This is a genomic window from Micromonospora olivasterospora (genome assembly GCF_007830265.1).
GTDB classification, from domain to species: Bacteria; Actinomycetota; Actinomycetes; order Mycobacteriales; family Micromonosporaceae; genus Micromonospora; species Micromonospora olivasterospora.
On sequence record NZ_VLKE01000001.1, the window covers coordinates 6,827,172 to 6,883,121 of the forward strand.

A 55,950-nucleotide genomic window follows, 5' to 3' on the forward strand; every position below is an offset into this window, starting at 1 on the left:
GGTGCAGCTCGTAGAAGTCGTTGGCCTGGAGGAGCTGGTAGCTGAACTCGGTGAAGCTGATGCCGCTCTCCAGCCGGGCCTTCACGACCTCCCGGGCCAGCATCTTGTTCACCGGAAAGTGCTTGCCGACGTCCCGGAGGAACTCGACGACCGACATCTCGCCGGTCCAGTCCAGGTTGTTGACCAGGTGCGCGGCGTTCTCGCCCGTGTACGAGACGAAGGGCGCGAGCTGCTCGCGGATGCGGGCCACCCAGCCGGCGACCACCTCGGGCGGGTTGAGCGACCGCTCGGCGCTCTCCTTCGGGTCACCGATCTGCCCGGTGGCCCCGCCCACGAGCAGCAGCGGTCGGTGCCCCGCGAGCTGGAGCCGGCGGGCGGTGATGACCTGCATGAGGTGGCCGACGTGCAGGCTGGCCGCCGTCGGGTCGAAGCCCACATAGAAGGTGGCGGCGCTGCCGTCGAGCAGCGCGCGCAGCTCGTCGGGGCCGGTCGAGTCCTGGATCAGGCCGCGCCACCGCAGGTCTTCGGTCAGGGAGTCCCGCCCGGACGGCGGGGGGCTGCTGTCGGTCACGGTCACCGATTCTCCCCCATCGCCGGGGGTGGGCCGCACCCGGTTTCGCTCTGAGCACTGCCGTTAGGCTGGGCCCGCTGCGCGGACGCGAGGAGGAGCCGTCGTGGAGATGTCGAACCTGACCGGTGGGTTCGTGGCCCTGCTCGGCCTCGAGTTCGACGAGGTGGGTGGAGACAGGGTCGTCATCCGGTGGCGGGTCCGCCCCGAGCTGCACCAGCCGTACGGGATCCAGCACGGCGGGGTGTACTGCGCGGTGGTGGAGACGGCGGCGAGCATCGGCGGGGCGCTCTGGCTCGGCGACAAGGGCCGGGTCGTCGGGGTGTCCAACCAGACGGACTTCCTGCGCGCGGTTCGCGAGGGCGAGCTGACCGCGGTCGGCACCCCGGTGCACCGGGGCCGCAGCCAGCAGCTGTGGCAGGTGGAGATCGCCGACGAGGCGGGGCGGCTGGTGTCGCGGGGGCAGGTCCGGCTGCAGAACCTCGCCCCCGCCTGAGCATCCACCGGATGCCCGGTTCCGGGCGAAAACGGCGGTTTCACCGGTTAGGGTCGCGGCGATGAGACGACCCGACCCGCATCCGGCGTGAGGAGGCTCCTCGCCGCCACGCTCGGCATCCTCTCCGCCGTGGGCGGCTTCGTGGACGTCGGTGACCTGGTGGCGGCGAGCCAGGCGGGCGCCCGCTTCGGCATGGCGCACGCCTGGGTGTTGCTGCTCGGGGTGGTCGGCATCTGCGCGTACGCGGAGATGGCCGGGCGGATCGCGGCGGTCAGCGGGCGGGCGGTGTTCGACCTGGTGCGGGAGCGGCTGGGGCCGCGGGTGGCGCTGCTCAACCTGGTGGCGTCGTACCTGGTGACCGTGCTGACGCTGGCGGCGGAGCTCGGCGGGGTGGCGCTGGCCCTGCAGCTGGCCTCCGGGCTGAGCTACCTGATCTGGGTGCCGGTCGCCGCCCTCGCGGTCTGGCTCGTGCTCTGGCGGGTCGGGTTCCAGGTCATGGAGCGGGTGTTCGGGCTCGCCGGGCTGGCCCTGGTGGTGTTCGCCGTGGCGCTGCTCTGGCTGCCGACCGACTGGGCGGCGCTGGGCCGGGGGTGGTGCACGGCGGCGCGGCGGGACACGGCTGGGGGGCGTACTGGTTCGTGGCGGTGGCGCTGTTCGCCTCGACGGTCAGCCCGTACGAGGTGTTCTTCTTCTCCTCCGGCGGGGTGGAGGAGCGCTGGGGCAGTGCGGACCTGGCCAACGCCCGGTCCAGCGTGCTGGTCGGCTTCCCGGTCGGCGGGTTTCTCGCCCTGTCGCTGGTCGCCACCGCGGCGGTGGTGTTCCACCCGGAGGGGGTGACGCTGGACTCCCTCGCACAGGTGGCGCACCCGGTGGTGCTCGCGTTCGGGGGCGTCGGCCTGGCGGTGGCGGCGCTCGCGTTCTTCGCGGTGACCTTCGGCGCCGCCCTGGAGACCGGGCTGTCGGCCGCGTACGCGGCGGCACAGTACTTCGGCTGGCAGTGGGGCAAGTGGGTCCGGCCGCGGGAGGCGGCCAGGTTCCACAGCGTGCTGCTGGTCAGCGTGCTGCTCGGCGTGCTGATGCTGCTCACCACCGTCGACCCGATCCAGCTCACCGAGTACATGCTGGTGCTCAGCGCGGTGGTGCTGCCCCTGACGTACCTGCCGATCCTGATCGTGGCGAACGACCGGACGTACCTGGGCGACCGGGTCAACGGCCGGCTGGTGAACCTGCTCGGGTCGGTGTTCCTGCTGGTGATCGTCGTCGCGTCGGTGGCGGCGATCCCGCTGGCGGTGGCGACGGGGATGGGACGGTGAGACTCCAGCTCGGCGGCCGGCTGCTGGACCGGCAGATCGTCGACCGCGACGGGCTGCTGGTGGGGAAGGTGGACGACGTCGAGTTCGCCGCGGACGCCGACGGCGTGCCGTACGTGCACGCGCTGCTGACCGGGCAGGTGGCGCTGGGACAGCGGATCGGCGGGCGGATCGGGCGGCTGCTGGTGGCGGTGGCGGAGCGGTTCGCCGAGGACCCGCCGGCAGGCCCGCTGCGCATCCCGTACGAGATGGTGGATCGGGTGGACAGCGCGGTGCGGCTGCGGGTGCCGCTGGACGAGCTGCCCTGCTCCCCCGTCGAGACGTGGCTGCGCCGGCATCTGATCGAGCGGATCCCGGGGGCGGGCCGTGCGAGCCGGTGAGCTGCTCGGTCGCACGGCGTACGACCCGCAGGGCCGGCGGCTGGGGCGGGTGGTGGACCTGGTGGTGCGCGGGGGGCCGGACGGGCGGCTGCGGCTGACGGACCTGGTGGTCGCCCGGCACTGGTACAGCCGGGTGAGCGGGCGGCTGATCGGGGCGGAGCGGCACCCGTCCGGGCCGTGGCTGATCCGCGGCGTGGCCGGGCTGCTCGCCCGAAGCACCCGGCAGGTGCCGGCCGACCTGGTCCGGCTGGTTCCCCCGGTGCCCGGTTTCCCGTCCGGCCCGCCGGGCGGCGGCCCGGACTGAGCCGTCGTTCGCCGACCGCCGCCGGGGCCGCGCCGCCGGCCCGGACCAGCCGCCGGCGTCACCCTCGGGCCGGGTCGAGCAGCGGTGCGGCGCCGCCGCCGGGGCTCCGCGCCGGGTGCGGGGCGCGGCGCACCCGTACGGCGGTGATCGCACGGTGGTCGATCGCGGCGACCTCCAGGCGCCATCCGTGGATGGTGACGTCCTCGCCGGGAACGGTGGGAATGTGGCCGAGCAGGGTGAGCACCAGGCCGGCGATCGTGGTGTAGTCGCCGGTGGGGCGGGCGGGCAGCTCGACGCCGACGTCCGGCAGGTCGTGCACCGGGAACGTGCCGGGCAGCAGCAGGGCGCCGTCGGCCTCGGTGCGCACGGCGCGCACGTCCCGGTCGGTCTCGTCGTAGATCTCGCCGACGATCTCCTCCAGGATGTCCTCCAGGGTGACGATCCCGTCGACCGCACCGCGCTCGTCGACGACCAGGGCGATGTGCTGGCGTTCGGCCTTGAACTGGCGCAGCGCGTCGACGACCGGCAGCGAGTCGGGCAGGAGCATCGGCGGGCGGGCACACTCGTCGACCGGCCGGTCGTCGGGCACCCCGACGAGGTCGCGCAGGTGGATCACACCGACCGCGTCGTCGAGGCCGCCGTGGCGCACGACCGGCGCGCGGGAGTGCCCGGTCGCGGCGAGCAGCAGCCGGGCGTCCGCGGCCGTGGTCCCGCTGTCGAGTGTGAAGACCTGCAACCGGGGTACGAGCACGGCGCGCAGCCGCCGATCGGCGATCTCCACCGCGCCGGCGATGATCGTCCGCTGCTCCTTGGTGAAGCCGTGGTTGCCGGCGACGATGTCCCGCAGCTCGTCCGGCCCGATCTCGTCGGGCTCCGGCCTCGGGTCGAGCCCGACCATCCGCACCACCAGGTCGCTCGTGGCGCCGAGCGCCCAGACGGCCGGCCGGGTTCCGGTGGCGAGCAGGTCCAGTGGGCGGGCGACCAGCAGCGCCCAACGTTCGGCGGACTGCATCGCGATCCGCTTCGGGGCCAGCTCGCCGAAGACCAGGGTGACGAACGTCAGGACCAGGGTGACCGCCACGACGGCGACGGTCTCGGCGGCCCCGCCGAACGCCCCGAGCAGCGGCACGAGCGGCTTGGCCAGGGAGACCGCCGCGGCGGCGGAGGCGAGGAAGCCGGCGAGGGTGATGCCGATCTGGATGGTGGCGAGGAAGCGGTTCGGGTCCCGGGCCAGGCGGGCGAGCACCCGGCCGGCCCGGCTGACGCGTTCCAGCCGCTGCACCTGGCTGTCCCGCAGGGACACCAGCGCCATCTCGCTGCCGGCGAAGATCGCGTTGAGGACGACCAGGACTCCGACCAGGGCCAGTTGGCTCCAGTAGCTCTGCACGCCCGGTTCACTCCTCCGCACCAGGACGGCCGCGGCCGGGTGCGACCGGCGGCACCGCCCGGAGGGTCCCGGGTGGCAGGGCTGTCTGTGCCCAGCGGACGGTCGGGCGAATCCTCCCTCCGCCGGGCGCCGGTCAGGCCGCCGCGGGCAGCGGGAGGTCGAGCGCGTACGAGCCGCCCTCGGGGCGGAAGCCGAGCCGGTGGTAGTAGGGGGCGACCATGCCGGGCGGGCTGACCACCCGGCGGAACCCGCGGTCGGTGAAGAGGCTGCTGCGCCGGTACACGAACTCGCCGGGGGTGAAGTCGCGGAACCGCTGGGTCACGTAGTCCAGGTCGACCTGGGCGGTCTCGCCCTCGGCGCGGGCGAGCACCACGCCGACGACCTCGTCGGCGCGCAGGACGAGGAACGCCGAGCGCCGTTCGGTGTGCTGGTCGAGCCGGAGACCGGGGTCGAACCGGGCGATGTCGGCGGCGTGCACCCGCAGGATGTGGGCGAGGAACTGGTCGTCGACGCCGACCTCGACGACCTGGTATGTCTGCGCGTCGTGCCGGGTGGCGAGCATCCCCCGCAGATACCACAGGTTGATCACGGCGAGGACGACGTTCAGCCCGACCATCGGCCAGACCGCGAGGGCGGCGTTGTAGCCGATCAGCACGAGGCAGCCGACGAGGTTGAGCGCGCGCAGCCGGAGGATGCGCGCCTGCAGCAGGGACCAGACCAGCAGCGCGGAGCCGGTCCAGCCGATCATGTCCAGCCAGTTCACCCTGCGAGGGTAGTGCCCCGCAGCTCAGCGCGCCTCCGGGGCCGGGCGCACGGCGGGACGGGGCACGGTGGCGGATCGGGCGCCGCGGTCACCGGTCGGCGAGTTCGAGGACGTACTCCTCGACCTCGGCGCCGCGGCCGTTGGCGTACCCCTTGTCCTCGCCGCACAAGACGAAGCCGCACTTGCGCAGGACGGCGAGGGAGGCGGCGTTGTCCTTCGCGGCGCGGGCGTGCACCGGGCGCTGGGGCTGCTCGGCCAGCAGCGCGGCGAGTGCCCGGGTGGCGTAGCCGCGGCCCCAGCGGGCGCGGTCGATCCAGTAGCTGACCTCGGTCCGCTCGTCGACGGGGAACGCGGCGACGTGGCCGACGACCGCGCCGTCGACGGTGATCGTGCGGGTGACGATCCTCGGGTCGGCGCGGATGCGCCGCCAGTGCGCCTCGAACGCCGCCCGGTCCGTCGGGTCGGCGGGGCCGAAGGCGGCCATCCAGTTGGCCTCCGGGTCCTGTTCGAAGGCGAAGAAGTGCGGCAGGTCGTCGTCGCGCACGGGGCGCAGGCGCAGGTCCTCGGCGGTCACCGCCGCAGGCTACCCGCCCCGCTTCCACACCCGAGCCCCGCCTCTACCGGCGGAGTCGATCAAGAGGTTTGCGTCAGGTTCCGGGCCGGACGGGACGCAAACCTCTTGATCGTCAGGCGGGGCGCGGGCGAGAGGTCACGGCGACCCGCCCCGAACCATCGGTACGGCGGGAACAGCCACTACCAGCCGAGCACCCCGCCTGGGCGGCGCTGGTCCGGGGCGGCGCTGGTCCCGTGCGCTGTGCCGGTTTCCGCACCTCCCACGGTCACCGTCTCCGTCCCCGCTGTCGAGGGTCTCGACTCGCCGCCGAGCACGCGGCGCGGGCCGCCAGGTGGCGGTCCCGCCCCCTGCTGCTGGTGCACGGCGATCTGCACCCGCTCGGCTACGGCGTGCTCGTCGACCCGTACGACCTGGGGTGCCCGCGCCGCCTGCGGGATCGCAGCGGATGCTCGAGGAGGCGGCGGACGAGCTGCGCGGGCGCTGGCCCGGCCTCGACGTGGCCGCGAGCCAGGTCGCCGGCGGCCCGGCGGCCAGCCTGGTGGCGGAGTCCCGCCGGGCGGAGCTGGTGGTGGTCGGCAGCCGGGGGCTGGGCGGTTTCGCGGGCCTGCTGCTCGGCTCGGTCACCCAGGCGGTGGTGCGGCACGCCCACTGCCCGGTGCTGGTCGCCCACGGGTACGCCGGCGACACCGACTGACGCCGACTGACGCCGACTGACGCCGGCCGATCGGCACCGTCAGGCCGGGTCGTTGCCGGCGAGCAGCTCGTCGAAGCTGGTGGTCAGCGCGAACGGGTCCGGCGGGGCGGCGGGCGGGCGCAGGCGTACCTGCTCTGCCAGCTCCCCCGCGGCCCGGACGATCCGGCGGCGCAGCGCGCCGTCGGCGGTGCCGCCCGACCAGTCCTCGGGCGCGGCGAAGACGGCCGTGGGCACGACCACCGCGCGCAGGTACGCGAACATCGGCCGGACCGCGTGCTCCAGCGCCAGGGAGTGCCGGGCCGTGCCGCCGGTGGCGGCGACGAGCACGGGCCGGTCCACCAGCGCGCCCGAGTCGAGCACGTCGAAGAACGACTTGAACAGCCCGTTGTACGAGGCGTTGAAGATCGGGGTGACCGCGACGAGGCCGTCGGCCCCGGCGACGGTGTCGAGGGCCTGCCGCAGCGGTCAACTATTCCGTCGGTCGGGGTCGGCGCCGGGTTTCGCCATGGCGACGACATGGCGGGATCCGGCCGCCCGCGACCGCCCCATGTCGCCGCCATGGCCGCCCGGGCCGGCGCGGCGGGCGGGCGGGCCCGGCGGGCGGGCCGGCGCGGCGGGCGGGCGGGCCCGGCGGGCGGGCCGGCGCGGCGGGCGGGCGGGCCGGCGCGGCGGGCGGGCGGGCGGGCCGGGGTCAGCGCCGGGCGGCGCGGGGCACGTGCCGGCGGTACGCGCTGACGGTGGGGTCGCCGGCGACCCAGAACCGCCACGGCACGTCGTGGGCGCCGGTCACGCCGACCCGGGGGCCGGCCGCGACGGCCGCCTCGGGCACCGGTTCCACCGCCGGGCGCAGCCGCACCGGCCCGTCGCCCAGCAGGTGGCTCCCGTACGCCGCCCGGTCGATGCCCAGGGCGGCGCAGAGCCGGGCCGGGCCGCGGGCGAGGTCGACGTCCCGGCGTACGGCGGGGCGCCGGGCGCGCGCGACGTCCACGCCCTCGACCACCTCGCCCGCCCGCAGCAGCACGGCGGAGGCCTCCCCGTCCGGCCCGGTGACCACGTTCACGCACCAGTGCATGCCGTAGGTGAAGTAGACGTAGGCGTGCCCGGCCGGACCGAACATCACCGCGTTGCGCGGCGTACGCCCCCGGTGCGCGTGCGAGGCGGGATCACCGGCCGTCCCCGCGTACGCCTCGACCTCGGTGATCCGGACGGTGACGCCGCCGGCGGACAGCCGGCCGCCGAGCAGGCCGCGGGCGGCCGGGACCACCGGGCCGGCGAGCAGGTCGGCCAGCGCGGCGAGGTCCGGGCCGGGCGCCTCTGCCGGCGCGGGGCGGGGCGGCGGGACGGCACGGCTCACCCCCGACCCTATCCGGCCGGCCGCCCCCCTTCTCGGCGACGATCAAGAGGCTTGCGTCAGGGCACCGGCGCGGCGTGACAGAAACCTCTTGATCGTCGAGTCCGTCGGCTCAGCCGAGCGGCTGCTGGAGGCTGACCAGGTTGCCGCAGGTGTCGTCGAGGATCGCCGAGAGCACCGGGCCGGTCTGGGTGGGCGGGGCGGTGAACCGGACGCCGAGTCCGGTGAGCCGCTCGTGCTCCTTCGCCAGGTCGTCCACCGCGAGGATGATCACGGGGAGGCCGGCCTCGCGCACGCCGCGCTGGTACGTCTGCGCGATCGGCGTGCCGTTCGGCTCCAGCAGCAGCTCGACGCCCTCGGGGTCGGCGGGCGAGACGACGGTGAGCCAGCGGGCGTCCCCGCCGAGCGGGACGTCGTGCTTGACGGCGAAGCCGAGCACGCCGGTGTAGAAGCCCTTCGCCTTCTCCTGGTCGTCGACGAAAACGCTGGTGACGGCCACCTTGATCATAGTATCCCCCTTCTCCTCGCCGAGGAGCATTTCAGGATGAGCTTATATAAGTCAAGGACGCAAGAATTGAACGTTTCGTTGACAACCTTTTGTTCCCATGGTGGGATCGGACGATGACCGCACCGGAGCAGAACCTGTTCACGGCGCCGGACGCCGGGCGCGCCCGGGCGCACCGCACTCACGCCGCCCTCGCCCGGATAACCGAGCGACACGCGGCCGACGACACGCGCCGGAGGCGCCACGCCCACCCGTACGTGCCGGACCCGTACGAGGCCGTGGCCCTGGTGACCGCGCTGGCCGCCGGCGGCGCCGAGCACGCGCCCGACGAGGAGCCGGTGGACTCGGCCGACCTGGTCGCCGCGCTCACCCTCGTTCCGCACGTCCGGGCCGAGGTGGACGCCCTGGAGGCGGGGCTGCTGCGGCTCGCCCGGGACCGGGGGCTGACCTGGCAGGCGATCGCGTACGGGCTGGGCCTCGGCACGGCGCAGGCCGCCCGGCAGCGCTACGAACGACTCACCGGCCGCCTCGGCGGCGGTGCCGACGCGGAACAGGAGGCGTGATGGAGCGCGCGGACATGCTGGCGTACTGCCTGGCGAAGCCGGGTGCCTGGCTCGACCAGCCGTGGGAGGGCGACGTGGTGGTGAAGGTCGGCAGCAGGATCTTCGCCTTCCTCGGCTCGGAGACCGGCAACCGGGCGGGCGTGAAATGCGGCCCGACCCGAGAGGTGGCCGACGAGTGGCTGCACCGGTTCCCGGACGACGCGGTCCCGTCGGCGTACATCGGGCGGTCGGGGTGGAACAGCCTGCGCCTGGACGGGGCGATCCCGGACGACGAGCTGCGCGAGGCCGTCGACGGCTCGTACGAGGCGGTGGTGGCGAAGCTGCCGAAGCGGGAACGCCCGGCGGTGCCCTGACGGCGGCGCCGGGCCGGCCGAGGGGCCGGCCCGGCGTGGGGCCGTCAGCGGGGCACGACCCGCTCGGCGGCCCACTCCCGCCAGCCGGCGAGCTGGTCGGCGGCGGCGGCGAGCTGGTCGGCGACCGGCCCGGGGCCGGTGGAGCCCGGCGTGGTCCGCGCGGCGAGGGCGGAGCGCACCGACAGCACGTCCCGCACCGACGGGTCGAGGTGCTCGCTGACGGCCGAAAGGTCGTCGTCGGAGACCTCGTCGAGGGCGCAGTCCCGGGCGACGCAGAGCGCCACCAGCCCGCCGGTGATCTCGTGGGCGTCGCGGAACGGCACGCCCCGGCGCACCAGCCAGTCGGCGACCTCGGTGGCGAGGGAGAAGCCCACCGGCGCGGCGGCGACGAGGCGGTCGACGCGTACCGTCATCGTGGAGATCATCCCGGCGAGGGCCGGCAGCAGCAGCTCCAGGGTGTCGACCGCGTCGAAGGCCGGCTCCTTGTCCTCCTGCATGTCCCGGTCGTACGTCATCGGCAGGCCCTTGAGCATGGTGAGCACGCTCATCAGGCCACCGACCAGCCGGCCGGACTTGCCCCGGGCCAGCTCGGCGATGTCCGCGTTCTTCTTCTGCGGCATGATCGACGAGCCGGTGGCGAACGCGTCGTCCAGCTCGACCCAGCCGAACTCCTGCGACGTCCAGAGCACCACCTCCTCGCCGAGGCGGGACAGGTGCACCCCGATCATCGCGGTGACGAACAGGAACTCCGCGACGAAGTCCCGGTCGGCGACCGCGTCCATCGAGTTGGCGAAGGACGTGCGGAAGCCCAGCTCCTTGGAGACCGCGACCGGGTCCAGCGGCAGGCCGGAGCCGGCCAGCGCGCCGGCGCCGAGCGGGCTGACCGCGGCCCGGTGGTCCCAGTCACGCAGCCGGGCCAGGTCGCGCAGCAGCGGCTGCACGTGGGCCAGCAGCCAGTGCCCGAAGGTGACCGGCTGGGCGTGCTGCAGGTGGGTCATGCCGGGGGCGGCGGTGTCGACGTGCCGCCCGGCCTGCTCGACCAGGGCGTCGGCCAGCTCCACCAGCCGGGCCGCCACGCCCCGGGCGTGGTCGCGCAGGTAGAGGCGCAGGTCCGTGGCGACCTGGTCGTTGCGGGACCGGCCGGCGCGCAGCTTGCCGCCGAGGCTGCCGAGTCGTTCCAGCAGGCCCCGCTCGAGGGCGGTGTGCACGTCCTCGTCGTCGACGGTGGGGCGGAACGCGCCGGAGGCGCAGGCGGCCTCCAGGTCGTCCAGCGCGGCCAGGATCCTCCCCAGCTCCTCGGGGTCGAGCAGGCCCGCGCCGGCCAGGACCCGGGCGTGCGCGCGGGAGCCGGCGATGTCGTACGGGGCGAGGCGCCAGTCGAACTGCACGCTGACCGACAGCCGGGCCAGGGCCTCGGCGGGTCCGCCGGCGAACCGCCCGCCCCACAGGCTCGTACGGTTGGTTCCGGCACTGTTCTCGGTGAGGCTCTTGTCGTCCACGTCGCCCATTCTGGTTGCCATGCCGATCACCCGCCCAACCGGGCGTCCCGCGCGGCGGCGAGCCTGCTGGGCAGGCCCCACAGCTGCACGAAGCCCCGGGCGAGGGACTGGTCGAAGGTGTCTCCGGTGTCGTAGGTGGCCATGCCGAAGTCGTACAGGCTGGCCTCGGAGCGGCGCCCGGTCACGGTGGCCCGGCCGCCGTGCAGCGTCAGCCGCACCTCGCCGCAGACGTGCCGCTGGGCGTCGTCGAGGAACGCGTCCAGGGCCCGCCTCAGCGGGGAGAACCACAGTCCGTCGTAGACCAGCTCGGCCCAGCGCTGCTCCACGCCGCGCTTGAACCGGGCCAGGTCCCGCTCGACGGTGACCGCCTCCAGCTCCTGGTGGGCGGTGATCAGGGCGATCGCGCCGGGGGCCTCGTACACCTCGCGGCTCTTGATGCCGACGAGGCGGTCCTCGACCATGTCGAGCCGGCCGACGCCCTGGGCGCCGGCGCGCCGGTTCAGCTCCCGGATCGCCTGGTACGGGGTGACGGTCTCGCCGTCGATCGCGACCGGGACGCCGGCGTCGAAGGTGAGCACCAGCTCGTCCGGGTCGCGCGGCTCGGCGGGGTCGTCGGTGTACGCGTACAGGTCCTCCACCGGCGCGTTCCAGATGTCCTCCAGGAAGCCGGTCTCCACGGCCCGGCCCCACAGGTTCTGGTCGACCGAGTACGGCGACCTCGCCGACACGTCGATCGGCAGCCGCCTCTCCTCGGCGTACGCGATCGCCTTGTCCCGGGTCCACGCGAAGTCCCGCGCGGGGGCGACGACCGTCAGGTCCGGGGCGAGGGCGCCCAGGCCGACCTCGAAGCGGACCTGGTCGTTGCCCTTGCCGGTGCAGCCGTGCGACACGATCGTGCCGCCGTGCCGGCGGGCGGCGGCCACCAGGTGCTTGACGATCAACGGCCGGGACAGCGCCGAGACCAGCGGGTAGCGGTCCATGTAGAGGGCGTTGGCCCGGATCGCCGGCAGGCAGTACTCGGCGGCGAACTCGTCGCGGGCGTCGACCACCTCGGCCTCGACGGCGCCGCAGTCGAGCGCGCGCTGCCGGATGACCCCGAGGTCCTCGCCGCCCTGCCCGACGTCGACCACGACCGCGATCACCTCGGCACCGGTCCGCTCGCCCAGGTAAGGGATGGCCACCGAGGTGTCCAGCCCCCCGGAGTACGCCAGGACGACGCGCTCGGTCATGGTGTACCGCCCCCCTCCGCGACGCCCTCCCCGCGCGACCACGCGGCGAGCCTCTCGCCCAGCGCCGCTCCGCCGACGGTCTCGCGGGCCACGACGAGGACGGTGTCGTCGCCGGCGATCGTCCCGACGACCTCGGGCAGGCCCGCCCGGTCCAGTGCGCTGGCCAGGTAGTGGGCCGCGCCCGGCGGGGTGCGCAGCACCGCGATGTTGCCGCTGGAGTCGACCTCGTTGAGCAGTTCGCGCAGCAGGCGGACCAGCCGGGCGGGGGCGGCCTCGGCCTCACGCAGCGGGCGGTGGCCGTCCTCCGGGATGACGTACACGGCGCGCCCGTCGCCGCCGCGGGCGGTGACCGCGCCGAGCTCCTTCAGGTCCCGGGAGAGGGTGGCCTGGGTGACCTGGACGCCCTCGGCGGCGAGCAGCTCGGCCAGCTCGGTCTGCGACCGGACGGCCCGGTCGCGGATCAGCTCGACGAGGCGGGCGTGCCGGGCGGCGCGGGTGAGCGGGGCGGTCATGGTCGATCCTTCAGGAGAAACGTCAGCAGCGCCTTCTGGGCGTGCAGCCGATTCTCCGCCTGGTCGAACACGGCGCTCTGCGGGCCGTCGAGCACGTCGTCGGTGATCTCCTCGCCGCGGTGCGCCGGCAGGCAGTGCAGCACGATCGCGTCCGGCGCGGCGTTCCCGAGCAGCGCCTTGTTGACCTGGTACGGCAGGAACGGGGTGATCCGGTCCAGCCCGTCCTCCTCCTGACCCATCGAGGTCCAGGTGTCGGTGGCCACCACGTCGGCGTCCCGGACGGCCTGCACCGGGTCGCGCAGCACGCGTACGGACCCGCCGGTGCCGGCGGCGATCTCCTCCGCCCGGGCCACCACGCTCGGGTCGGGGTCGAACCCGGCCGGCCCGGCGACCCGGACGTGCATCCCGGCGGCCGCCCCGGCCAGCAGGTACGAGTGGGACAGGTTGTTCGCCGCGTCCCCCACGTACGCGAGGGTGCGGCCGCGGGTGCCGCCGCACCGCTCCCGGACGGTGAGCAGGTCGGCCAGGAGCTGGCACGGGTGGAACCCGTCGGTGAGCGCGTTGATCACCGGCACGGTGGCGTGCGCGGCGACCTCGGCGATCCGGTCGTCGCCGTGGGTGCGCAGCACGATCGCGGCGACGTAGCGGGAGAGCACCCGGCCGGCGTCGGCCAGGGTCTCGCCCCGGCCGAAGTGGGTGACCTGGGTGTCCACGACGAGCGGGTGCCCGCCCAGCTCGGCGATGCCGACGTCGAAGGAGATCCTGGTGCGCAGGCTCTGCTTGTCGAACAGCACCGCCACCGACCTCGGCCCCGCGAGGGGCCGGTGGGCGAACCGCTCGGCCTTCATCCGGGCGGCGAGGTCGAGCACGGCCGCCTGCTCGGCGGGTGTGAGGTCGTCGTCGCGCAGCAGGTGGCGGGTCATGTGCGGGTCTCCTGGGAAGGCGCGGCCGGATCGGCTTCCGGCGTCGCGGCGTCGAGGGCGGCGGGAAGGGCGGACAGGAACGCGTCGGCCTGCTCGGCGGTGAGGATGAGCGGCGGGGCGAGCCGGACCACCCCGGGCTGCACCGGGTTGACCAGGAACCCGGCGTCGCGCAGCGCGGCGGCCACCGGGCCGGCCACGTCGGCGGTGAGCACGATCCCGAGCAGCAGGCCGGCGCCGCGCACCTGGCCGACCAGGGGATGGCCGAGCGCGTCGATCCCCCGGCGGAGCCGCTCGCCGACCCGCTTGACGTGGTCGAGCAGCCCCTCGCCGGCGATGGTCGACACCACCGCGAGGGCGGCGGCGCAGCTGATCGGGTTGCCACCGAAGGTGCTGCCGTGGGAGCCGGGGTCGAGCAGCTCGGCGGCGCCCCCGAAGGCCAGGCAGGCGCCGATCGGCAGCCCGCCGCCGAGGCCCTTGGCGAGGGTGACCACGTCGGGCTCGACGCCCTCGGCCTGGTGGTAGAACCAGTGCCCCGTGCGGCCGATGCCGGTCTGCACCTCGTCGAGCACCAGCAGGGCGCCGCGCCGGGCGGTGATCCGGCGGGCCTCGGCGAGGTAGCCGGCCGGGGGCACGACCACGCCGTTCTCGCCCTGGATGGGCTCCAGGATCACCATGGCCGTCGCGTCGGTGACCGCCGCGTCGAGGGCGGCGGCGTCGCCGTACGGGACGTGCGTCACGTCGCCGGGCAGCGGGCGGAACGGGTCGGCCTTGGCGGGCTGGCCGGTCAGCGCGAGGGCGCCCATGGTGCGGCCGTGGAACCCGCCGTGGGTGGCGACGACGTGGGTGCGGCCGGTGCGCCGGGACAGCTTGAACGCCGCCTCGTTGGCCTCGGCGCCGGAGTTGGCGAAGAAGACCCGCCCCGGCCGGCCGGCGAGGGCCAGCAGCAGCTCGGCGAGGGCGACCGGCGGCTCGGCCACGAACAGGTTGGACACGTGGCCGAGCGTGGCGACCTGCCGGGACACGGCGGCCACCACGGCCGGGTGGGCGTGGCCGAGGGCGTTGACCGCGATGCCGCCGAGCAGATCGACGTACTCCCGACCGGCCTCGTCGACCACGACGGCGCCGGCGCCGGAGACGAGCGCGAGCGGCGGCGTGCCGTAGTTGTCCATCAGGGACGCGCGCCAGCGTTCGACGAGCGTGCTCATTGCTTGACCGTTTCCTCTTCGTTGGCGGCTGCGGGGCTCACGACCATCGTTCCGAATCCTTCCGAGGTGAAGACCTCGAGCAGCGTGGAGTGGGCGACCCGGCCGTCGACGACGTGCGCGGCGGGCACTCCCCCGCGCACCGCCCGCAGGCAGGCCTCCATCTTGGGGACCATCCCCGATTCCAGGGACGGCAGCAGCCCCGCCAGCTCGTCGGTGGTGATCTCGCTGATCAGGCTGGACGTGTCGGGCCAGTTCGCGTACAGGCCGGGCACGTCGGTGAGGACGACGAGCTTGCGGGCGTCCAGCGCGACCGCGAGCGCGGCGGCGGCCGTGTCGGCGTTCAGGTTGTGCAGCACCCCGTCGACGTCCGGCGCGACCGTGGAGATCACCGGGATGCGGCCGGCGGCGATCAGGTCCGCCACGGCGGAGACGTCCACCGACTCGACGTCGCCGACCAGCCCGACGTCGACCGGCTGCCCGTCGACGTACGCGGGACGGCGGACGGCGGTGAACAGGCCGCCGTCCTCGCCGGAGAGGCCCACGGCGAACGGGCCGTGCGCGTTGATCAGGCCCACCAGTTCCCGGCCGACCTGCCCGACCAGCACCATCCGGACGACGTCCATCGCCTCCGGGGTGGTGACCCGCAGGCCGCCCCGGAACTCGCTGTCGATGCCGAGCCGGCCGAGCATCGCCGAGATCTGCGGCCCGCCGCCGTGCACCACGACCGGCCGGAGGCCGGCGTAGCGCAGGAAGACCATGTCGGCGGCGAAGGCCCGCTGGAGCTCGGGGTCGACCATGGCGTTGCCGCCGTACTTGACCACGACGGTGGCGCCGGAGAAGCGGGCCAGCCAGGGCAGCGCCTCGATCAGCGCCTCGGCCTTGGCCTGGGCCCGGGTGAGATCCACGCTGAGACTCATGAGGAGTACGCCGAGTTCTCGTGCACGTACGCGTGCGACAGGTCGTTGGTCCAGATGGTCGCCGCCGCCTCCCCCGCGTGCAGGTCGATCCGGATGGTGACGTCCCGGCCGGCGAGGGCGACCTTGGAGCGGTTCTCGGCGGCGGCGCCCGAGCGGCACACCCAGACCCCGTTGACCGCCACGTCCACGCCGTCCGACTCGAACGCGGCGGCGGTGGTCCCGACGGCGGCGAGGATGCGGCCCCAGTTGGGGTCGTTGCCGAACAACGCGGTCTTGACCAGGTTGTTGCGGGCGACCGACCGGCCCACCTCGACGGCGTCGTCCTCGTCGGCGGCGCCGACGACCTCGACGGCGATCTGCTTGGTGGCGCCCTCGGCGTCCGCGACGAGCTGCTGGGCCAGGTCGTGGCAGGCGGCGGTGACCGCGTGGGTCAGCTCCGCCTGGGTGGGCTCGATGCCGGACGCCCCGCTGGAGAGCAGCAGCACCGTGTCGTTGGTGGACATGCAGCCGTCCGAGTCGACCCGGTCGAAGGTGAGCCGGCAGGCGGCACGCAGCGCGGCGTCGAGCGCGTCCGGCCCGGCCACCGCGTCGGTGGTCAGCACGCAGAGCATCGTCGCCAGGGCGGGGGCGAGCATTCCGGCGCCCTTGGCCATGCCGCCGACCGTCCAGCCGCCGCCCGCCACCACGGTGCTCTTCGGCCGGGTGTCGGTGGTCATGATCGCCTCGGCCGCGGCGGCGCCGCCGTCGCGGGACAAACCGCGCGCCGCCGCCCGTACGCCGGAGAGCAGCTTCGGCATCGGCAGCCGCTCGCCGATCAGCCCGGTGGAGCAGACGGCCACCTCGCCCGCGCCCACCATCAGCCGGGGGCTGAGCGAGGTCAGCGCGGTGGCGGTGTGCTCGGCGGTGGCGTGGGTGTCCTGGAAGCCGGCCGGTCCCGTGCAGGCGTTCGCGCCGCCGGAGTTGAGGATCACCGCCCGTACCACGCCACCGCGGACCACCTGCTGGGTCCACAGCACCGGCGCGGCCTTGATCCGGTTGGCGGTGAAGACGCCGGCGACCCCGGCGTCCGGGCCGTCGTTGACGACGAGGGCGACGTCGCCGGCGCCGCTGGCCTTGAGCCCGGCGGCGACGCCGGCCGCGCGGAAGCCCCGGGGGGTGGTGACGGTCATGGTGCAACTCCGAAAATGGGCAGGCCCGTGGTCTCGGGGAGGCCGAGCATGAGGTTGGCGTTCTGCACGGCCTGGCCGGCGGCGCCCTTGCCGAGGTTGTCGATGGCGCTGACCACGACCACCCGCCCGGAGTCGACGTCGACGGTCGCCTGCAGGTGGCAGGAGTTCGAGCCGAGGGTGGCGGCCGTGTGAGGCCACGTCCCCTCCGGCAGTACGTGCACGAACGGCGCGTCCGCGTACGCCTCGGCGAGCACCGCGCGAGGGTCGGCGGCGCCGGTCGGCACGGCGGTGACCGTGGCGAGGATGCCGCGCGGCATCGGCGCCAGGACCGGCGTGAGCGACAGGCTCGCCGCGCCCGTGGCCTGCTTGATCTCCGGCACGTGCTGGTGGGCGCCGACCTTGTACGGCGACAGGTCCCCCATCACCTCGCTGCCGAGCAGGTGGGCCTTGGCGGCCCGGCCCGCGCCGGAGGTGCCGGAGGCGGCGACCGCGACCACGTCGGCGGGCGCGACCGCGCCGGCCGCCACGAGCGGCGCGAGGGCGAGCGTGACGGCGGCGGCGTAGCAGCCGGTGTTGGCCACCCGGGTCGCGGCCGCGATCGCCGTGCGCTGGCCGGGCAGCTCGGGCAGCCCGTACGTCCAGGCGCCCGCGTGGGCGCCGCCGTAGTACCGCGCCCAGGCGACCGCGTCGCGCAGCCGGTGGTCGGCGCCGAGGTCGACCACCCTCACCGGCTCCGGAAGGGCGGCGGCCAGGGCGGCCGACTGGCCGTGCGGCAGGGCCAGGAAGACCAGGTCCGCGTCGGCCAGGGCCGCGGGGTCGGTCGCGCTGAGGGCCACGTCCAGCCCCGCGAGCTGCGGGTGCACGGCGGCGACGGGCTGGCCGGCCTGGCTGTGCGCGGTGGCGGCGACGAGGTCGAACTCGGGGTGCCCGGCGATCAGGCGCAGCAGCTCACCCCCGGCATAGCCGCTGGCCCCGGCGACCGCAACTCGGATACCCATACTTACCTCCGCATGACTATGCAGACGAGGCTAGCAGGGCCAGGCCTTTGGTTGCAACTTCATGCAGCCCGCTGCATGAAGTTCGATGGCGGATCCTCGATCGATCCCGGGGAGCGGAGCCCTGGCGCTCAGCGCTCGGGCGGCACGCCGGGCGGCGGCGCGATCGCCCTCGGGTACAGCCGCCAGCTGATGGCGTTCGAGATCGCGACGCCGGCCAGCACCAGGGCCGCGACCACGGCCACCAGCAGGGGCGGCAGCAGGTGGGCCACCGGGGTCAGGGCCGCGAGCACCACCAGCCCGATCGGCCGGGACCAGGAGACCCGGCTGAACGCGGCGTAGTCGAGCATCGACCGGCCGAGCAGGAACAACGCCGGCCCGCCCAAGATGACGAGGGCCCGGGACGGCTCCGTCACACCGAACGGCTGCGAGATGATCAGCTTGTCCCCGACCGCGCTGACCGCGACACCGATGACCATGACCAGATGCGCGTACGACGCGATGTCACCGACGTAGGCGGGCACCCGGGACGACGCGATGGCGGCGGGGAGGATCTCCCCCGCCCGGTAGTAGTAGATCTGCCAGAACAGCACGGTGATCACGAACGCCACCACCAGCGCGCCCATCCGCTCACGCTCGAAGCCGTAGGGGCTGAGCTGCACGCCCGAGGTCAGGATGCTCTCCCCGAACGCGATGATGAGCACCTGCCGGTAGCGCTCCGTCAGGTGCTCCTCCGCGATCGGCTGCCCGCGCAGTCCCGCCCGGCCGAGCCGGGGTGTCGGGAAGTCGAGCAGCCCGCCGGCGTAGTCGATCAGGACCGCCAGGGTCCACAGGGCCAGTCGGATCTCTCCGCCGCCGAAGATCCCGGCGAGCCACGGGACGGCCGACAGGCAGGACCAGAAGACGATTCGGACACTGACCTGGCGCGGGTACGAGTTCCCGCCGAACAGCACGAGCCAGAGATGCCGGAGCACTCCGACGGCGACGACGACCCCCGCGAAGACGCCCCACCCTGCTCGAAGGCGCGCGGCACCGCGGCGGCCGCCAGCAGGGCACCGAACATGGTCACGATGACCATGAACTGGATCATGGGGCGGGTGGGGTCGTACCGGTTGGCCGTCCAGGCCATGCGGTACCAGAGCCACCAGAGGGCCAGGGTCAGCACCAGCGCCGAGTAGAAGCCCCGCCAGTTGAGCTGCTCGACCAGCCGGTCGGAGAGGCGGGTGAGGGCGAAGACGAGCACCACGTCGAAGAGCAGTTCGACGAAGCCGGCCCGGTTGGGAGGCTGGCGGCTTCCTGGCAGCTCAGCCGCCTTACCCCGCGTCACCACGTGAGTTTGCCCTACTTATGCCCGTTTAGGGCAGTATCCCACCCGCTCGCAGGCAGGAACGGCGGAGCCGGGAGATTCGACGGGCGCGGCCCGCGCGGGCGGTCGGCGTCGGCACCCGCACCGGGCGCCGGTGGAGCCGGGGACCGGTCGACCGGGGCCCCTTGCGCCGAACGCGACAACAAGGGGCCCCTCCGCCCACCTCAGGCGCCCCGCAGGGTGGCGCCGAAGCGCTCCGCCGCGACGGCGACCGCCGCGTCACGGGCGGCCACCGCCTCCTCGACCGTCAGCGTCCGCTCCGGGGCGCGGAAGGTCAGCTTGTACGCCAGGGACTTGCGCCCGGCGCCGAGCTGCTCCGAGGCGTACACGTCGAACAGGCGCACCGCCTCCAGCAGGTCCCCGGCGCCCTCGGCCAGGGCCCGCTGGACGTCCGCCGCCGGCACCGACTCGTCCACCACCAGGGCCACGTCGATCAGCGCCGGCGGGAACGTGGAGACCGTCGGCGCCGGAACGACCGCGGCGGCCGGCAGCGCGTCCAGGTCCAACTCCATGGCGCTGGTGCGCCGGGGCAGCTCGAGCGCGGCCACCACGGCCGGGTGCAGCTCGCCGGCGTGGCCGACCACGGCCCCGTCGACCAGCAGTTCCGCGCAGCGGCCGGGGTGCCAGGGGGCGTAATCGGCGGCCCGCACCTCGACCCGGTCGGCCGGGATGCCGGCGGCCGCGAGCACCGTCCGCCCGGCCTCGATCGCGTCCGCCCAGCCGGCCGGCCGGCCGGCGCCCCACCAGCCCGCGGGCTCGGCGTCCCCGGCCAGCACCACGGCGACGTGCCGGGGCTGGTGCGGCACGACCGCGTCGGCGGCGGCGAACTCGGCGTCGGTGGGCCGCCGGTCCACGCCCATGGCGGGCGGGGCGCCCGCACCGGGACGCGGGTGGAAGACCACGCCGATCTCGTACAGGGACACGTCGCGCAGGCCCCGGCCGAGGTTGCGCCTGAGGATGCCGAGCAGCGGGCCGAGCAGCGTGGTGCGCAGCAGCGGCTCCTCCTCCGACAGCGGGTTGGCCACCCGCACCGCGGCGCGGCGCGGGTCGTCGGCCGGCAGGCCGAGCAGGTCGGCCAGTTCGGGGGACACGAACGGGTGGGCCAGCACCTCGACGTACCCGCGCTCGGCGAGCGACCGGGCCACGGCCCGGCGGCGCCGCTGCTGCCAGGTCAGCCCCCGCCCCGGGGCGCGGTCGGCAGCACCGACGGCACCCGGTCGTACCCGTCGAGGCGGACCACCTCCTCGACCAGGTCTGCCGGGTCGGTGAGGTCCGGGCGCCAGGTCGGCGGCACGACGGTGAGCACCTCCGCGCCGCCGGCGGCGACCCCGGCCGAGCCCGGGTCCTCGCCCATCCGGTCGACGCCCCGGGTGACGGTGCAGCCGACCTGCTCCAGCAGCGACACCACCCGCTCCGGCGAGTACGGCACGCCCACCCGCCGGGTCGGCAGGTCAGCCGGGATGCTGACCGGGGTACGCGGCCGGACGTGGTCGATGTCGAGGACCTCGTCCCCGATCGTGCCGCCGGCGTGCTCCGTGAGCAGCCGCACGGCCCGCTCGATGGCGACCAGCGACATGGCCGGGTCGACGCCGCGCTCCCAGCGCTTCGCCGCCTCACTGAACAGCCGGTGCCGGCGGGCGGTGCGCCCGACCATCACCGGGTCCCAGTGGGCGGCCTCGAACAGCACGTTGGTGGTCGAGGCGACGACCTCGCTGGTCTCGCCACCCATCACTGCGGCGAGGGAGACGGGGCCGGTGTCGTCGCAGATGACCATGTCCTCCGCGGTGAGGGTGCGGGCCACCCCGTCCAGGGTGGTCACCTTCTCCCCCGGGTCGGCCCGGCGCACCACCAGCGGCCCGCTGATCCGGTCGGCGTCGAAGGCGTGCATCGGCTGGCCCAGCTCGAGCATGACGTAGTTGGTGATGTCGACCGCCAGCGAGATGCTGCGGATGCCGGCCACGGTGAGCCGCTGCTGCATCCAGCCGGGGGTGGCCGCGGTCGGGTCGATGCCGCGCACCATCCGGGCGGTGAACCGGTCGCAGCCGACGGTGTCGCGCACCTCGACCGGGTACGCCGGCTCCGCCGTCCCGCCCGGGACGGGCACCAGACCCGGGTCGCGGAACGGCACGCCGAGGGCGTGGGCCAGCTCGCGGGCGATGCCCCGGACGCTGAGCGCGTACCCCCGGTCGGGGGTGATCTCCAGCTCGACGACCACGTCGTCGAGGCCGACCACCGGCCGCGCGTCGTCGCCGGGCTTGGCCGGGGTGTCCTCGGGCAGCACGATGATGCCCGAGTGGTCGTCGCCCAGCCCCAACTCCTTCGCCGAACAGATCATGCCGTTGGAGTTGCGCCCGTACGTCCTGCGCGCGCCGATGGCGAAGTTGCCGGGCAGCACCCCACCAGGGAGGATCACCACCACCCGGTCGCCGGGGGCGAAGTTGCGCGCCCCGCAGACGATCTCCTGCGGCTCGCCGGTGCCGTTCGCGGCGCCCACGTCGACCCGGCAGAACCGGATCGGCTTCTTGAAGCCGGTCAGCTCCTCGATCTCCAGGACCTCACCGACGACCAACGGGCCGGTGACCGTCGCGCGCAGGTCCACGACGGACTCGACCTCGATGCCGAGGTCGATCAGCGCCTGCTCCAGGTCCGCGGCGGGCAGGTCGACGGGGAGGTCGACGTACTCCCGCAGCCAACTGACAGAAACTCGCATGACTATGTGACCACCGTCTCCGTAGCTTGTGGCGGGCGTCTAGGACCCGGTCCCGAACGCGCAGGTGAACCGCAGATCCCCCTCGGCCATGTCCCGCATGTCGCTGACCCCGTGCCGGACCATCACCGTCCGGTCGATGCCCATGCCGAACGCGAAACCGGAGTAGACCTCCGGGTCGATCCCGCAGGCGCGCAGCACCCGGGGGTTGACCATGCCGCAGCCGCCCCACTCGACCCACTGCGGCCCGTCCCGGTGCTCCGGGAACCACACGTCGAACTCCGCCGACGGCTCCGTGAACGGGAAGTAGTGCGGCCGCCAGCGGGTCCTGGCGTTCTCGCCGAACATGGCCCGGGCGAAGTGGTCCAGGGTGCCACGCAGGTGGGCCATGGTGATGCCCTTGTCGACCACCAGGCCCTCCACCTGGTGGAAGACCGGCGCGTGGGTGGCGTCCAGCTCGTCGGTGCGGTAGACGCGGCCGGGCACGACCACGTAGATCGGCGGCTTGCGGGTCAGCATGGTGCGCGCCTGCACCGGGGAGGTGTGGGTGCGCAGCACCAGGCCGGAGCTCTCGGCACCGGCGGGCGCGGCGATGTGGAACGTGTCCATCAGGCCGCGGGCCGGGTGGTCGGCGGGGATGTTGAGGGCGTCGAAGTTGGTCCACTCCAGCTCGGCCTCGGGCCCCTCGGCCACCTCGTATCCCATCCCCACGAACAGGTCGCTGATCTGCTCCATCAGCACGCTCAGCGGGTGCCGGGCGCCGCGCGGCCGGCGGTCGTACGGCAGGGTGACGTCCACCCGCTCCTCGACCAGCACCCGGGCGGCCTGCTCGCGTTCGAGGACCTCGGCGCGGGCGGCGTAGCCGGCCTCGATCGCCCGGCGGGCCTCGTTGACCCGCTTGCCGGCGTCGGCCTTCGCGGCGGGCGGCAGCGCACCGATCTCCCGGCGGGCCAGCGAGACCGGCGACCGGTCGCCGAGGTGCGCGGGGCGCAGCGCGGTCAGCGCGTCCGGGTCGGCGGCGGCGGCGAACGCGCGCTCGGCGTCGGCGACGGCCTCGGCCAGGGCGTCCGGGTCGAGCAGGGCGACCTGCTTCGGGTCGTACGGATCGTTGCGGTAGGTCATGGCGTACGGGCACTCCCTCACGGCGGCGCCGGCCCGTCACGGGCGGCGAAGCGAGTCTACGGACGCGCGGCTGTGCCGCAGCCCGCCGGTGGGAGATCGTGCAGGAGGAAGGGTCAGGCCTGCCGCCCGCCGACACCGGCGGGCTGGCTAAACGAACGCCGTGGCGCGTTCACCATGTGGACGACACTCCCCTGCTGTGACGACCGCGCACGCCCGAACCGCTGGGGGCGTCAGCGCAGTGCTCTCGCTGAAGCGTACAGGCAGACGGCCGCCGCCGCAGCCAGGTTGAGGCTCTCTGCGCGCCCGTGCAGCGGCACCCGGACCCGGGCGTCGGCGGCGGCGGTCAGCTCCGCCGGCAGGCCGTGCGCCTCCGAGCCGAACAGCCAGGCCGTCGGGATGGCCAGCGCACCGGCGTCGGCGAGGTCGTCGAGGTCGCTGTCGCCGTACCCGGTGGTGGCCAGCACGGTGAGGCCGGCGGCCCGCAGGGCCGCGACCACCGCGCCCGGGTCGGCGGCCCGGGCCACGTCGAGGTGGAAGAGGCTACCGGCCGAGGCCCGCACACACTTGCCGTTGTACGGGTCGACCGCGTCGCCGGCGAAGACCACCGCCTGGGCCCCGGCGGCGTCGGCGGTGCGCAGGACGGTGCCGGCGTTGCCCGGGTCGCGGATCTCGGCGAGCACCGCCACCAGCCGGGGACCGCCGGCGAGGGCCCGCTCCAGCGGCACGTCCAGGTGCCGGCACACGGCGACGAGGCCCTGCGGGGCCACCGTCTCGGCGAGCGCCGCGAGGGCGTCGTCGGTGACCGGCGAGACCGGCACGTCGGCGCCGACCGCGCGGGCGGCCAGGTCGGCGTACCGGTCGAGGGCGGCGGGGGTGCCGAACAGTTCGACAACGGTGCCCGGGCGGGCCAGGGCCTCCCGGACGGCCTGCGGGCCCTCGGCGAGGAACCGGCCGGTCTCGTCGCGGTCGCGGCGGCGGTGCAGCCGGCGGGCGGCGGCGACCCTGGGGGTACGCGGGGTGAAGAGCATGGTGTCCGGTCCCGGAAGACGGCCGAGGCGTCCCCCGCGCGTCGCTGCGGACACGGGGGACGCCTCGGCTCAGGTACGGCGGATCAGGCGGCCTGAGCCGCCGCGCCACCGGTGCCCTCAGCCGCCACGGCGGCGCGGGCGACCTCGACGATGGCGGCGAACGCCGTGGCGTCGTTGACGGCCAGGTCGGCCAGGATCTTGCGGTCGACCTCGACGCCGGCCAGCTTCAGGCCCTGGATCAGCCGGTTGTAGGTCATCCCGTTGGCGCGGGCGCCCGCGTTGATCCGGGTGATCCACAGCTGCCGGAAGTCGCCCTTGCGGTCGCGGCGGTCCCGGTAGGCGTACTGCATCGAGTGCAGCACCTGCTCCTTGGCCTTGCGGTAGAGCCGGGAGCGCTGACCGCGGTAGCCACTCGCGGTCTCCAACAGGGTACGGCGCTTCTTCTGGGCGTTCACAGCCCGCTTGACGCGTGCCATCTCAACTCCTTTTTCGGTTCAGGTGGCGCGCGTCAGCGGCCGAGCAGCTTCTTGATGCGCTTGACGTCGGCCTTGACCAGCTCGACCGTGCCGGTCAGCCGGCGGGTCCGGGTGGAGGCCTTCTTCTCCAGGTTGTGCCGGAGGCCGGCCTGCTGGGCAACAATCTTGCCCTTGCCGGTCACCTTGACCCGCTTGCCCATGCCCGTGTGGCTCTTCATCTTCGGCATTGGTACGTCTTCTCCCCTGTTACTCGCCGGTGGTCCCGGCGGGTTCGGCCGCTTCGGCCGTCGGCGCCTCCGCGGCGCCGGCCTCCCGCTCGCGCGGCGCGCCACCGCGGGCAGCCGTGGCGGCGGCCTTCGTGGCGCGGTGCGGCGCGAGCACCATGATCATGTTTCGACCGTCCTGCTTCGGAGCGGCCTCGACGTACCCCAGCTCCGAGATCTCGGACTCGAGCCGGCGCAGGAGCCGGTACCCCAGCTCCGGGCGACTCTGCTCCCGACCGCGGAACATGATCGTCACCTTGACCTTGTCGCCGGCCTTGAGGAACCGCACCACGTGACCCTTCTTGGTCTCGTAGTCGTGCGGGTCGATCTTTGGCCGGAGCTTCATCTCCTTGATGACGGTCTGCTGCTGGTTACGCCGCGCTTCGCGCGCCTTCAGTGCGCTCTCGTACTTGAACTTGCCGAAGTCCATGAGCTTGCACACCGGCGGGCGCGCCATCGGCGCAACCTCGACCAGGTCCAGGTCGACGTCCGCGGCCAGCTGAAGGGCGCGCTCCAGCGGGACGATGCCCACCTGCTCACCCTCAGGGCCGACCAGTCGGACCTCACGTGCCCGGATCTGCTCGTTCACGCGTGGTTCGACGCTGATGGGGCCTCCTCGAGTCGAGTTCTGTCACGGTGGCCGACTCCGCGGCTCCCGTGCTCTGTCACGGTGCCGACCCCTCGGCTCCCGTGGTGGGAACCGAACTGGAAAGCAGAAAGCCCTGGCGCATGCCAGGGCCCGCTCGACCGGTCGGCACGATCACATGATCGCGCATCCGGAGCCGGGGCGTGCCCGGAACCGGTGACCGGACCCGGCCGCCGACTGGGGCGACTCGGGTGGGAGCGGGCGCTCCGCTTCGGGACCGCCCGCACGCACGTGGCGGGGGCGGTCTGGTCGACTCAGCAACACTACACCCTCGCCGGCTCCGCCCCCAACTCGCCCCGCCGCACACATGTCGCCTCCAACCGGCCACTCGTTCACGGAAAGAGTGGCCATCCGGCACGGCACAGGCACGGTTTCCGTGCACCTGCGGTCACGGGAGGGCGGTGCGGCGAGGCCGGAAGGCGTCAGCCACGGGTGGGCTGGTCGGCGAGCCTCGCGAGGTGCGCCTGGTGCAGCCGGCGCAGCGCCCGGACGCCCTCGACCGCCAGCTCCTTGTCGGCGGCCTGGAGCGCCACCATCGGCAGCAGGTCGTCGTCGTGCAGCTCCAGGCTGGCCCAGGGCGCGCCCCGGTCGAAGCGCACCCCCCGAACGACCTCCCAGGGCAGCTCGTACGAGCCGATCACGTTGCGCACCCGCACCCCCCGGGCGTCGGCCTCGACGCGGGGCCGGGTGAACAGCAGGAAGCCCAGCGCGCCGAAGACGCCCAGGCCGACCATGGCGAGCTGGTCGCCGCGCTGGAACGTGCCGTAGCCGTCGCCGGTCGGACCGGTCAGCGAGGTGGCCACCAGGCTGAACACGACGAGCAGGGCGGCGGCCGATGCCCAGCAGACCACCCGGATCCGGCGCGGGCGCAGGGTGACCAGTTGCGTGTCGCTCACCCCTCCAGTCTGCCATCCGGCTCCGGCGCCCCACCGGCCGCCACACGCGCTCGCCCGAGGAGCGATATCAACGGTGCCGCCGGGGACAAGATCAACGCCGTGCCGGCGGGGACAAGCTCAACGCCGCGCCGGCGGCGGCAAGCTCAACGCCGCGCCGGCGGCGGCAAGATCAACACCATGTCGCCGACACGGGGGCATCCGCCTGCAGGGGATCGCCCCATGTCGGCGACATCGTGTCGATCACCCCAGCCAGGCGATCAACCCCGGTCAGGCGTCACCGAACTGGCCGGGGGCGGCGCGGGCGGCGCGGACGGCGCGGGCGACGCGGGCGACGCGGGCGGCGCGGGCGACGCGGGCGGTCTGTCCGGCGGGGCCGGCGGACGGGTGCCGCGGCCGGCGACCAGCACGGCGGCCAGGGTGAGCGCGGCGCCGGCCAGCACGGGCAGCCGCGGCCCGGCCCCGCCCGGCAGCGCGACGTCCAGCAGCAGGGCGCCGCCGAGCTGGCCGGCGACCAGGGCGAGCCCCGTGCGCAGCACCCCCACCGCGCGCACCCCGACCATCAGGGCGAGGACGATCCCGACCCCGAGCAGGCCGCCCGCGTACAGGTACCAGTCGCCCGGCCAGCGCGGCGCGGGCCCGGTGAACAGCCCGGCGAGCGCGGTCACCAGCACGATGGCCGGGGTGCCGACGGCGAAGTTGACGGCGATGCCGGCGGTGGTGCCGCCGGCGGCGGCCACCCGGCCGTTGAGCGCGGACTGCAGCGCGACGGCCAGCCCGCCGGCGACGGCGAGCAGGACCAGCCCGACGGCGAGACCGCCGACCGGCTGGCCGAGCTGGGCCAGGGCCACGGCCGCGACGCCGAGCAGCGCGCCGACGACCCGGGGTACGGTCAGCCGCAGCCGCCCGACCGGGGCGAGCCCCGCCCGGTCCACCCCGAGCCCGCCGAGGCTGCCGCCCGCCACCTGGGCGATGGTGAAGACCGCCACCCCGAGCACCGGCACGACGTACGTGGCGACGGTCACGATGCCCGCCCCGCCCAGCCCGCCGAGGTACGCCCACCAGGGCAGCCGGGCCCGGCGCAGCGCGCCGAGCCCGGCCCGGGTGGACGGCAGCGCCAGCAGGCCGAGCACCAGCAGGCAGCCGCCGAGGTTGTTGACGAGCGCCCCGAGGACGGGCTCGCCGACCCGCTCCCCCAGCTCCGCGTTGACCGCGCCCTGGGCCGCGGAGGCGGCGCCGCCGAGAACTACCAGCGCCAGCGCGGCGGCCGGGGGCGGCGGCCTCACAGTCGGCAGGCGTGGATGTTGGTGACCAGGATCGCCCGGGCGCCCAGCTCGTAGAGCGCGTCCATGATCCGGTGCACGTCGTCGCGCTGCACCATCGCCTGCACCGCCACCCAGCCCTCGCGGTGCAGCGGGGAGACGGTGGGCGACTCGATGCCGGGGGTCAGCGAGCTGGCCCGGTCGAGCAGCCCGGCCGGAACGTCGTAGGCGAGCATCACGTACCGCCGGGCGACCAGCACCCCGTGCAGCCGGCGCAGCAGCTGCGCGGCCTGCGGGTGCTCGGGGGCGTCGGCCCGGCGGACCAGCACCGCCGAGGAGACCAGCAGCGGCTCCCCGATGATCTCCAGGCCGGCCTGGCGCAGGGTGGCCCCGGTGGAGACCACGTCGGCCACCACGTCGGCGACGCCGAGCCGGACGGCGTTCTCCACCGCGCCGTCGAGCCGGATCACGTCGGCGGTCAGCCCGTGCTCGTCCAGGTAGCGGCGGACCGCCCCCGGGTACGCGGTGGCGATCCGGTGGCCACCCAGCTCCTTGGCCGAGGTGAGGGTGCCGGGGCGGGCGGCGAAGCGGAAGGTGGCGCCGCCGAAGGCGAGGTCGACCACCTCCTCGGCCGGGGCGCCGGAGTCGACCAGCAGGTCCCGGCCGGTGATGCCGAGGTCCAGGTCGCCGGAGCCGACGTAGGTGGCGATGTCGCGGGGGCGCAGGTAGAAAAACTCGACGTCGTTGGCGTCGTCGGCGCAGACGAGGTCCTTGGGGTCGCGGCGCTGCCGGTATCCGGCCTCGCGCAGCATCTGGGCGGCCGGCTCGGCCAGGGTGCCCTTGTTGGGGATGGCGACACGCAGCATGGCGGAGTGCTCCTTCGATCGGTGTTGATCAGCGGGTGGGGGCACTCACAGATGTCGGTACACGTCCTTGAGTTCGAGACCGGTGGCCAGCATCAGCACCTGCGTCTGGTAGAGCAGCTGGGAGATCTCCTCGGCCGCCCGCTCCGGGCCCTCGTGCTCGGCCGCCATCCACGACTCGGCCGCCTCCTCGACGACCTTCTTGCCGATGAAGTGCACGCCCTTCTCGAGCGCGGCGACCGTGCCCGAACCCGGGGTGCCGGCCGCGGCCTTGTCCCGCAGCTCGGCGAACAACTCGTCGAACGTCTTCACGGAAGGCGATTCTTCCAGCTCGCCACCGTCGACGCGGGCAGCGGGTCCGGTCGGTCCGACCACCGGGACGGCCCGCCAGGGGGGATGGGGCGTCGTGGACGCCGATAACCGCGTGTGACGGAGTTCCCTACCAGCATGGTGGAAGGAGCCGCTGTCGTGTCCGCCCGTGGTTCTACGCTGTCCGCCATGGCCAGCACCTCCCGTATCCTCGCGCTCGGCGCGGCCGGCGCCGTCCTCGTCGCGGTCGCCGCCTGCGCGCCGCAGGACGACCCCGCCCCCGCCACGACCGCCAGCGCCGCCGCGGCGTCCTGCACGAAGGACAGCCTGCGCACCCGGACCCCGGGCAAGCTCACCGTCGCCACCGACGAGCCGGCGTACGAGCCGTGGTTCAAGGACAACAAGCCGGACAACGGCGAAGGATTCGAGGCCGCTGTGGCGTACGCGGTGGCCGAGCAGCTCGGGTACGCCCGCGGCGACGTCGCCTGGACCCGGGTCAAGTTCGACGCCGCCATCGCCCCCGGCCCCAAGAGCTTCGACTTCGACATCAACCAGTTCTCCATCACCGAGGAGCGCAAGCGGGCGGTCGACTTCTCCGCGCCGTACTACCAGGTGCGGCAGACGGTCATCGCGCTGAAGTCGTCCAAGATCGTGGGGAGGACGTCCCTGGCGGACCTGCGCGACGCGAAGCTCGGCGCCCAGGTGGGCACCACCAGCTACCGGGCGATCACCGAGGTGATCAAGCCGACCGTGCAGCCGCAGGTCTACAACAGCAACGACGACGCCAAGAAGGCCCTCCAGAACGGGCAGCTCGACGGCCTCGTGGTCGACCTGCCGACCGCCTTCTACATCACCGGCGCGGAGCTGACCGACGCGACGATCGTCGGGCAGGTGCCGCAGGTCGGCACGCCGGAGGCGTTCGGGCTGCTGCTGGACAAGGGCTCGCCGCTGACCGCGTGCGTGAGCGACGCCGTGGGCAAGCTCGCCGACGCGGGCACGCTCCGGCAGCTGGAGCAGAAGTGGCTCGCCCAGGCGGCGGGGGCGGCCGAGCTGACGTGACCCTCGCTCCGCACATCCCGTCGGAGGCGCAGCGGCGCCGGGCCGCGTACCGCCGCCGGCAGACGGTCTCCAGCGTGCTGGTCGCCGCCGCGTCCACGGCGGCGCTCGGCACGCTGCTGGTCGTCGCGGTGACCGGCGCGCCCGGCTGGGACCGGGTCCGCGAGTCGTTCCTGGACCCGGCGATCGCCCGGGACGCGCTGCCGGCGGTGCTGTCCGGGCTCTGGCTCAACCTCCGGCTGCTGGTCTGCTGCGCGGTGGGGGCGCTGCTGCTCGGGCTGCTGGTCGCGATTCTGCGTACGCTGCGCGGGCCGGTGTTCTTTCCGGTCCGGGCCCTGGCCGCGGGATACACGTACACCTTCCGCGGCCTGCCGCTGATCATCGTGCTCTACGTGCTGACGCTCGGGGTGCCGGGGCTGCGGCTGCAGGGCATGCCGTCGGTGCTGGTGCTCGGCGGGTTCGCCCTCGTGCTGACGTACGGCGGCTACCTGGCCGAGGTGTTCCGGGCCGGCATCGAGTCGGTGCACCCCAGTCAGCTCGCGGCGGCCCGCTCGCTGGGGCTGACGTACCGGCAGACGATGCGGCACGTGGTGCTGCCGCAGGCCGTCCGGCGGGTGGCTCCGCCCCTGCTCAACGACGTGGTCGCGCTGCAGAAGGACGTCGGGCTGGTTTCCCTGGCCGGCCCGATCGACGCCGTACGCGTTGCGCAGATCGCCACCGCCGAGACGTTCAACTACACGCCGTACATCCTGGCCGGGGCGCTGTTCGTGCTGCTGGCGATCCCGCTGATCGCCGTCACCGACTGGGTGACGCTGCGCTCGGCCCGGCGGCAGGGAGGAGGACGATGACCCTGCTGCGGTGCCGTGGGCTACGTAAGGAGTTCGGCGGCAACGTGGTGCTCGACGGCCTGGACCTGACCGTCGCCGAGCACCAGGTGGTGGCGCTGATCGGGGCGTCCGGGTCGGGCAAGTCGACCCTGCTGCGCTGCGTCAACCTGCTGGAGGAGCTGGACGACGGCACCATCGAGCTGGACGGGGAGGACATCTCCGATCCCCGGATCGACCCGGACCGGGTGCGCCGCCGGATCGGGATGGTGTTCCAGTCGTACAACCTCTTCCCGCACCTGAGCGTGCTGGAGAACATCACCCTCGCCCCGCGCCGGGTGCACCGGCGGGCCCGGGCGGAGGCCGAGGCGCAGGCCCGGGAGCTACTCGACCGGGTGGGGCTGGGCGGGAAGGCGGACGCGTACCCGGACCGGCTCTCCGGCGGGCAGCAGCAGCGGGTGGCGATCGTCCGGGCGCTGGCCAACTCCCCCCGGCTGATCCTGCTCGACGAGGTCACCTCGGCGTTGGACCCGGAGCTGGTGGGCGAGGTACTGGCGATGATCCGCGACCTGAAGGCCGACGGGATGACGATGGTGCTGGCCACCCACGAGATGGGCTTCGCCCGGGAGGTCGCCGACCAGGTGTGCTTCCTCGACGGCGGGCGGGTCGTCGAGTCCGGGCCGCCGCAGCAGGTGCTCGGCGAGCCGACCCAGCCCCGTACCCGGCAGTTCCTGCGCCGGATCATCGAGGCCGGCCGGCTCTGACGGCCGGCCCGGCGGCGGGCCGACCGGGCCGACCGGGCCGGCCGACGGGCCGGGCCCCGCCATGTCGGCGACATTGCGGCATCGTGCCGGCCCGGATAGCGCCATGTCGGCGACATCGCGCCCGGCCGCGGCCGCGCCCGGCGGCGGCCGCGCGCGGCCGCGGGGCCGGGCGCGGCCGCGGGGGCCGGGCGCGGCCGCGGGGGCCGGGCGCGGCCGCGGGTCAGCCGGCGAAGCCGACCCGCTGCGCCAGCGCGGCGGACAGGCCGCGGATCGCCAGCGCCGCGTCCAGCGCCGCCACGGTCGCCGCCCAGCCCTTGTCCTCGGCGGAGCCGGGCAGCCCGGCCCGGTCCCGGGCCTGCTCGATGGTGTCCACGGTGAGCACGCCGTGGGCGACCGGCTTGCCCTCGTCCAGCGCCACCCGGGTCAGCCCGTCGGTGACCGAGCGGCAGACGTAGTCGAAGTGGGCGGTCGCCCCGCGGACGACCACCCCGAGGGCGACCACCACATCGAACCGGCGGGCCATCGCCTGCGCCACCACGGGCAGCTCCACCGACCCGGCCACCCGGGCCACCACCGCCCGCGCGCCGCACGCCCGCGCGGCGGCGACGGCCCGGTCGACCATGTGGTCGGTCAGCTCGCCGTGCCAGCGCGCCGCGACCACCCCGACGGTCATCCCGGCGGCGTCGACCGCCTCGACCCCCGGCTCGCCGAATCCCGCCATGGCTACGCTCCGATCTCGTCGCCGGTGGCCGGGCGCCCCGACGGCGCCTCGGTCACCTCGTCCAACTCGTCCAGCAGGTGACCCATCCGGTCCCGCTTGGTGCGCAGGTAGCGCACGTTCTCGGGGTGCGGCCGCACCGGCAGCCCCTCGCGGCCGGTGACGGTCAGCCCGTACCCCTCCAGCCCGGCCCGCTTGGCCGGGTTGTTGGTCAGCAGCCGCATCGACCGGACGCCGAGGTCGTACAGGATCTGCGCGCCGGTGCCGTAGTCCCGGGCGTCCGCCGGCAGCCCCAGGTCGAGGTTGGCGTCCACGGTGTCCCGGCCCAGGTCCTGGAGCTGGTACGCCTGGAGCTTGTGCAGCAGGCCGATCCCCCGCCCCTCGTGCCCGCGCACGTAGAGCACCACCCCGCGCCCCTCCTGCGCGACCCGGGCCAGCGCGGCCTGCAACTGCGGCCCGCAGTCGCAGCGCAGGGAGCCGAAGACGTCCCCGGTCAGGCACTCGGAATGCACCCGGACCAGCACGTCCCGCCCGTCGCCCAGGTCGCCCATGACCAGGGCGATGTGCTCTGCGGGGTCGTGCTCGGCGCGGTAGCCCAGCGCCCGGAACACCCCGTACGGCGTCGGCATCCGGGCCGACGCCACCTGCTCCACCTGCTTCTCCGTACGCCGCCGGTGGGCGATCAGGTCGGCGATGGTGACCAGGGTCAGCCCGTGCTCGGCGCAGAACTTCTCCAGGTCCGGCAGGCGCATCATGGTGCCGTCGTCGTTGACCAGCTCGCAGAGCACGCCGGCCGGGCGCAGCCCGGCCAGCCGGGTCAGGTCGACGGCCGCCTCGGTGTGCCCGGGCCGGCGCAGCACCCCGCCCTCGCGGGCGCGCAGCGGCACGACGTGCCCGGGCCGCGCCAGGTCGGTCGAATCGGTGGACGGGGCGGCGAGCAGCCGGATCGTGTGCGCCCGGTCGGCCGCCGAGATGCCGGTGCTGACCCCCTCCCGGGCGTCCACCGTCACCGTGTACGCGGTGCCCCGGCGGTCCTGGTTGGTGTGGTGCATCGGCGGCAGGTCCAGCCGGTCGCACTCGCTCTCGGTGAGCGGCACGCAGATGTAGCCGGAGGTGTAGCGGACCATGAACGCGACCAGCTCCGGGGTGGCCAGCTCGGCCGCGAAGATCAGGTCCCCCTCGTTCTCCCGGTCGGCGTCGTCGACCACGACGACGGGACGGCCGGCGGCGATGTCGGCCACCGCCTGTTCGATGCTGCCGAAGGTGGTCTCGCTCATGCGACGGCCTCCGAGTACGTGGGCGGGATCGCGGCGTCGGCCGGGCGGGCGGCGCGGGAGGTGCGCCACCAGGCGACCAGGCCCCACCCGCAGAACCCGCCGTAGACGAGGTACATGGCGGCCGACGGGTAGAAGCCGCCCCGCAGCAGCAGCGGCACGCCGACGGCGTCCACCGCGATCCAGACCAGCCAGAACTCCACCCAGCCACGCGCCATGCCGTACGTGGCCAGCAGGCTGCCGGTGAGGATCCAGGCGTCCGGCAGCGGGCCCCAGGAGCCGAGCGCGGCCAGCACCGGGTACGCGGCGGCGGTGCCGGCCGCGGCGGCCGCCAGCAGGCCGAGGCGCTCCCGTCCGGTGGCCCAACGCGGCACGACCGCCCCGTCGCCGGCGACGCCGAGACGGCGGTTGCGCCGCCAGCGCCACCAGCCGTAGAGGCTGACCGCGAAGAAGAAGACCTGCCGGCCGGCCTGGCCGTACAGGTCGTGCTCCTGCGGGGTGGCGAACACCCCGCCGAGGAAGACGGTGAACAGCAGCGCGTTGCCGACCATGCCGACCGGCCACGCCCAGACCAGCCGGCGCAGGCCGAGCAGCGCGGAGGCCAGCCCGAAGACGTTGCCGACGATCTCGCGGACCAGCACCGGCGAGCCGGCGACGTGCACCTGGGCGTCGAGCAGCCAGCCGAGGGGGCCCATCACCGCTCGCCCCCGGCCAGCCGGTCGCCGAGTAGCCGCTCGACGTACTTGGCCAGCACGTCCACCTCCAGGTTGACCGGCTCCCCGACGCCCCGGGAGCCGAGGGTGGTGAGCTTGAGGGTGGTGGGGATCAGGCCGACGGTGAACCAGTCCGGCCCGACTCCGGCCACGGTCAGCGAGACGCCGTCGACGGTGATCGAGCCCTTCTCCACCACGTACCGGGCGAGGTCGGTGGGGAGGCGGAAGCGGACCGTCTCCCACTGCGCGGCCGGCTCCCGGGACAGCACCTCGCCGACGCCGTCCACGTGGCCCTGCACGATGTGCCCCCCGAGGCGGCTGTTCAGCGCCGCGGCGCGCTCCAGGTTGACCGGGTCGCCCGGGCACAGCGCGCCGAGGGCGGAGCGGCGCAGGGTCTCGCCCATCACGTCGGCCGTGAAGACGCCGCCGTCGACGTCGACCACGGTGAGGCAGACCCCGTTGACGGCGATGGAGTCGCCGTGCCGGGCGTCCTCGGTGACCAGGGGGCCGCGGATGGCGACCAGCGCGGAGTCGCCTCCCGTGTCGGCGACCCGGACGACCTCGCCCAGCTCCTCGACGATGCCGGTGAACATTGTCAGCCCTCCCTCTTCCGGGGCAGCGCGGTGATCCGCAGGTCGGGGCCGACCTGCCTGACGTCGGTGAGTTCCAGGTCGATGGCGTCGGCGATCGTGCCGACGCCGGCGTCGAGCAGCGCGGTCGGGCCCGCGCCGAGCAGCTTCGGCGCGACGTACCCGACGATCTTGTCGACGAGGCCGGCGGCGAGGAACGCGCCGGCCAGCCGGGGCCCGCCCTCCAGCAGCGCGGCCCGCACGCCCCGGTGGTGCAGCTCGGCGAGCAGCGCCGGCAGGTCGACCCGGCCGTCCGGGCCGGCCCCGACCTCCGCGGCGGTGGCGACCCAGGTCCGGGCGGCGCCGTCGCGGACCCGGGCGTCGGCGGGGGTACGCCCCGACGAGTCGACCACCACCCGCAGCGGCTGCCGGATGGCCAGGCTGCCGTCGCGCAGGTTGCGGGCGGTGAGCCGGGGATCGTCGGCCAGCACGGTGCCCACCCCGGCGAGCACCGCGTCGACGGTGCCGCGCAGGGCGTGCACGTCGATCCGGGCCGCCTCGGAGGTGATCCACATGCTGCTGCCGTCGGCGGCGGCGGAGCGCCCGTCCAGCGTCGCGGCGTACTTCCAGATCACGTACGGCCAGCCCCGGCGCATCGAGGTCAGCCAGGCGACGTTGCCGGCCTCGGCCTCGGCGGCGCGCAGCCCGACCTCGACGGCGACGCCGGCGGCGCGCAGGGTGGCGGCCCCGCCGGAGGCGACGGGGTTGGGGTCGGGCACGGCGACCACCACCCGGGCCACGCCGGCCTGGATGAGGGCGACGCTGCACGGGCCGGTGCGGCCGGTGTGGTCGCAGGGCTCCAGGGTGACCACGGCGGTGCCGCCCCGGGCCCGTTCGCCCGCCTGGGCGAGCGCGACGATCTCGGCGTGCGGGCCGCCCGCGTACGCGTGGAAGCCCTCCCCGACGATCTCGCCGCCCGCGTCGAGCAGCACGCAGCCGACGACGGGGTTGGGACTGGTGGTGCCGAGCCCGCGGGCCGCGAGCGCGATCGCCCGACGCATCGCCTCGTCGACGGGGACGCTGGCCATCCGCCCTGCCCTGCCCTCTCGTTCGCCGGTCGGGCGCTGGCGGGGCCGGGGAGGCGGCCGGGTGGCCGCGGGCAGGCGGCGGCGGAGGCCGGGAACGGCGGAGCCGCCCCGGGGGTACCCACGCGTCGGCCGCCGTCCAGCGGCCGGCACACGGGCCCGCCCCGTCCCGCGCGCTGTCTCCCATCCGGACTGTCTGGGGCGGCAGCCGCCCCAACCGTCGGCCCCGGATTCTCACCAGGTCCACCGGGCGGCAGAGCCGACCGGGTCGCGGGCTTACCACGGTCGGACCGTGGATCACCGCCGGTTCGGAATTACACCGAGTCCCGCCAGCGCGTGGTGGGTACCCCCGAAGTGTTGCACGCCCGGCGGCGGGCGTCTGCCCGGAGGCGACCTACTTCACAGTCGCCCGGACGCCTCAGGTGACCCCGCGCCGCCGGTCGACGGCCACGTACGACCCGGGTTGGCTCTTGGCGACGGACTTCATCTCGGAGGCCACGGCGATGGCCTCCAGGGGACTGGTGAAGCGCTTCTGCGCGTTGGAGACGCAGACCCCGATCGAGAGGGTGACCAGCGCCGCGCGCCGGATGTTGCCCCGGCGGTCCTTCAGCTCGACGTAGCCGCGCTCGGCGTCGGCCGGGTCGTAGAGCCGGTCGGCCGAGGTCTCGAAGTCCACCACCGCGCGGGAGGTGAGCGGCCGGATCTGCTCCGGGCTGCACACGATGACGAAGTCGTCGCCGCCGACGTGGCCGAGGAAGGCCGGCGGCAGCCCGAGCGAGACGACCGCCCGGTGCAGGCTGCGGGCCAGCGCCGAGATGAACTCGTCACCCCGGACGAAGCCGTACCGGTCGTTGACGCTCTTGAACCGGTCGATGTCGACGTAGCCGACGGCGTAGTCGGCGCCGCTGCGTACCCGGTCGCTGATCTCCCGGCGGATCCGGCTGTTGCCGGGCAGGCCGGTCAGCGGGGAGACCTCGCGGAACTCCTTGTTGCGGCGCAGGGTGGAGCTGACCCGGGCCACCAGCTCGGCGGTGTCGAACGGCTTGACCAGGTAGTCGTCCGCGCCGGCGCTGAGGCCGTTGACCTTGTCCGAGGTCATCCCCTTGGCGGTCAGCATGATCACCGGCAGGGCCGAGGTCATCGGGTCCGCGCGCAGCCGGCGGGTCAGCTCCAGACCGTCGACGCGCGGCATCATCAGGTCCACCACGGCCAGGTCGGGCCGCTGCCGCTCGATGACCTCCAGGGCCTCCTGGCCGTCGCTGGCGTGCAGCACCTCGAAGCCGTGCAGGCGCAGGTTGAACTCGACGAACCGGGCGATGTCCGCGTCGTCGTCGACGACGAGGATCACATCGGGTCGCTCGCCGGCCGGGTCCACCTCAGGCCCCGGCGGCCGCTCGCCGCGCCAGGTCCCGCAGTCGGCGGACCGCCTCGGCGGGGTCGTCGGCCCCGTAGACGGCGGTGCCGGCGACGAAGGCGTCCGCGCCGGCCGCGGCCGCCTGCTCGATGGTGTCGGCGGCGATCCCGCCGTCGACCTCGATGCGCAGCTCCAGGTGGCCGGCGTCGACGTGCCGCCGGGCCGCGCGGACCTTGTCCAGCAACTCCGGGATGAACCGCTGCCCGCCGAAGCCGGCCTTGATCGTCATGATCAGCAGGGTGTCGAAGCTGGGCAGCAGCTCCAGGTACGGCTCGATCGGGGTGTCCCGGTCGATCGCCAGCCCGGCCTTGGCCCCGGCCGCCCGCAGGTCCTTGGCCAGGGCCACCGGGTTGTCGCACGCCTCGGCGTGGAAGGTGACGTTGTACGCCCCGGCGTCGGCGTACCCGGGGGCCCACCGGCGCGGATCGGTGATCATCAGGTGCACGTCGAACGGCAGTCGGGTCGCCGCCCGCAGGCTCTGCACCACGGGCAGCCCGATGGTCAGGTTCGGCACGAAGTGGTTGTCCATGACGTCCACGTGCAGCCAGTCCGCGGCGTCCTCGACGGCGCGGACCTCCTCGGCGAGGCGGGCGAAGTCGGCGGCGAGGATGCTGGGTGCGACGATCGGCGGCGGTACGGTCACGGGGCAAGTGTACGAACGCGCCGACCGCCCGCCCGCATCGCGGCACCACCGGACGCCACGTGACCCGACCGTGACCGGTGGTGCGGAGTCTATCGATCCGGGGCGGAGGGCCTACCCACGATCCGAGCGCGCGTGCCGTATGCTCCCGCTCCGTGGGCGCCACGGGCGCCGAGGGCCGACGGGCCGGGGGCCGGGCCGTACGGCGGCAACCGCCGCCTCGCCGCCCTCAGCCGGCGGCACCGCACCACGAACGACGGGGAGGTCGGCCGATGCGGCGATGGTGGACGGCACTGGCCGTGGGTGCGACGGCGACGGCGCTGGCCGGCTGCGGCACGCCGGCCGGGGTGGACGGCGACCTCGTCGACGACTGGAAGCCGCTGGCCGCCCCGACGCAGTTCGTGCCGGCCGCCGGCGCCTGCCACACCGCCTTCGAGGACGTCGGCTACCTCGCGAGCTACAACCCCGTGGACTGCGGGGCGTCCCACCGGGTCGAGACGATCCACGTCGGAACGGTGACCGGGCCGGCCGCCGACCGGAGCACTTCCCCCGCCGCCGGGTCGGCCGGGATGAAGGCGGTTCGCGCCGAGTGCGACCGGGAGGTCAACAAGGCGGTGGGCGGCGACTGGCGCTCGGGCCGGCTCTTCCTCTCCACCGTCTTCCCGTCGAAACAGGCCTGGGCGGGCGGGGCCCGCTGGTTCCGCTGCGACCTGAACGAGAAAGAGAGCCTGGACGACTCCACTGCCGTCACGCGAACCGGCAGCCTGAAGGGCGCGTTGACCGGCAACTCCGCGCTGGCCTACCGCTGCTTCAGCCCGAAGATCAAGAACGACCGCGTCACCGAGATGACCGCCGTTTCGTGCACGAAGCGGCACCGGGCCGAGTTCGTCGGCGTCCACCAGGGCCCGGACATCCCCTTCGACCAGATCAACAAGAACGGGGAGCGCATCCACCGGGGCTGCCTGGCCCTGGTCGCCGCCTACGCGAAGGTGCCGAACAACGGGGACATGAAATACCGGGCCGGCACGATCTTCTACCACGCCCGCGAGGCGGAGTGGAACGACGGCAACCGGGGCGTGCAGTGCTTCCTCTGGGTCGACCGCGACCTCACCCGCTCGGTCAAGGGCGCCGGCACCAAGGTCCTGCCGGTCACCTGACCCGGCCCCCGCTACGGAAAGCCGACGGCCGGGCCCGGGGCTGAGCCCCGGCCCGGCCGTCGCGCTCAGCCCCGGCGCAGCACCGCGAGGAACATGGCGTCCGTGCCGTGCCGGTGCGGCCACAGCTGCACGCTCGGCCCGTCCCCCAGCCCCGGCATGCCGGCCGGCAGCAGCGGCCGGGCGTCGACGAAGTCCGCCGGCACGCCGGCCCGGCGGGCCGCCTCGGTCACGGTCACGTGCGTCTCGACGGTGTGCGGGGAGCAGGTCACGTAGGCGACGAGGCCACCCGGGCGCGTCGCGCGCAGGGCCGCCGACAGCAGCTCGCGCTGCAGCCGGGTCAGCGGCGGCAGGTCCGACGGCTGCCGCCGCCAGCGCGACTCCGGCCGGCGGCGCAGCGCGCCCAGCCCCGTGCAGGGGGCGTCCACCAGCACCCGGTCGAAGTGCCCCTCCGGCAGCTGCGGATCGGCCCCGACCGTGCGCCCGTCGGTGTTCAGCACGGTCACCGGCAACCCCCGGGTGGCCTGGGTGACCAGGCGGGCCCGGTGCTCCGACACCTCGACCGCGGTCAGCTCCGCCCCGCGCTGGGCGGCCAGCGCGCCGAGCAGGCCGGACTTGCCGCCCGGCCCGGCGCACAGGTCGAGCCAGTGCGCGTCCGGGCCGTCGAGCGGCGCGACCGCGAGCGCGTTGGCCACGAGCTGGGAGCCCTCGTCCTGCACGTGCGCCCGGCCCTCGGTCACCGCCGACAGGTCGCCCGGCGCGCCACCGGCCAGGTAGACCGCGTACGGGGAGAAGGCGCCCGGGGCCCCGCCGACCTCGTCGGCCAGCTCGACGGCGTCGGCCCGGCCCGGCCGCGCGCACAGGTGCACGGGTGGACGCTCGTTGTCCTCGATCAGCAGGCGGGTGGTCTCGCCCAGGTCGCCGCCGAGCGCCTCGGCGAACGCCCGGACGATCCACTGCGGGTGGCTGTACGCCAGGGCCAGGTGCCCGATCGGGTCGGTCTCCGCGTCCGGGGCGATCTTCGCCACCCAGGCGTCCACGTCGCGGCTGGCGACCTCGCGCAGCACCGCGTTGGCGAACCCGGTGGCGCCGGGGCCGACCGCGCGGACCAGGTCGACCGTCGAGGAGACCGCCGCGTGCGCCGGCACCCGGGTGTGCAGCAGCTGGTACGCGCCCAGGCGCAGCGCGTCGCGCACCGGCGGGTCGATCCGGGCCACGTCCCGCCCGGCGGCGTCGCCGAGGATCGCGTCGAGGGTGCCGGTGTGCCGCAGCGTGCCGTACGTCAACTCGGTGGCGAAGGCCGCGTCGCGGCCGGTCAGCCCGGCGTCGCGCAGCATCGCCGGCAGCACCAGGTTGGCGTACGCGTCGTCGCGGTGCACCGCCGCGACCGCCTCGTACGCGACGTGCCGGGGCAGGTCGGCCACCGGCCGTGCGGGTCGCCTGTCGCCCCGCCGGTCCCCGCCGGCACGCCGGTCCGCGCCGCCCGGCCGACCCGCACCCCGCCGGTCCGCGCCGCCTCGCCGGTCCGCGCTACCGCGACCGCCGGCAGGTGCCTGTCGCGGCCACTCCGCCGGCCCCGTCACGCGAACTCCTCCCCGGCTGCGACCCGGGCGCCGCGCGCCCAGTCGACCGCCGGCATGGCCCGCTTGCCCGCGGCCCGCACCTCGCCGAGGCGCACCGGGCCGGTGGCCGTGCCGGCCAGCACCCCGGACTTCTCCACGAGCAGCTCGCCGGGCTTCAGCTCCGGGCCGTCGGCCACCGGCGCGACCGGGCCGAGCTTGACCCGCTCGCCGCGGAACGTGGTCCAGGGGCCGGGTGCCGGGGTGCAGGCGCGGACGCGCCGGTCCACCGCGAACGCCGGCTCGGCCCAGCGCACGCGCGCGTCCTCCACGGTCAGCTTCGGCGCCAGCGACACGCCGTCGGCGGGCTGCGGCTCGGCCCGCGCGGTGCCCGCCTCGATCGCGTCGAGGACCGCCACCAGCAGGCCGGCCCCGGAGTGGGCGAGCCGCTCCAGCAGGTCGCCGGAGGTGTCGGTGGGGCGGATCTCGTCGGTGAGGGTGCCGTAGACCGGCCCGGTGTCCAGCCCCTGCTCCAGCTGGAACACGCTGGCGCCGGTCAGCTCGTCGCCGTGCAGCACGGCGTGCTGGACGGGGGCGGCCCCGCGCCAGGCGGGCAGCAGGGAGAAGTGCAGGTTGACCCAGCCGTGCCGGGGGATCTCCAGCGCGGCCGGCGGCACCAGGGCGCCGTACGCCACGACCGGGACGCAGTCCGGGGCCAGCTCGCGCAGCCGGTCGAGGAACTCGGGCTCGCGCGGCCGGGCCGGGGTGAGCACCTCGACGCCGTGCTCGTCGGCCCACGCCCCGACCGGGGAGCGCAGCAGGCCCCGGCCCCGGCCGGCCGGCGCGTCGGGGCGGGTGACCACGGCGACCAGCTCGTGGCCGGAGGCCGCGACGGCGGCCAGGGCGGGTACGGCGACGGCCGGCGTGCCGGCGAAGATCAGGCGCACCGGGTCACCGGCCCAGGCCGAAGGGGCTGCCGGAGGCGTGCGGGTTGAGCTTGACGGTCGGCGGGGCGGCCGGGTCGTACCACTCCGCCTGGCGGATCGCCTTCATCGCCTCCTTGCGGCCGGCAGGGTCGAGCCGGTCGACGAAGAGCACCCCGTCGAGGTGGTCGGTCTCGTGCTGCACGCAGCGGGCCATCAGCCCGGTGCCGACGATCTGCACCGGGTCGCCGTAGCCGTTGAAGCCCTTGGCGATCACGTTCTGCCGGCGCTTCGTGTCGAAGTAGAGGCCCGGGATGGACAGGCAGCCCTCCGGGCCGTCCTGCTCCTCGGAGTCCGGGAACTCCAGCACCGGGTTGACCAGGTGGCCGAGCACGTCGTCGACGTCGAAGGCGAACACCCGCAGGCCCACGCCGAGCTGGGGCGCGGCGAGGCCGGCGCCGTTCTGCTCGCGCATCGTGTCGGTCAGGTCGGCGATGAGCTTGCGCAGCTCGGCGTCGAAGTCGACCACCGGGTCGGCCGGGGTGCGCAGCACCGGATCGCCGAACAGACGGATGGGCTGGACGGTCACGCGGGGTGGCTCCTTCGGCTGGGTGGGCGTGTCACAGTGGCCGGGCCCAGTCTACGGAGCGGCCGGAGCGGCCCCGGCCGGCGTACGGCGATCGGGTGGCGCCTCAGGCGCCCGGGGCGGGGTCACCGGCGAGCACGGCGTCCCCGGCGAGCAGGCAGTGCTCCGGCAGCGGCAGCTGGATCCCGTGCGCCGCCTCCCAGTCGTAGACGGTGCTGGGCCGGACCTGGGCGGCGAAGTAGTCCACCGCGCTCATCCCGCCGACCACCGGCTCGTCGGCCTCGGCGACCAGCCGGGCCGGGATCATCGAAAAGCCGTTCTGGATGGCCGCGCTGAGTCGGCGGTGGCCGTCGACGACGTAGAAGTACCGCCCCGTGTAGCCGATCGTCAGCGGCTCCAGCGCCTCGTCCCCGCCCCTGGCGACGTCCCCGACGAACTCGGAGTCCCACAGCCCGCGCAGGGCCCCGACCTCCTCGGTCGGGTAGACCCGGGTCGGGTCGAGCAGCAGCAGCGGCGGACCCTCGCGGAGCACGTCGGCGCCGAGGCGGCCCTCGTACGCGTCGATGATGTGCTTGATCACCTGCTCGGCGTTGGCCCGGGTGGTGTCGCAGATCAGGTCGTAGTTGCGCAGCCGGGCCTTGTCGACGCCGTAGCGGACGATGAACCGGCCCCGCTCGCTCTCGCTGCGCTCGTGCAGCTTGACCTTCGCCTCCTCCAGCGAGGTGTAGCTCTCGGCCGGCCCGGACGGGCGGGCCAGCACCCGGCGGGCCGCCTCGGTCGGCTCGGTGATCATGTGCACCTTGAGCGCGTCGGTGAAGAAGTGCCAGGCCAGCCGCGAATCCATGACCAGGCGCTCGCCGGAGGCGGCGATGTCCTGCTGGAGCTGGTCGACGTACCCGTCGACGGCCTGGTCGAGCTCGGCGTGCAGGTTGAGCTGGAGCGCGGTCATCTGCCGCTCCTGCGCCATCTGGCGGTAGAGGTCGCCGACGCTGACCCGGCGCAGCCCCAGCCGCTTGGCGATCTCGACGGAGACGGTGCTCTTGCCGCTGCCGAGGTCACCGTTGAAGACGATCGACTGACGAAGGGTCACGACTGGTCCACCCCTGCTCACCGGCTGACTGACATCATCGAACGGCGCTACCCGCCGTGGTCGCGCGATCCTGCGGCGGCTCCGGCTCGGCGCGCCTGGCGCCGCGCCGCGACCTGAGCCGTCGTACGCCCCGGCATGACGGGCGATGCTATCACGGTACCCAACACGGATCGTGACGACGCCCGGAACACGCGCCGGGGACGACCCTCAGAACATGCTCAACGGGTCGACCTGGAGACGCACCGGGTCGGCCGCCTTGCGGGCGGCGCGGACCCCGGCGGCGACGTGCAACGCCCCGGCGAGCGCCGCCGCCCGGGCCCGGGGCACCCGGACCAGCATCCGCTCCCGGTCGCCGTCGGCGGGGACGGGACCGAGCACCTCGGCCCCCTCGGGCAGCCGGGCCTCGGCCAGCAGGTCGGCCACCGCGTCGGCGGGGCCGGTGACGCTGGCCATCCGCACCGCGGGCGGAAAGCCCAGCTCGCGCCGCTCGGCCAGCTCCCGGGCGGCGAACCAGGCGGCGTCCCAGCGCAGCAGCGCCTGCACCGGGGCGAGCGCGCCGTCGGCGACCACCACCACCCGGCCGCCGGCCGCGGCGGGCCGGGCCAGCGCGGCGGCGGCCAGCCAGCGCCGCAGCGCCTCCTCCCCGGCCCGCAGGTCGGCCCGGGTGAGCAGGGCCCAGGAGTCGAGCAGCAGGACCGCGCCGTAGCCGCCCTCGGCGATCGGCTCGGCCCCCGGCGTGGCCACGACGAGCCCGGCCCCGCCGGGCACGGTGGTCAGCACCTCCTCCCGGCCGGAGGTCCGCACCGGCACGCCGGGGAAGGCCCGGCCCAGCTCCTCGGCGGTGCGGCGGGCCCCGGTGACCGCGGCGCGCAGCCGCCGCCCCCCGCACTCCGGACAGGCGTACGCGGCGGCCACCCGCCCGCACCAGCGGCAGGTGGGCGGGCCGTCGGCCGAGGGCAGGGCCAGCGGGCCGGCGCAGTGCGGGCAGCGCGCCGGGGCGCGGCAGTCGGCGCAGGAGACCGAGGGCAGGTAGCCGCGGCGGGGCACCTGCACCAGCACCGGGGCGTCGGCGCGGACCGCGTCCCGGGCGGCGGCCCAGGCCAGGCTGGGCAGCCGGGCGGTCGCGGCGCCGGGGTCCCGCGCCAGTTGCGGGTCGTCGCCGGTCGGCGCGATGGCCGGGGTACGCGCCCGCAGGGTGGCCCGGTCGGCCACCACCTCCCGGGCCCAGCCGGTCTCCACCAGCAGCTGCGCCTCGGCGCTGCGGGCGTACCCGCCGACGAGGGCCGCCGCGTTCGCGAGCTGGGCGCGGGTGAGCAGCACCTCGCGGGCGTGCGGGTAGGGGGCGCGCGGCTCGGCGTGCAGGTCGTCGCCGTCGTCGACGATGGCGACGAGGCCGAGCCGGTGGACCGGGGCGAACATCGCGGCGCGGGTGCCGGCCACCACGGCGACGTCGCCGCGGCGGGCGGCCAGGAACGCGCGGTACCGGCGGGCCGGGCCGGCCGCGGCGGCGAGGGTGACGTGCCGCCCGGGGCCGAGCGCGGCGGTCAGCGCCGCGTCGAGGCGGTCGAGGTCCCGGGCGTCGGGCACCACGACCACCGCGCCGCGGCCGCCGGCCACGGTGGCGGCGACCGCCTCGGCGTACCGGGCGGGCCAGTCCTCGCCGGGCAGCGCGGACCAGACCGCCCGGGCGGGGCGGCCGTCGGTCAGGGCACGCAGGAAGGCCGGCCCCGCGGGGTACGCGCGCCACCCGGCCGCCTCCGGGGGGTCGAGGGGGCCGGGGGCGACGCGGGGGCGTGGGGTTCCTTCTCCACCCGGGCGTGCCGGGGCGGCACGGCCAGCCGGAGCACGTCGGCGAGGCTGCCGGCGTACCGGTCGGCGACGGCCCGGGCGAGTCGGGCGATCTCCGGGGCGAGCACGGGCTCCGGCGAGACCACCTTCTCCAGGTACGCCAGGCGGCCGGTGTGCCCCGAGTCGTCGGCCCGCTCCAGCAGCCAGCCGTCGACGAGCTGGCCGGCGAAGCGCACCTTGACCCGGACGCCGGACGCGGCGACGGCGTCCAGCTCGGCGGGGACCAGGTAGTCGAAGGGGCGGTCCAGGTGTGCCAGCGGCACGTCGACGCAGACACGAGCGACCGGCGACCCGTCCGCGGGCCGCCGGTCGCTACGCCTGGTGCCGGTCAGGCTCCCGCAGCCGACTTGAGGTCGGCGGCCCGGTCGGTGCTCTCCCAGGTCAGGTCGGACAGTTCCCGGCCGAAGTGGCCGTACGCCGCGGTCTGCCGGTAGATCGGGCGGAGCAGGTTGAGGTCGCGGATGATGGCGGCCGGACGCAGGTCGAAGACCTCGGTGACGGCCTTCTCGATCGAGGCGACCGGCACGGTCTCGGTGCCGAACGTCTCGATGAACAGGCTCACCGGGTGGGCCTTGCCGATCGCGTACGCGACCTGCGCCTCGCAGCGCTCGGCCAGGCCGGCGGCGACCACGTTCTTGGCCACCCAGCGCATCGCGTACGCGGCCGACCGGTCCACCTTGGACGGGTCCTTGCCGGAGAACGCGCCGCCGCCGTGCCGGGCGTACCCGCCGTAGGTGTCGACGATGATCTTCCGGCCGGTGAGACCCGCGTCACCCATCGGGCCGCCGATCTCGAACCGCCCCGTCGGGTTGACCAGCAGCCGGTAGCCGTCGGTGTCGAGGCCGAGGCTCTCCAGCTCCGGAGCGATGACGTGGTCGCGCACGTCCGGGGTGAGCAGCGACTCCAGCGAGATGTCGGCCGCGTGCTGGCTGGACACGACGACCGTGTTCAGCCGGACCGGGCGCAGCCCCTCGTACTCGATGGTGACCTGGGTCTTGCCGTCCGGGCGCAGGTACGGGATCGTGCCGTCCTTGCGTACGGCGGTCAGCCGGCGGGCCAGCCGGTGCGCGAGGGCGATCGGCAGCGGCATCAGCTCCGGCGTCTCGGAGCAGGCGAAGCCGAACATCATGCCCTGGTCGCCGGCGCCCTGCGCGTCCAGCGCGCTCTCCGACGTCCCGGTACGCAGCTCCATCGCGTTGTCGACGCCCTGGGCGATGTCCGGGGACTGGGCGCCGATGGAGACGCTGACGCCGCAGGACGCCCCGTCGAAGCCCTTCTTCGAGGAGTCGTACCCGATGTCGAGGATCGTCTCCCGGACGATGGTCGGGATGTCTGCGTACGCCTTGGTGGTCACCTCACCGGCGACGTGCACCTGGCCCGTGGTGATCAGGGTCTCGACGGCCACGCGACTGTGCGGGTCCTGGGTGAGCAAAGCGTCGAGAATGCCGTCGCTGATCTGGTCTGCAATCTTGTCCGGGTGGCCTTCCGTGACCGATTCGGACGTGAAGAGGCGGCGTGTCACGGCACTCCTAAGTTATGGAAAAGTCGTTCCGCGGAATTGTAGTCACCCATACTCGCGAAGAACATGATCCGTCAGGTTGGAGTCACCGATCGGGCAGTGCCTGCCAGGCGCGGCACCACGAAATCCCAGACGCCGTCCGCCAGGTCCTCTTTGGACTGTTCCGGCATGACCTGCACCGAGCCGTCCGCGCCGATGACGGTCGCCGCGTTGGTCTCGGCGCCGAAGACCTTGTCCGGCCCGACCTCGTTGACGACGATGAGGTCCGCCCGCTTGCGGGCGAGCTTGGCCCGGCCGTTGGCCTCGGCGTCACCGGTCTCGGCGGCGAACACCACCAGCACCTGGTCCGGCCGACGCCGCTGGCCGAGTTCGGCGGCGATGTCCGGGTTGGTGACGAGATCAATCGTAGGCGGCTCGGCATCCGATTTCTTGATTTTCGCCGGGGCGTAACTGGCCGGGCGGAAATCGGCGGGCGCCGCCGCCATCACCACCACGTCCGCCCCGTCCGCCGCGGCGAGCGTGGCCGTACGCAGCTCCGCGGTGGTGCCGACCCGGACCAGGTCGAGCCCGGCCGGGTCGGGGAGCGACACGTTGGCGGAGATCAGGGTCACCCGGGCGCCCCGGGCGACGGCCGTGCGGGCGAAGGCGTAGCCCTGCTTGCCCGAGGAGCGGTTGCCGAGGAAGCGCACCGGGTCCAGCGGCTCGCGGGTGCCGCCGGCGGTCACGACCACGTGCCGGCCGGCCAGGTCGGCGGGCGCGTGGAGGCCCCGGGCGAGGGCCCGCCGGGCGACGGCGAAGATCTCCGCCGGGTCGGGCAGCCGGCCCTTGCCCGTGTCGGCGCCGGTGAGCCGGCCGACGGCCGGCTCGATCACCCGGACGCCCCGGGAGCGCAGCGTGGCCACGTTGGCCACCGTGGCCGGGTGCTCCCACATCTCGGTGTGCATCGCCGGGGCGAGCAGCACCGGGCACCGGGCGGTGAGCAGGGTGTTGGTGAGCAGGTCGTCGGCGAGGCCGTGGGCGGCCTTGGCGAGCAGGTCGGCGGTGGCGGGGGCGACCACGACCAGGTCGGCCCGCTGGCCGAGCCGGACGTGCGGCACCTCGTGCACGCCGGACCAGACGTCGTCGGCCACCGGCTGGCCGGACAGGGCGGCCCAGGTCGGCGCCCCGACGAAGCGGAGCGCCGACGCCGTCGGCACGACGCGGACCCGGTGGCCCGACTCGGTGAACAGCCGCAGCAGCTCACACGCCTTGTAGGCGGCGATGCCGCCGCCGACCCCGAGGACGATCTCGGCGGACATCGACGCGCGGCGGGGTTACGGCTGGTCGGTCGGCTCGGCCGTGAGCAGACCCGCGTTGATCTCGCGCATGGCGATGGAGAGGGGCTTCTCCTGGGGGGTGGTCTCCACGAGCGGGCCCACATACTCCAGCAGGCCCTCGCCGAGCTGGCTGTAGTAGGCGTTGACCTGGCGGGCACGCTTGGCGGCGAAGATCACCAGGGCGTACTTCGACGTCGTCTTCTCGAGGAGCTCGTCGATCGGCGGGTTGGTGATGCCCTCGGGGTTGGTCGCGATGGATCCCACGGAATAACCTCTGCGTCTCTTCACCGCGCGGACGCGGTGATTCGGGCAACCGCGGCCGCGGTTGGGTGGTCTGGCAACCGCGTCGGCGTGATCGAGCCGTCTCTCAACTGAGCCGTCTCAACCGGTCGGGCGCGGTTGGGCCGGAGCCAGGAAGGAAGAACCGAACAAGCCTACCAGCTCGTCCACCGCCCGGCCGGTCAGGTCGTGCGTCACGAGATGGTCCGCCGCCGCCGCGACGGCCGGGCCGGCCGCCAGCCCGGCGGGGCGAGCAGGACCAGCCGGGCGTCCGGCCACGCCGCCCGCAGGGCGAGCGCACCGGGCAGGTCGAGCGGGAGCAGCACCGGCTGGCCGGCGGCGAGCCGGCACCGCACGGGCCGGGCGGGCGTGCCGCGCCGGTACGGCCCGGTCCGGGCCCACTCCAGCAGCTCCCCGGCGGCGGCGAGGCGGTCGAACTCCGCCGGGTCGAGGAAGCACCGGTCGACGCCGTCCACCTCGCCGGCGCGGCGCGCCCGGGTGGTGGCCGGCACCGGCGTCCAGACCGACGGAAGGCGCGCCCGGAACAGCTCGACGACACGGTCCGCGCCGGCCCCCGAAGGGCCGGCCAGGACGGTGAGCCGAGCCGCCGGGCGCGCCTCGTCATCCGTGCTCACGGCTCGTTTCTACACGCCTGCCGTGGCCAGGTGGCGGCGAACCGCCGCGGTCAGTTGGCGCTGAACTCGCCGAGCAGGGCCTTCCGCTGCTGCTCGCCCAGACCGCGCAGCCGGCGGCTGTCGGCGATCTTCAGCTTCTCCATGATCTGGGTCGCCCGGATCTTGCCGATGCCCGGCATCGCCTGGAGGACGGCCGAAACCTTGAGCTTGCCGACGACATCATCGGCCTCCGCCCGCTCGAGAACGGCGGCGAGGGTGGTCTTGCCCTGCTTGAGCTGCTCCTTCAGCTCGGCACGGGCCTTGCGGATCTCCGCAGCCTTTTCGAGCGCAGCAGCACGCTGCTCGGGGGTCAGTGACGGGAGGGGCACCAGTTCTCCTCAGGTCCCTATCGCGACGGGCGGGACGCCACGCCGCATCTGTGAAACGTGGTGTCGCCGGAAACCAAAGGGGTCCGTGGTTCCCAGCGCGGGGAAAACTAGCGGTCGCGCGCGCATTCGGCAACGTGGGCACGCGGCGGACACGGCAAAGTGACCGAGCCGCGACTCAGTCAGGGGCGCCGAGGGCGGCTCGGCAGTCGGTCAGGACCCGATCCGCGGCGGCCCGCAGCGCGGCCGCGTCCGGGCCGGCGTGCAGCACCTCGCGCGAATACGACGGCAGCACCCACGGCAGGCTGGAGCCGAAGACGGTACGCAGGTCGGCCGCCGTCGCGCCCTGCGCGCCGAGCCCCGGGGCGAGCAGCGGACCGCGCACGGCGGAGAGGTCGTGGCCGGTGTCGCCGACGGTCGCCCCGACCACCAGACCGTAGCTGCCGAGCGGCTCCGCGTCGCGGTTGAGCTGGGCAATCTGGTCGATCACGGCCTGCGCGACGGTGCGCCCGTCGGGCGTGCGGGCCCGCTGCACCGCCGCTCCCTCGGGGTTGGAGGTCAGCGCCAGGACGAACACCCCGCCACCGTGCGCGGCGGCGAGCTCGAACATCGGGGCGAGCGACCCTACTCCCAGGTAGGGGCTCACCGTCACCGCATCGACATACAGGGGACTGGATGGGTCAAGGTACGCCGACGCGTAGGCGGCGACGGTCGATCCGATGTCGCCGCGTTTGACGTCGAGCAGCACGAGTGCGCCGGCATTCCGTAACTGTCGGATAGTTGACTCAAGCACGGCGAGCCCCCGTGACCCGAAGCGCTCGAAGAAAGCCGACTGCGGCTTCACCACCGCCACCCGGTCGCCGAGCGCCTCCACGACGGTGCCGCTGAACCGCTCCAGCCCCGCCACGTCGTCCGACAGCCCCCAGCGGGTCAACAGCCCCGGGTGCGGGTCGATGCCCACGCACAGCGGCCCCCGCCGCGCCACCGCCTCGTGCAACCGGCTTCCGAAGCTCTCCATCCGGCTCTCCCTCTCTCGATGTCCCCGCGGTGCGGCCGCGCCGTCACCGCCTCCCCCGGGCGGGGGTCAACCCACCGCCACCGCGGCGGCGATCCCGGCCGCGATCCGGGCCACGTCGGCGTCGTCGGCGACGTACGGCGGCATGGTGTAGACCAGGTCGCGGAACGGCCGCAGCCAGACCCCCTGCTCCACGGCGGCGGCGGTCGCCTTGGCCAGGTCCACCTCGTGGTCGAGCTGCACCACGCCGATCGCCCCGAGCACCCGTACGTCGGCCACGCCCGGCGCGCCCCGCAGCGGCTCCAGGCCGGCCCGCAGGCCCGCTCCCACCCTCGACACCTCGGCGGCCCAGTCCCCGGCCCGCAGCAGCCCGATGGAGGCGTTCGCGACGGCGCACGCCAACGGGTTGCCCATGAACGTCGGCCCGTGCGCGAGCACCCCGTCGCGGGAGATGCCCTCGGCGACCTCCGGGGTGCACAGCGCGGCGGCCAGGGTCAGGTAGCCGCCGGTGAGCGCCTTGCCGACGCAGAGCACGTCCGGGCTCACACCGGCGTGTTCGGCGGCGAACATCGTCCCGGTGCGGCCGAAGCCCGTGGCGATCTCGTCGAACACCAGCAGCACCCCGTGGGCGCGGGTCACCTCGCGCAGCACGCGCAGGTACTCCGGGTGGTGGAAGCGCATGCCGCCGGCGCCCTGGACCACCGGCTCCACGATCACCGCGGCCAGTTCGTCGGCGTGCCGCTCCACCGCGTCGACCAGCGCCGCCACGTACGCCGGGTCGGGCGGGGTGTCGAACCCGCCCGGCGGGACGGGCGCGAAGACCTGCCGGGGCAGCACGTCGCCCCACAGGTGGTGCATGCCGCCCTCCGGGTCGCAGACGCTCATCGGGTGGAACGTGTCGCCGTGGTAGCCGCCCCGCCAGGTGCCCAGCCGGCGGCGCCCCGGCCGCCCGACGGCCCGCTGGTACTGCAGGCACATCTTGATCGCGACCTCCACGCTGACCGAGCCGGAGTCGCAGAGGAAGACCCGCTCCAGCCCCTCCGGGGCCAGCTCGACCAGCGTGCTCGCCAGCCGCACGGCCGGCTCGTGGGTGAGCCCGCCGAACATCACGTGGCTCATCCGGCCGAGCTGGTCGGTGACCGCCGCGTCCAGCACCGGGTGCCGGTAGCCGTGGATCGCCGCCCACCAGGACGACATCCCGTCCACCAGCTCCCGCCCGTCGGCCAGCCGCAGCCGTACGCCCCGGGCGCTCTCGACGACGTACGGCGGCACGGCGGGCGGCAGCGCCGCATACGGATGCCAAACATGCCGCCGATCCCCCGCCAAAACCTCCTCACCCCTCACCTGCCCCCCTCCCTCTCACGCCCCCAACCCCCGCGATCTTGCAGTTGTGGCCCCTGTTACGTCCGGTTTGCTACATAGGTCGGGGCGGAAAGTGCAAGATCGCGGGGAACCTGGGGAGGTCACCGGGCCGCGCGGGCGGCCGACCGGACCAGGGCCGGGCCCCGGTAGATGAATCCCGTGTAGAGCTGGACCAGGGCGGCGCCGGCGTCGAACATCCGGGCCGCGTCGTCCGGGTCGACGATGCCGCCGACGCCGATCACCGGCAGCCGGCCGCCGGTCTCCCGGTGCACGAAGGCGACCACCTCCCGGGCCCGTCCCGCCAGGGGACGGCCGGACAGGCCGCCGGCCTCCGCGCCCCGCGCCCGGTCGCCCGGGGCGAGCCCGTCCCGGCCGAGGGTGGTGTTGGTCGCGATCACCCCGGCCGCGCCCCGGTCGAGGCAGACCTCCAGCAGCTCGGCGATCGCCGGCTCGGTCAGGTCCGGCGCGATCTTCACCAGCACCGGCTTCTCCCCCACGAGCGCCCCGAGCAGGGCGTCCAGGTGGGAGCGGTCCTGAAGCGACCGCAGGCCCGGGGTGTTCGGCGAGGAGACGTTGACGGCGAAGTAGTCGCCGTGCGCCCGCAGCGCCCGGTACGAGGCGCGGTAGTCCTCCACCGCCTCGTCCAGCGGGGTCACCTTGGACTTGCCGAGCGAGATCCCCAGTGGAGCCCCGAGCGGCCGGGGCAGCGCCGCCAGCCGGGCGGCGAGCGCCTCGGCGCCGGCGTTGTTGAACCCCATCCGGTTGACCACGGCCTCGCTGTCGCGCAGCCGGAACAGCCGGGGCCGCGGGTTGCCCGGCTGGGCGCGCGCGGTGACCGTGCCGACCTCGACGAAGCCGAAGCCGAGCGCCGGCCACGCCGGCAGCGCCAGCCCGTCCTTGTCCATCCCGGCGGCCAGCCCCACCGGATTCGGGAACTCGACCCCGAACACCGTGCGCGGCGCCCGCACGAGGTACCGGGCCCGCAGCGCGGCGAGCGCGGCCGGCCGCCGGGACAGCGTGGCGAGCCGCCGCAGCGTCCACTCGTGCGCCGCCTCCGCGTCCCCACCCCCGACCCGGAACAGGTACGGCCGCACGACCCGCTCGAAGATCACGCCGCGCCTCCCGGTCGAACCCCGGTGATCATGGAGTTGACGGCGGGGTGGATCTCCGAAACCGCCGCCAACTCCATGATCGACGCGTCGGGGCCGCCCGTCACCGGGGGGCCCGCAGGGCCGCGTGCAGGTCCTGGAGCGGACGGACGCGCATGTCGCCGCGGATGCGCGCCTCGATGCCCATGACCGCCGCCGCCGCGCCCGGGACCGTGGTGATGCAGGGGATGTCCGCCGTGACGGCCGCGCTGCGGATCTCGTACCCGTCGGAGCGGGCGCTCGCGCCGGAACCCTGCGGGGTGTTCACCACCAGGGCCACGTCGCCGCCGAGGATCAGCGACACGGCGTCCTCGCCCTCGCCGGCCTCGTAGTGCTTGCGGATCTGCTCGCAGGCGATGCCGTGCCGGCGCAGCACCTCCGCGGTGCCGGTCGTCGCGACGATCTCGAAGCCCAGGTCGGCCAGGCGCTTGATCGGGAAGATCATGCCGCGCTTGTCGCGGTTGGCGACCGAGACGAAGATCTTCCCGGCGGTCGGCAGCGACCCGTACGCCGCCGACTGCGACTTGGCGAAGGCGTGCCCGAAGTTGGTGTCGATGCCCATCACCTCGCCGGTGGACTTCATCTCCGGCCCGAGCAGCGAGTCGATGCCCTTGCCGGACGGCGTGCGGAACCGCTTGAACGGCAGCACCGCCTCCTTGACCGCGATCGGCGCGTCCTCGGGCATGGTGCCGCCGTCGCCCGTCGGGGGCAGCAGGCCCTCAGCGCGCAGTTCGGCGATGGTGGCGCCGAGCGCGATCCGGGCCGCCGCCTTCGCCAGGGGCACCGCCGTGGCCTTCGAGACGAACGGCACGGTACGCGACGCCCGCGGGTTCGCCTCCAGCACGTACAGCACGTCGTCCTTGAGGGCGTACTGCACGTTGAGCAGGCCGCGCACCCCGACGCCCCGGGCGATCGCCTCGGTGTAGCGGCGCACCTGGGCCAGGTGCGAGCCCGCGAGGGTGATCGGCGGCAGCGCGCAGGACGAGTCGCCGGAGTGGATGCCGGCCTCCTCGATGTGCTCCATCACGCCGCCGAGGTAGACCTCGCCGTCGGCGTCGCAGAGCGCGTCCACGTCGATCTCGATGGCGTCGTCGAGGAACCGGTCGACCAGCACGGGGTGGTCCGGGGAGATGTCGGTGGCCCGGCCGATGTAGTCGCGCAGCGTCGGGTCGTCGTAGACGATCTCCATGCCGCGCCCGCCGAGCACGTACGACGGGCGGACCAGCACGGGGTAGCCGATCTCGTCGGCGATCGCCTTCGCCTCCTCGTACGAGGTGGCCAGGCCGTGCGCCGGGGCCCGCAGCCCGGCCTTCGCCAGCACCGCCTCGAACGCGCCCCGCTCCTCGGCCAGGTGGATCGACTCCGGGGACGTGCCGACCACCGGCACGCCGGCGCTCTTCAGCCGCCGCGCCAGGCCCAGCGGGGTCTGCCCGCCGAGCTGCACGATCACCCCGACCACGCCCGGCCCGCCGGCCGCCTTCCCCGACGAGTCCTCGGCGTGCCAGACCTCCAGCACGTCCTCGAACGTCAGCGGCTCGAAGTAGAGCCGGTCGGCGGTGTCGTAGTCCGTGGAGACGGTCTCCGGGTTGCAGTTGACCATCACGGTCTCGTAGCCGCCGCCTTCGGCGCCGGAACGGCCGCCGCCTCCGGCGCCGGAACCGGACGCAGCGGCTGCGCCGACGGGCGCGCTGCGCAGCGCCATTACGGCGTGCACGCACGAGTAGTCGAACTCGATGCCCTGCCCGATCCGGTTCGGCCCGGAGCCCAGGATGATCACCTTCGGCCGGTCCGACGGCGCGACCTCGGTCTCCTGCTCGTACGTCGAGTAGTGGTACGGCGTGGTCGCCTCGAACTCGGCCGCGCAGGTGTCCACCGTCTTGTACACCGGCCGGATGCCGAGCCGGTGCCGCAGGGTGCGTACGCCGTCCTCGGCGGCCAGCTCGGGGCGCAGCGCGGCCAACTGCCGGTCGGACAGGCCGGCCCGCTTGGCGCGGCGCAGCAGGTCGGCGTCGAGCACCGGGGCGGCCACGATCTCGGCGCGCAGCTCGACCAGGGCGGCGATCTGGTCGAGGAACCACGGATCCATCCCGCCGGACGCGGCGGCGACCTCGGCGACGGACGCGCCGAGGCGCAGCGCCCGCTCGACGGTGTAGAGCCGGCCGTCGTGCGGCATCCGCAGCGCGGCGAGGGTGTTCTCCTTCGTCGCGCCCGCCGGGTCGGGCTGGGTCCAGAACCCGCCGCCCTTGGTCTCCATCGAGCGCATCGCCTTGTTCAGCGCCTCGGTGAAGTTGCGCCCGAGGCTCATCGCCTCGCCGACCGACTTCATCGTGGTGGTCAGCTCCGGGTCGGCGCCGGGGAACTTCTCGAACGCGAACCGGGGGATCTTCACCACCACGTAGTCGAGGGTCGGCTCGAACGCGGCCGGGGTCTTCAGCGTGATGTCGTTGGGGATCTCGTCCAGGGTGTAGCCGATGGCCAGCTTCGCGGCGATCTTGGCGATCGGGAAGCCGGTGGCCTTCGAGGCCAGCGCCGAGGAACGGGACACCCGCGGGTTCATCTCGATCACGACGATCCGGCCGTCGGCCGGGTTCACCGCGAACTGGATGTTGCAGCCGCCGGTGTCCACCCCGACCTCGCGCAGCACGGCGATGCCCAGGTCACGCAGCCGCTGGTACTCGCGGTCGGTGAGCGTCATGGCCGGGGCGACGGTGACGCTGTCGCCGGTGTGCACGCCCATCGGGTCGACGTTCTCGATCGAGCAGACCACCACCACGTTGTCGTGGCGGTCGCGCATCAGCTCGAGCTCGTACTCCTTCCAGCCGAGCACGCTCTCCTCGATGAGCACCTCGTGCACCGGGCTGGCGGCCAGGCCGGCCCCGGCGATCCGCTCCAGGTCCCCGTCCGTGTGCGCCATGCCGGAGCCGAGGCCGCCCATGGTGAACGACGGCCGGATCACCACCGGCAGGCCCAGCTCGGCGACGGTCGCCCGGACCTCGTCCATCGAGTGGCAGACCCGCGAGCGCGGCACCAGCGACGCCGGGTCCGCGACGCCGAGGCGGGCGCCGGCGGCGGCCACGATGTCCTTGAACAGCTGCCGGTCCTCGCCGCGGTTGATGGCGTCGATGTTGGCGCCGATCAGCTCCACGCCGTACTTCTCCAGCACGCCGGCCTCGTGCAGGGCGACCGCCGTGTTCAGCGCGGTCTGCCCGCCCAGGGTGGGCAGCAGGGCGTCGGGGCGCTCGCGGGCGATGACCAGCTCGACGAACTCCGGGGTGATCGGCTCGACGTACGTGGCGTCGGCGAACTCCGGGTCCGTCATGATCGTCGCCGGGTTGGAGTTGACCAGGCTGACCCGGATCCCCTCGCTGCGCAGCACCCGGCAGGCCTGGGTGCCGGAGTAGTCGAACTCGCAGGCCTGCCCGATCACGATCGGCCCGGAGCCGATCACCAGGATGTGCTTGA

General features: G+C 74.5%; 52 protein-coding genes, 7 pseudogenes and 1 riboswitch (2 of these 60 running past the window's edge). Of the genes and pseudogenes, 12 read left to right on the forward strand and 47 right to left on the reverse strand.

Translation table 11 applies throughout. The annotated features are described in order from the left end of the window. Nucleotides 1-571: the beginning of a tyrosine--tRNA ligase gene (tyrS, locus tag JD77_RS30655; RefSeq protein WP_145777863.1), read on the reverse strand. The gene continues 716 nt to the left of window position 1, outside the view; the window shows 571 of its 1,287 coding nt (coding positions 1-571); the start codon lies at nt 569-571; its stop codon lies beyond the left edge, outside the window. Nucleotides 572-680: 109 nt separating this feature from the next. On the opposite strand from tyrS, the gene JD77_RS30660 reads away from it, so the two are divergent. The 5 genes and pseudogenes from JD77_RS30660 to JD77_RS30675 all read left to right on the forward strand — a co-directional run bounded on the left by JD77_RS30660 (nt 681) and on the right by JD77_RS30675 (nt 3,058). Further along, nucleotides 681-1,064 (forward strand): PaaI family thioesterase, encoded by a 384-nt coding sequence (locus tag JD77_RS30660; RefSeq protein ID WP_211372880.1) that lies wholly within the window; start codon nt 681-683, stop codon nt 1,062-1,064. Nucleotides 1,065-1,256: 192 nt separating this feature from the next. Further along, nucleotides 1,257-1,604: pseudogene (locus JD77_RS34950) on the forward strand (divalent metal cation transporter); the annotation flags it as partial. A 140-nt stretch (nt 1,605-1,744) separates the two neighbouring features. Then, a complete protein-coding gene (locus JD77_RS34955) occupies nt 1,745-2,377 on the forward strand; it encodes a divalent metal cation transporter (protein WP_281292155.1) in 633 nt (210 codons plus the stop codon). Continuing rightward, entirely contained in the window at nt 2,374-2,754 is a 381-nt protein-coding gene (locus tag JD77_RS30670; RefSeq protein ID WP_145777260.1) for a hypothetical protein, read from the forward strand. The genes JD77_RS34955 and JD77_RS30670 overlap by 4 nt, the downstream gene beginning before the upstream one ends. Beyond that, nucleotides 2,741-3,058 (forward strand): PRC-barrel domain containing protein, encoded by a 318-nt coding sequence (locus JD77_RS30675; protein WP_145777261.1) that lies wholly within the window; start codon nt 2,741-2,743, stop codon nt 3,056-3,058. The genes JD77_RS30670 and JD77_RS30675 overlap by 14 nt, the downstream gene beginning before the upstream one ends. Nucleotides 3,059-3,116: 58 nt before the next feature. Here JD77_RS30675 and JD77_RS30680 read toward each other — a convergent pair whose 3' ends face one another. The 3 genes from JD77_RS30680 to JD77_RS30690 form a co-directional block, all read right to left on the reverse strand. Further along, nucleotides 3,117-4,445 carry a hemolysin family protein gene (locus JD77_RS30680; protein ID WP_145777262.1) on the reverse strand — a complete coding sequence of 443 codons (1,329 nt, stop codon included), beginning with the start codon at nt 4,443-4,445 and terminating at the stop codon, nt 3,117-3,119. A gap of 133 nt (nt 4,446-4,578) precedes the next feature. Then, nucleotides 4,579-5,208: a YgjV family protein gene (locus JD77_RS30685; RefSeq protein WP_145777263.1), complete on the reverse strand. Its 630-nt coding sequence runs from the start codon at nt 5,206-5,208 to the stop codon at nt 4,579-4,581. Nucleotides 5,209-5,296: 88 nt separating this feature from the next. Then, complete coding sequence (locus JD77_RS30690; protein ID WP_145777264.1) at nt 5,297-5,782, reverse strand: GNAT family N-acetyltransferase; 486 nt, start codon at nt 5,780-5,782, stop codon at nt 5,297-5,299. Nucleotides 5,783-6,015: 233 nt separating this feature from the next. On the opposite strand from JD77_RS30690, the pseudogene JD77_RS33115 reads away from it, so the two are divergent. After that, nucleotides 6,016-6,446 (forward strand): annotated as a pseudogene (locus JD77_RS33115) (universal stress protein); the annotation flags it as partial. Between the two features lie 69 nt (nt 6,447-6,515). On the opposite strand, the pseudogene JD77_RS30700 reads toward JD77_RS33115, so the two are convergent. The 3 genes and pseudogenes from JD77_RS30700 to JD77_RS30710 form a co-directional block, all read right to left on the reverse strand. Further along, nucleotides 6,516-6,938 (reverse strand): annotated as a pseudogene (locus tag JD77_RS30700) (CE1759 family FMN reductase); the annotation flags it as partial. Between the two features lie 229 nt (nt 6,939-7,167). Further along, nucleotides 7,168-7,830 (reverse strand): DNA-3-methyladenine glycosylase, encoded by a 663-nt coding sequence (locus JD77_RS30705; RefSeq protein WP_145777265.1) that lies wholly within the window; start codon nt 7,828-7,830, stop codon nt 7,168-7,170. A gap of 109 nt (nt 7,831-7,939) precedes the next feature. Then, nucleotides 7,940-8,332, reverse strand: coding sequence for a VOC family protein (locus JD77_RS30710; protein ID WP_211372881.1), 393 nt, complete (start codon nt 8,330-8,332; stop codon nt 7,940-7,942). 116 nt (nt 8,333-8,448) lie between these two features. Between JD77_RS30710 and JD77_RS30715 the strand changes: the two genes are divergently transcribed. Both JD77_RS30715 and JD77_RS30720 read left to right on the forward strand, forming a co-directional pair. Next, on the forward strand, nt 8,449-8,895 hold the full coding sequence (locus JD77_RS30715; protein ID WP_145777267.1) for a DNA-binding protein: 447 nt from the start codon (nt 8,449-8,451) through the stop codon (nt 8,893-8,895). After that, nucleotides 8,895-9,248, forward strand: a complete 354-nt coding sequence (locus tag JD77_RS30720; RefSeq protein ID WP_145777268.1) for an MmcQ/YjbR family DNA-binding protein — start codon at nt 8,895-8,897, stop codon at nt 9,246-9,248. The genes JD77_RS30715 and JD77_RS30720 overlap by 1 nt, the downstream gene beginning before the upstream one ends. Nucleotides 9,249-9,292: 44 nt before the next feature. Here JD77_RS30720 and argH read toward each other — a convergent pair whose 3' ends face one another. From argH to JD77_RS30820, 19 genes and pseudogenes are all read right to left on the reverse strand, one after another. Further along, nucleotides 9,293-10,756 (reverse strand): argininosuccinate lyase, encoded by a 1,464-nt coding sequence (gene argH / locus JD77_RS30725; protein ID WP_145777864.1) that lies wholly within the window; start codon nt 10,754-10,756, stop codon nt 9,293-9,295. Between the two features lie 17 nt (nt 10,757-10,773). Beyond that, nucleotides 10,774-11,976 (reverse strand): argininosuccinate synthase, encoded by a 1,203-nt coding sequence (locus JD77_RS30730; protein ID WP_145777269.1) that lies wholly within the window; start codon nt 11,974-11,976, stop codon nt 10,774-10,776. Further along, nucleotides 11,973-12,488, reverse strand: a complete 516-nt coding sequence (locus JD77_RS30735; RefSeq protein ID WP_145777270.1) for an arginine repressor — start codon at nt 12,486-12,488, stop codon at nt 11,973-11,975. Before JD77_RS30735 ends, JD77_RS30730 begins: the two co-directional genes overlap by 4 nt. Then, on the reverse strand, nt 12,485-13,411 hold the full coding sequence (argF, locus tag JD77_RS30740; RefSeq protein WP_145777271.1) for an ornithine carbamoyltransferase: 927 nt from the start codon (nt 13,409-13,411) through the stop codon (nt 12,485-12,487). The genes JD77_RS30735 and argF overlap by 4 nt, the downstream gene beginning before the upstream one ends. Then, nucleotides 13,408-14,616 carry an acetylornithine transaminase gene (locus tag JD77_RS30745; RefSeq protein ID WP_145777272.1) on the reverse strand — a complete coding sequence of 403 codons (1,209 nt, stop codon included), beginning with the start codon at nt 14,614-14,616 and terminating at the stop codon, nt 13,408-13,410. The genes argF and JD77_RS30745 overlap by 4 nt, the downstream gene beginning before the upstream one ends. Then, nucleotides 14,613-15,533 (reverse strand): acetylglutamate kinase, encoded by a 921-nt coding sequence (gene argB, locus JD77_RS30750; protein WP_145777273.1) that lies wholly within the window; start codon nt 15,531-15,533, stop codon nt 14,613-14,615. Before argB ends, JD77_RS30745 begins: the two co-directional genes overlap by 4 nt. Then, nucleotides 15,530-16,702 carry a bifunctional glutamate N-acetyltransferase/amino-acid acetyltransferase ArgJ gene (argJ, locus tag JD77_RS30755; RefSeq protein ID WP_145777274.1) on the reverse strand — a complete coding sequence of 391 codons (1,173 nt, stop codon included), beginning with the start codon at nt 16,700-16,702 and terminating at the stop codon, nt 15,530-15,532. The genes argB and argJ overlap by 4 nt, the downstream gene beginning before the upstream one ends. Beyond that, nucleotides 16,699-17,700 (reverse strand): N-acetyl-gamma-glutamyl-phosphate reductase, encoded by a 1,002-nt coding sequence (argC, locus tag JD77_RS30760; protein WP_145777275.1) that lies wholly within the window; start codon nt 17,698-17,700, stop codon nt 16,699-16,701. The genes argJ and argC overlap by 4 nt, the downstream gene beginning before the upstream one ends. Nucleotides 17,701-17,828: 128 nt before the next feature. After that, nucleotides 17,829-19,027, reverse strand: a pseudogene (locus JD77_RS30765) (low temperature requirement protein A). A 200-nt stretch (nt 19,028-19,227) separates the two neighbouring features. Continuing rightward, nucleotides 19,228-21,773, reverse strand: a pseudogene (pheT, locus tag JD77_RS30775) (phenylalanine--tRNA ligase subunit beta). A 39-nt stretch (nt 21,774-21,812) separates the two neighbouring features. After that, nucleotides 21,813-22,892 (reverse strand): phenylalanine--tRNA ligase subunit alpha, encoded by a 1,080-nt coding sequence (pheS, locus tag JD77_RS30780; RefSeq protein ID WP_145777277.1) that lies wholly within the window; start codon nt 22,890-22,892, stop codon nt 21,813-21,815. A gap of 230 nt (nt 22,893-23,122) precedes the next feature. Beyond that, complete coding sequence (locus tag JD77_RS30785) at nt 23,123-23,920, reverse strand: TrmH family RNA methyltransferase (protein WP_145777278.1); 798 nt, start codon at nt 23,918-23,920, stop codon at nt 23,123-23,125. A gap of 83 nt (nt 23,921-24,003) precedes the next feature. After that, complete coding sequence (gene rplT, locus JD77_RS30790; RefSeq protein ID WP_145777279.1) at nt 24,004-24,396, reverse strand: 50S ribosomal protein L20; 393 nt, start codon at nt 24,394-24,396, stop codon at nt 24,004-24,006. 32 nt (nt 24,397-24,428) lie between these two features. Next, on the reverse strand, nt 24,429-24,623 hold the full coding sequence (gene rpmI, locus JD77_RS30795; RefSeq protein ID WP_132265097.1) for a 50S ribosomal protein L35: 195 nt from the start codon (nt 24,621-24,623) through the stop codon (nt 24,429-24,431). Nucleotides 24,624-24,642: 19 nt separating this feature from the next. Next, the gene (gene infC / locus JD77_RS30800; RefSeq protein ID WP_145777280.1) at nt 24,643-25,248 is read right to left on the reverse strand and encodes a translation initiation factor IF-3; all 606 of its coding nucleotides are present in this window, start codon (nt 25,246-25,248) and stop codon (nt 24,643-24,645) included. Nucleotides 25,249-25,727: 479 nt separating this feature from the next. After that, complete coding sequence (locus JD77_RS30805; RefSeq protein WP_211372755.1) at nt 25,728-26,201, reverse strand: PH domain-containing protein; 474 nt, start codon at nt 26,199-26,201, stop codon at nt 25,728-25,730. A gap of 257 nt (nt 26,202-26,458) precedes the next feature. Beyond that, on the reverse strand, nt 26,459-27,484 hold the full coding sequence (locus tag JD77_RS30810) for a DMT family transporter (protein WP_145777281.1): 1,026 nt from the start codon (nt 27,482-27,484) through the stop codon (nt 26,459-26,461). Beyond that, nucleotides 27,481-28,326 (reverse strand): ATP phosphoribosyltransferase, encoded by an 846-nt coding sequence (gene hisG, locus JD77_RS30815; RefSeq protein ID WP_145777282.1) that lies wholly within the window; start codon nt 28,324-28,326, stop codon nt 27,481-27,483. The genes JD77_RS30810 and hisG overlap by 4 nt, the downstream gene beginning before the upstream one ends. A 45-nt stretch (nt 28,327-28,371) precedes the next feature. Further along, nucleotides 28,372-28,635, reverse strand: coding sequence for a phosphoribosyl-ATP diphosphatase (locus tag JD77_RS30820; protein WP_145777283.1), 264 nt, complete (start codon nt 28,633-28,635; stop codon nt 28,372-28,374). 186 nt (nt 28,636-28,821) lie between these two features. Here JD77_RS30820 and JD77_RS30825 point away from each other — a divergent pair, with 186 nt between their 5' ends. The 3 genes from JD77_RS30825 to JD77_RS30835 are packed head-to-tail and all read left to right on the forward strand — an operon-like array spanning nt 28,822 to nt 31,276. After that, nucleotides 28,822-29,691, forward strand: coding sequence for an ABC transporter substrate-binding protein (locus JD77_RS30825; RefSeq protein ID WP_145777284.1), 870 nt, complete (start codon nt 28,822-28,824; stop codon nt 29,689-29,691). Continuing rightward, nucleotides 29,688-30,536, forward strand: coding sequence for an amino acid ABC transporter permease (locus JD77_RS30830; RefSeq protein ID WP_145777285.1), 849 nt, complete (start codon nt 29,688-29,690; stop codon nt 30,534-30,536). Before JD77_RS30825 ends, JD77_RS30830 begins: the two co-directional genes overlap by 4 nt. Next, on the forward strand, nt 30,533-31,276 hold the full coding sequence (locus JD77_RS30835; RefSeq protein WP_145777286.1) for an amino acid ABC transporter ATP-binding protein: 744 nt from the start codon (nt 30,533-30,535) through the stop codon (nt 31,274-31,276). Before JD77_RS30830 ends, JD77_RS30835 begins: the two co-directional genes overlap by 4 nt. Before the next feature lie 220 nt (nt 31,277-31,496). Here the strand turns inward: JD77_RS30835 and ribH are convergent, their stop codons facing one another. From ribH to rpe, 7 genes are all read right to left on the reverse strand, one after another. Next, nucleotides 31,497-31,997: a 6,7-dimethyl-8-ribityllumazine synthase gene (gene ribH / locus JD77_RS30840; RefSeq protein ID WP_145777287.1), complete on the reverse strand. Its 501-nt coding sequence runs from the start codon at nt 31,995-31,997 to the stop codon at nt 31,497-31,499. A 2-nt stretch (nt 31,998-31,999) separates the two neighbouring features. Beyond that, nucleotides 32,000-33,271 (reverse strand): bifunctional 3,4-dihydroxy-2-butanone-4-phosphate synthase/GTP cyclohydrolase II, encoded by a 1,272-nt coding sequence (locus tag JD77_RS30845; RefSeq protein ID WP_145777288.1) that lies wholly within the window; start codon nt 33,269-33,271, stop codon nt 32,000-32,002. Beyond that, nucleotides 33,268-33,963, reverse strand: a complete 696-nt coding sequence (locus JD77_RS30850) for a nicotinamide mononucleotide transporter family protein (protein WP_145777289.1) — start codon at nt 33,961-33,963, stop codon at nt 33,268-33,270. Before JD77_RS30850 ends, JD77_RS30845 begins: the two co-directional genes overlap by 4 nt. Beyond that, nucleotides 33,963-34,574: a riboflavin synthase gene (locus JD77_RS30855; RefSeq protein WP_145777290.1), complete on the reverse strand. Its 612-nt coding sequence runs from the start codon at nt 34,572-34,574 to the stop codon at nt 33,963-33,965. The genes JD77_RS30850 and JD77_RS30855 overlap by 1 nt, the downstream gene beginning before the upstream one ends. A 2-nt stretch (nt 34,575-34,576) precedes the next feature. Continuing rightward, complete coding sequence (gene ribD / locus JD77_RS30860) at nt 34,577-35,638, reverse strand: bifunctional diaminohydroxyphosphoribosylaminopyrimidine deaminase/5-amino-6-(5-phosphoribosylamino)uracil reductase RibD (protein WP_145777291.1); 1,062 nt, start codon at nt 35,636-35,638, stop codon at nt 34,577-34,579. Between the two features lie 168 nt (nt 35,639-35,806). Further along, nucleotides 35,807-35,973: riboswitch (FMN riboswitch) on the reverse strand. An 80-nt stretch (nt 35,974-36,053) separates the two neighbouring features. Continuing rightward, nucleotides 36,054-37,010: a response regulator gene (locus JD77_RS30865; RefSeq protein WP_145777292.1), complete on the reverse strand. Its 957-nt coding sequence runs from the start codon at nt 37,008-37,010 to the stop codon at nt 36,054-36,056. Between the two features lies 1 nt (nt 37,011). Then, complete coding sequence (rpe, locus tag JD77_RS30870; RefSeq protein ID WP_145777293.1) at nt 37,012-37,692, reverse strand: ribulose-phosphate 3-epimerase; 681 nt, start codon at nt 37,690-37,692, stop codon at nt 37,012-37,014. A gap of 269 nt (nt 37,693-37,961) precedes the next feature. Between rpe and JD77_RS30875 the strand changes: the two genes are divergently transcribed. Next, a complete protein-coding gene (locus JD77_RS30875) occupies nt 37,962-38,846 on the forward strand; it encodes a septum formation family protein (protein WP_145777294.1) in 885 nt (294 codons plus the stop codon). A 65-nt stretch (nt 38,847-38,911) separates the two neighbouring features. On the opposite strand, the gene JD77_RS30880 is transcribed toward JD77_RS30875, so the two are convergent. From JD77_RS30880 to carB, 14 genes and pseudogenes are all read right to left on the reverse strand, one after another. Next, entirely contained in the window at nt 38,912-40,426 is a 1,515-nt protein-coding gene (locus tag JD77_RS30880; RefSeq protein WP_145777295.1) for an RsmB/NOP family class I SAM-dependent RNA methyltransferase, read from the reverse strand. After that, nucleotides 40,423-41,349 (reverse strand): methionyl-tRNA formyltransferase, encoded by a 927-nt coding sequence (gene fmt, locus JD77_RS30885; protein WP_145777296.1) that lies wholly within the window; start codon nt 41,347-41,349, stop codon nt 40,423-40,425. Before fmt ends, JD77_RS30880 begins: the two co-directional genes overlap by 4 nt. Before the next feature lie 4 nt (nt 41,350-41,353). Next, nucleotides 41,354-41,914, reverse strand: a complete 561-nt coding sequence (gene def, locus JD77_RS30890) for a peptide deformylase (protein WP_145777297.1) — start codon at nt 41,912-41,914, stop codon at nt 41,354-41,356. Nucleotides 41,915-42,017: 103 nt separating this feature from the next. After that, the gene (locus JD77_RS30895) at nt 42,018-43,001 is read right to left on the reverse strand and encodes an AAA family ATPase (protein WP_145777298.1); all 984 of its coding nucleotides are present in this window, start codon (nt 42,999-43,001) and stop codon (nt 42,018-42,020) included. Nucleotides 43,002-43,208: 207 nt separating this feature from the next. After that, nucleotides 43,209-45,112, reverse strand: a pseudogene (locus JD77_RS30900) (primosomal protein N'). Between the two features lie 65 nt (nt 45,113-45,177). Then, complete coding sequence (gene metK, locus JD77_RS30905; RefSeq protein WP_145777299.1) at nt 45,178-46,371, reverse strand: methionine adenosyltransferase; 1,194 nt, start codon at nt 46,369-46,371, stop codon at nt 45,178-45,180. A 71-nt stretch (nt 46,372-46,442) separates the two neighbouring features. Continuing rightward, nucleotides 46,443-47,666: a bifunctional phosphopantothenoylcysteine decarboxylase/phosphopantothenate--cysteine ligase CoaBC gene (gene coaBC, locus JD77_RS30910; protein ID WP_145777300.1), complete on the reverse strand. Its 1,224-nt coding sequence runs from the start codon at nt 47,664-47,666 to the stop codon at nt 46,443-46,445. A gap of 15 nt (nt 47,667-47,681) precedes the next feature. Next, the gene (rpoZ, locus tag JD77_RS30915) at nt 47,682-47,948 is read right to left on the reverse strand and encodes a DNA-directed RNA polymerase subunit omega (protein WP_013285517.1); all 267 of its coding nucleotides are present in this window, start codon (nt 47,946-47,948) and stop codon (nt 47,682-47,684) included. 117 nt (nt 47,949-48,065) lie between these two features. Further along, nucleotides 48,066-48,598 (reverse strand): annotated as a pseudogene (locus tag JD77_RS30920) (guanylate kinase). A gap of 50 nt (nt 48,599-48,648) precedes the next feature. Continuing rightward, a complete protein-coding gene (gene mihF / locus JD77_RS30925) occupies nt 48,649-48,966 on the reverse strand; it encodes an integration host factor, actinobacterial type (RefSeq protein WP_145777301.1) in 318 nt (105 codons plus the stop codon). Nucleotides 48,967-49,141: 175 nt separating this feature from the next. Further along, nucleotides 49,142-49,981, reverse strand: coding sequence for an orotidine-5'-phosphate decarboxylase (gene pyrF / locus JD77_RS30930; protein ID WP_145777302.1), 840 nt, complete (start codon nt 49,979-49,981; stop codon nt 49,142-49,144). 66 nt (nt 49,982-50,047) lie between these two features. Then, a complete protein-coding gene (locus JD77_RS30935) occupies nt 50,048-51,322 on the reverse strand; it encodes an adenosylmethionine--8-amino-7-oxononanoate transaminase (RefSeq protein ID WP_145777303.1) in 1,275 nt (424 codons plus the stop codon). Nucleotides 51,323-51,441: 119 nt separating this feature from the next. Beyond that, a complete protein-coding gene (locus JD77_RS30940; protein ID WP_145777304.1) occupies nt 51,442-52,452 on the reverse strand; it encodes a quinone-dependent dihydroorotate dehydrogenase in 1,011 nt (336 codons plus the stop codon). Between the two features lie 100 nt (nt 52,453-52,552). Continuing rightward, nucleotides 52,553-55,950 carry the 3' portion of a carbamoyl-phosphate synthase large subunit gene (carB, locus tag JD77_RS30945; RefSeq protein WP_145777305.1) on the reverse strand. It continues 19 nt past the right edge of the window, so only the last 3,398 of its 3,417 coding nucleotides appear in the window; its start codon lies off the right edge, out of view — the gene reads right to left on this strand; the stop codon is at nt 52,553-52,555.

Excerpts from the sequence above, each read along its gene's own strand:
- JD77_RS30735 (WP_145777270.1), bottom strand. The coding sequence starts at position 12,488 with ATGACCGCCCCGCTCACCCGCGCCGCCCGGCACGCCCGCCTCGTCGAG.
- argC (WP_145777275.1), bottom strand. The coding sequence starts at position 17,700 with ATGGGTATCCGAGTTGCGGTCGCCGGGGCCAGCGGCTATGCCGGGGGT.
- ribH (WP_145777287.1), bottom strand. The coding sequence starts at position 31,997 with ATGGCGGGATTCGGCGAGCCGGGGGTCGAGGCGGTCGACGCCGCCGGG.
- rpmI (WP_132265097.1), bottom strand. The coding sequence starts at position 24,623 with ATGCCGAAGATGAAGAGCCACACGGGCATGGGCAAGCGGGTCAAGGTG.
- JD77_RS30845 (WP_145777288.1), bottom strand. The coding sequence starts at position 33,271 with ATGAGCGAGACCACCTTCGGCAGCATCGAACAGGCGGTGGCCGACATC.
- pyrF (WP_145777302.1), bottom strand. The coding sequence starts at position 49,981 with ATGGAGAGCTTCGGAAGCCGGTTGCACGAGGCGGTGGCGCGGCGGGGG.
- argB (WP_145777273.1), bottom strand. The coding sequence starts at position 15,533 with ATGAGTCTCAGCGTGGATCTCACCCGGGCCCAGGCCAAGGCCGAGGCG.
- JD77_RS30875 (WP_145777294.1), top strand. The coding sequence starts at position 37,962 with ATGCGGCGATGGTGGACGGCACTGGCCGTGGGTGCGACGGCGACGGCG.
- pheS (WP_145777277.1), bottom strand. The coding sequence starts at position 22,892 with ATGACCTACCGCAACGATCCGTACGACCCGAAGCAGGTCGCCCTGCTC.
- hisG (WP_145777282.1), bottom strand. The coding sequence starts at position 28,326 with ATGCTGCGTGTCGCCATCCCCAACAAGGGCACCCTGGCCGAGCCGGCC.
- JD77_RS30730 (WP_145777269.1), bottom strand. The coding sequence starts at position 11,976 with ATGACCGAGCGCGTCGTCCTGGCGTACTCCGGGGGGCTGGACACCTCG.
- JD77_RS30850 (WP_145777289.1), bottom strand. The coding sequence starts at position 33,963 with ATGGGCCCCCTCGGCTGGCTGCTCGACGCCCAGGTGCACGTCGCCGGC.
- JD77_RS30855 (WP_145777290.1), bottom strand. The coding sequence starts at position 34,574 with ATGTTCACCGGCATCGTCGAGGAGCTGGGCGAGGTCGTCCGGGTCGCC.
- JD77_RS30715 (WP_145777267.1), top strand. The coding sequence starts at position 8,449 with ATGACCGCACCGGAGCAGAACCTGTTCACGGCGCCGGACGCCGGGCGC.
- JD77_RS30835 (WP_145777286.1), top strand. The coding sequence starts at position 30,533 with ATGACCCTGCTGCGGTGCCGTGGGCTACGTAAGGAGTTCGGCGGCAAC.
- JD77_RS30825 (WP_145777284.1), top strand. The coding sequence starts at position 28,822 with ATGGCCAGCACCTCCCGTATCCTCGCGCTCGGCGCGGCCGGCGCCGTC.
- JD77_RS30720 (WP_145777268.1), top strand. The coding sequence starts at position 8,895 with ATGGAGCGCGCGGACATGCTGGCGTACTGCCTGGCGAAGCCGGGTGCC.
- JD77_RS30745 (WP_145777272.1), bottom strand. The coding sequence starts at position 14,616 with ATGAGCACGCTCGTCGAACGCTGGCGCGCGTCCCTGATGGACAACTAC.
- argH (WP_145777864.1), bottom strand. The coding sequence starts at position 10,756 with ATGGGCGACGTGGACGACAAGAGCCTCACCGAGAACAGTGCCGGAACC.
- argF (WP_145777271.1), bottom strand. The coding sequence starts at position 13,411 with ATGACCCGCCACCTGCTGCGCGACGACGACCTCACACCCGCCGAGCAG.
- JD77_RS30660 (WP_211372880.1), top strand. The coding sequence starts at position 681 with ATGTCGAACCTGACCGGTGGGTTCGTGGCCCTGCTCGGCCTCGAGTTC.
- rplT (WP_145777279.1), bottom strand. The coding sequence starts at position 24,396 with ATGGCACGCGTCAAGCGGGCTGTGAACGCCCAGAAGAAGCGCCGTACC.
- coaBC (WP_145777300.1), bottom strand. The coding sequence starts at position 47,666 with ATGTCCGCCGAGATCGTCCTCGGGGTCGGCGGCGGCATCGCCGCCTAC.
- ribD (WP_145777291.1), bottom strand. The coding sequence starts at position 35,638 with ATGGCCAGCGTCCCCGTCGACGAGGCGATGCGTCGGGCGATCGCGCTC.
- argJ (WP_145777274.1), bottom strand. The coding sequence starts at position 16,702 with ATGACCGTCACCACCCCCCGGGGCTTCCGCGCGGCCGGCGTCGCCGCC.
- JD77_RS30785 (WP_145777278.1), bottom strand. The coding sequence starts at position 23,920 with ATGCTCTTCACCCCGCGTACCCCCAGGGTCGCCGCCGCCCGCCGGCTG.